This is a genomic window from Streptomyces sp. NPDC050504 (genome assembly GCF_044458065.1).
Lineage (GTDB): Bacteria > Actinomycetota > Actinomycetes > Streptomycetales > Streptomycetaceae > Streptomyces.
This window is the reverse complement of record NZ_JBITHO010000004.1, coordinates 285,623-343,293: the sequence shown is the minus strand read 5'-3', so window position 1 is coordinate 343,293 and position 57,671 is coordinate 285,623. Positions and strand designations below refer to the sequence as shown.

General features: G+C 71.5%; 50 protein-coding genes and 1 tRNA gene (2 of these 51 running past the window's edge). 37 read left to right on the top strand and 14 right to left on the bottom strand.

The genetic code is table 11. The features are described from left to right. Positions 1 to 446: the 3' portion of a response regulator gene (locus ACIBNE_RS16830; protein WP_399272949.1), read on the top strand. It extends 187 nt beyond the left edge of the window; only the last 446 of its 633 coding nucleotides appear in the window; the start codon falls outside the window, past its left edge; its stop codon occupies positions 444 to 446. Positions 447 to 454: 8 nt separating this feature from the next. Here the strand turns inward: ACIBNE_RS16830 and ACIBNE_RS16825 are convergent, their stop codons facing one another. After that, the gene (locus tag ACIBNE_RS16825) at positions 455 to 1,144 is read right to left on the bottom strand and encodes an FMN-dependent NADH-azoreductase (protein ID WP_399272113.1); all 690 of its coding nucleotides are present in this window, start codon (positions 1,142 to 1,144) and stop codon (positions 455 to 457) included. A 114-nt stretch (positions 1,145 to 1,258) separates the two neighbouring features. Between ACIBNE_RS16825 and ACIBNE_RS16820 the strand changes: the two genes are divergently transcribed. Continuing rightward, entirely contained in the window at positions 1,259 to 2,446 is a 1,188-nt protein-coding gene (locus ACIBNE_RS16820) for a LysR family transcriptional regulator (RefSeq protein ID WP_399272111.1), read from the top strand. 139 nt (positions 2,447 to 2,585) lie between these two features. On the opposite strand, the gene pheA is transcribed toward ACIBNE_RS16820, so the two are convergent. From pheA to ACIBNE_RS16795, 5 genes are all read right to left on the bottom strand, one after another. Then, positions 2,586 to 3,539 (bottom strand): prephenate dehydratase, encoded by a 954-nt coding sequence (gene pheA / locus ACIBNE_RS16815; protein ID WP_399272109.1) that lies wholly within the window; start codon positions 3,537 to 3,539, stop codon positions 2,586 to 2,588. Continuing rightward, on the bottom strand, positions 3,536 to 4,000 hold the full coding sequence (locus ACIBNE_RS16810) for a nuclear transport factor 2 family protein (protein WP_399272107.1): 465 nt from the start codon (positions 3,998 to 4,000) through the stop codon (positions 3,536 to 3,538). Before ACIBNE_RS16810 ends, pheA begins: the two co-directional genes overlap by 4 nt. A gap of 22 nt (positions 4,001 to 4,022) precedes the next feature. Continuing rightward, positions 4,023 to 4,976, bottom strand: a complete 954-nt coding sequence (locus ACIBNE_RS16805) for an NAD-dependent epimerase/dehydratase family protein (RefSeq protein ID WP_399272105.1) — start codon at positions 4,974 to 4,976, stop codon at positions 4,023 to 4,025. Between the two features lie 52 nt (positions 4,977 to 5,028). Further along, positions 5,029 to 7,866, bottom strand: coding sequence for an AMP-binding protein (locus tag ACIBNE_RS16800; RefSeq protein WP_399272103.1), 2,838 nt, complete (start codon positions 7,864 to 7,866; stop codon positions 5,029 to 5,031). A gap of 169 nt (positions 7,867 to 8,035) precedes the next feature. After that, entirely contained in the window at positions 8,036 to 8,803 is a 768-nt protein-coding gene (locus ACIBNE_RS16795; RefSeq protein ID WP_399272101.1) for a 4'-phosphopantetheinyl transferase family protein, read from the bottom strand. 463 nt (positions 8,804 to 9,266) lie between these two features. On the opposite strand from ACIBNE_RS16795, the gene ACIBNE_RS16790 reads away from it, so the two are divergent. From ACIBNE_RS16790 to ACIBNE_RS16780, 3 genes are all read left to right on the top strand, one after another. After that, positions 9,267 to 10,040, top strand: a complete 774-nt coding sequence (locus ACIBNE_RS16790; RefSeq protein WP_399272100.1) for a DNA-binding response regulator — start codon at positions 9,267 to 9,269, stop codon at positions 10,038 to 10,040. Between the two features lie 73 nt (positions 10,041 to 10,113). After that, a complete protein-coding gene (locus ACIBNE_RS16785; RefSeq protein WP_399272098.1) occupies positions 10,114 to 10,980 on the top strand; it encodes a LuxR family transcriptional regulator in 867 nt (288 codons plus the stop codon). A 215-nt stretch (positions 10,981 to 11,195) separates the two neighbouring features. Then, entirely contained in the window at positions 11,196 to 14,186 is a 2,991-nt protein-coding gene (locus ACIBNE_RS16780; protein WP_399272096.1) for a BTAD domain-containing putative transcriptional regulator, read from the top strand. A 306-nt stretch (positions 14,187 to 14,492) separates the two neighbouring features. Here ACIBNE_RS16780 and ACIBNE_RS16775 read toward each other — a convergent pair whose 3' ends face one another. Then, entirely contained in the window at positions 14,493 to 14,714 is a 222-nt protein-coding gene (locus ACIBNE_RS16775) for a DUF6269 family protein (protein ID WP_399272094.1), read from the bottom strand. Between the two features lie 135 nt (positions 14,715 to 14,849). On the opposite strand from ACIBNE_RS16775, the gene ACIBNE_RS16770 reads away from it, so the two are divergent. Further along, positions 14,850 to 16,403 carry a tryptophan 7-halogenase gene (locus ACIBNE_RS16770; RefSeq protein ID WP_399272092.1) on the top strand — a complete coding sequence of 518 codons (1,554 nt, stop codon included), beginning with the start codon at positions 14,850 to 14,852 and terminating at the stop codon, positions 16,401 to 16,403. Between the two features lie 370 nt (positions 16,404 to 16,773). Here the strand turns inward: ACIBNE_RS16770 and ACIBNE_RS16765 are convergent. Next, positions 16,774 to 16,845 (bottom strand) — tRNA-Arg (locus tag ACIBNE_RS16765). Between the two features lie 178 nt (positions 16,846 to 17,023). On the opposite strand from ACIBNE_RS16765, the gene ACIBNE_RS16760 reads away from it, so the two are divergent. The 26 genes from ACIBNE_RS16760 to ACIBNE_RS16635 all read left to right on the top strand — a co-directional run bounded on the left by ACIBNE_RS16760 (position 17,024) and on the right by ACIBNE_RS16635 (position 45,339). Then, positions 17,024 to 17,518 carry a response regulator gene (locus ACIBNE_RS16760; protein ID WP_399272947.1) on the top strand — a complete coding sequence of 165 codons (495 nt, stop codon included), beginning with the start codon at positions 17,024 to 17,026 and terminating at the stop codon, positions 17,516 to 17,518. Positions 17,519 to 17,652: 134 nt separating this feature from the next. Then, the gene (nrtL, locus tag ACIBNE_RS16755) at positions 17,653 to 18,708 is read left to right on the top strand and encodes an ArgS-related anticodon-binding protein NrtL (protein ID WP_399272090.1); all 1,056 of its coding nucleotides are present in this window, start codon (positions 17,653 to 17,655) and stop codon (positions 18,706 to 18,708) included. Between the two features lie 66 nt (positions 18,709 to 18,774). Further along, positions 18,775 to 20,166 carry a diaminopimelate decarboxylase gene (gene lysA, locus ACIBNE_RS16750; protein WP_399272088.1) on the top strand — a complete coding sequence of 464 codons (1,392 nt, stop codon included), beginning with the start codon at positions 18,775 to 18,777 and terminating at the stop codon, positions 20,164 to 20,166. 99 nt (positions 20,167 to 20,265) lie between these two features. Further along, on the top strand, positions 20,266 to 21,555 hold the full coding sequence (locus tag ACIBNE_RS16745) for a homoserine dehydrogenase (protein ID WP_399272945.1): 1,290 nt from the start codon (positions 20,266 to 20,268) through the stop codon (positions 21,553 to 21,555). 6 nt (positions 21,556 to 21,561) lie between these two features. After that, positions 21,562 to 22,668, top strand: a complete 1,107-nt coding sequence (gene thrC, locus ACIBNE_RS16740; protein ID WP_399272086.1) for a threonine synthase — start codon at positions 21,562 to 21,564, stop codon at positions 22,666 to 22,668. A 389-nt stretch (positions 22,669 to 23,057) separates the two neighbouring features. Then, positions 23,058 to 23,975 carry a homoserine kinase gene (thrB, locus tag ACIBNE_RS16735; RefSeq protein WP_399272084.1) on the top strand — a complete coding sequence of 306 codons (918 nt, stop codon included), beginning with the start codon at positions 23,058 to 23,060 and terminating at the stop codon, positions 23,973 to 23,975. 392 nt (positions 23,976 to 24,367) lie between these two features. Continuing rightward, positions 24,368 to 26,428, top strand: a complete 2,061-nt coding sequence (gene rho / locus ACIBNE_RS16730; RefSeq protein ID WP_399272082.1) for a transcription termination factor Rho — start codon at positions 24,368 to 24,370, stop codon at positions 26,426 to 26,428. Positions 26,429 to 26,671: 243 nt separating this feature from the next. Further along, complete coding sequence (locus tag ACIBNE_RS16725) at positions 26,672 to 28,489, top strand: trypsin-like serine protease (RefSeq protein ID WP_399272080.1); 1,818 nt, start codon at positions 26,672 to 26,674, stop codon at positions 28,487 to 28,489. A 249-nt stretch (positions 28,490 to 28,738) separates the two neighbouring features. Then, on the top strand, positions 28,739 to 29,830 hold the full coding sequence (locus tag ACIBNE_RS16720; RefSeq protein ID WP_399272078.1) for an LCP family protein: 1,092 nt from the start codon (positions 28,739 to 28,741) through the stop codon (positions 29,828 to 29,830). A gap of 179 nt (positions 29,831 to 30,009) precedes the next feature. Beyond that, entirely contained in the window at positions 30,010 to 30,231 is a 222-nt protein-coding gene (gene rpmE, locus ACIBNE_RS16715; RefSeq protein ID WP_399272076.1) for a 50S ribosomal protein L31, read from the top strand. 114 nt (positions 30,232 to 30,345) lie between these two features. Next, entirely contained in the window at positions 30,346 to 31,425 is a 1,080-nt protein-coding gene (gene prfA / locus ACIBNE_RS16710) for a peptide chain release factor 1 (RefSeq protein WP_399272074.1), read from the top strand. Between the two features lie 26 nt (positions 31,426 to 31,451). Next, positions 31,452 to 32,297: a peptide chain release factor N(5)-glutamine methyltransferase gene (prmC, locus tag ACIBNE_RS16705; RefSeq protein ID WP_399272072.1), complete on the top strand. Its 846-nt coding sequence runs from the start codon at positions 31,452 to 31,454 to the stop codon at positions 32,295 to 32,297. Between the two features lie 41 nt (positions 32,298 to 32,338). Next, on the top strand, positions 32,339 to 32,986 hold the full coding sequence (locus ACIBNE_RS16700) for an L-threonylcarbamoyladenylate synthase (protein WP_399272071.1): 648 nt from the start codon (positions 32,339 to 32,341) through the stop codon (positions 32,984 to 32,986). Next, positions 32,983 to 33,630, top strand: coding sequence for a protein-tyrosine-phosphatase (locus ACIBNE_RS16695; protein WP_399272068.1), 648 nt, complete (start codon positions 32,983 to 32,985; stop codon positions 33,628 to 33,630). Before ACIBNE_RS16700 ends, ACIBNE_RS16695 begins: the two co-directional genes overlap by 4 nt. Positions 33,631 to 33,960: 330 nt before the next feature. After that, positions 33,961 to 35,208, top strand: coding sequence for a serine hydroxymethyltransferase (gene glyA / locus ACIBNE_RS16690; protein ID WP_399272066.1), 1,248 nt, complete (start codon positions 33,961 to 33,963; stop codon positions 35,206 to 35,208). A 111-nt stretch (positions 35,209 to 35,319) separates the two neighbouring features. Beyond that, positions 35,320 to 36,663 carry an MraY family glycosyltransferase gene (locus ACIBNE_RS16685; protein WP_399272064.1) on the top strand — a complete coding sequence of 448 codons (1,344 nt, stop codon included), beginning with the start codon at positions 35,320 to 35,322 and terminating at the stop codon, positions 36,661 to 36,663. Between the two features lie 263 nt (positions 36,664 to 36,926). Next, positions 36,927 to 37,364 (top strand): hypothetical protein, encoded by a 438-nt coding sequence (locus tag ACIBNE_RS16680; RefSeq protein ID WP_399272062.1) that lies wholly within the window; start codon positions 36,927 to 36,929, stop codon positions 37,362 to 37,364. Between the two features lie 273 nt (positions 37,365 to 37,637). Continuing rightward, positions 37,638 to 38,408: a F0F1 ATP synthase subunit A gene (gene atpB, locus ACIBNE_RS16675; protein WP_399272943.1), complete on the top strand. Its 771-nt coding sequence runs from the start codon at positions 37,638 to 37,640 to the stop codon at positions 38,406 to 38,408. Positions 38,409 to 38,481: 73 nt separating this feature from the next. Then, positions 38,482 to 38,727, top strand: coding sequence for an ATP synthase F0 subunit C (gene atpE, locus ACIBNE_RS16670; protein WP_399272060.1), 246 nt, complete (start codon positions 38,482 to 38,484; stop codon positions 38,725 to 38,727). A gap of 41 nt (positions 38,728 to 38,768) precedes the next feature. Continuing rightward, the gene (locus ACIBNE_RS16665; RefSeq protein WP_399272059.1) at positions 38,769 to 39,332 is read left to right on the top strand and encodes a F0F1 ATP synthase subunit B; all 564 of its coding nucleotides are present in this window, start codon (positions 38,769 to 38,771) and stop codon (positions 39,330 to 39,332) included. Next, positions 39,329 to 40,144: a F0F1 ATP synthase subunit delta gene (locus ACIBNE_RS16660; RefSeq protein ID WP_399272057.1), complete on the top strand. Its 816-nt coding sequence runs from the start codon at positions 39,329 to 39,331 to the stop codon at positions 40,142 to 40,144. Before ACIBNE_RS16665 ends, ACIBNE_RS16660 begins: the two co-directional genes overlap by 4 nt. Positions 40,145 to 40,262: 118 nt before the next feature. Next, the gene (gene atpA, locus ACIBNE_RS16655) at positions 40,263 to 41,858 is read left to right on the top strand and encodes a F0F1 ATP synthase subunit alpha (protein ID WP_399272055.1); all 1,596 of its coding nucleotides are present in this window, start codon (positions 40,263 to 40,265) and stop codon (positions 41,856 to 41,858) included. Positions 41,859 to 41,878: 20 nt separating this feature from the next. Further along, positions 41,879 to 42,796 (top strand): F0F1 ATP synthase subunit gamma, encoded by a 918-nt coding sequence (locus ACIBNE_RS16650; RefSeq protein ID WP_399272053.1) that lies wholly within the window; start codon positions 41,879 to 41,881, stop codon positions 42,794 to 42,796. After that, positions 42,796 to 44,238, top strand: a complete 1,443-nt coding sequence (gene atpD / locus ACIBNE_RS16645) for a F0F1 ATP synthase subunit beta (protein ID WP_399272051.1) — start codon at positions 42,796 to 42,798, stop codon at positions 44,236 to 44,238. Before ACIBNE_RS16650 ends, atpD begins: the two co-directional genes overlap by 1 nt. 126 nt (positions 44,239 to 44,364) lie before the next feature. Continuing rightward, on the top strand, positions 44,365 to 44,739 hold the full coding sequence (locus ACIBNE_RS16640) for a F0F1 ATP synthase subunit epsilon (protein ID WP_399272049.1): 375 nt from the start codon (positions 44,365 to 44,367) through the stop codon (positions 44,737 to 44,739). 153 nt (positions 44,740 to 44,892) lie between these two features. Continuing rightward, a complete protein-coding gene (locus ACIBNE_RS16635) occupies positions 44,893 to 45,339 on the top strand; it encodes a DUF2550 domain-containing protein (RefSeq protein ID WP_399272047.1) in 447 nt (148 codons plus the stop codon). Positions 45,340 to 45,585: 246 nt separating this feature from the next. Here ACIBNE_RS16635 and ACIBNE_RS16630 read toward each other — a convergent pair whose 3' ends face one another. From ACIBNE_RS16630 to ACIBNE_RS16620, 3 genes are all read right to left on the bottom strand, one after another. After that, a complete protein-coding gene (locus ACIBNE_RS16630) occupies positions 45,586 to 47,433 on the bottom strand; it encodes a glycosyl hydrolase family 18 protein (RefSeq protein ID WP_399272046.1) in 1,848 nt (615 codons plus the stop codon). Positions 47,434 to 47,663: 230 nt separating this feature from the next. Then, positions 47,664 to 48,314 carry a response regulator gene (locus ACIBNE_RS16625; protein ID WP_399272044.1) on the bottom strand — a complete coding sequence of 217 codons (651 nt, stop codon included), beginning with the start codon at positions 48,312 to 48,314 and terminating at the stop codon, positions 47,664 to 47,666. After that, positions 48,311 to 49,513, bottom strand: a complete 1,203-nt coding sequence (locus tag ACIBNE_RS16620) for a sensor histidine kinase (RefSeq protein WP_399272042.1) — start codon at positions 49,511 to 49,513, stop codon at positions 48,311 to 48,313. The genes ACIBNE_RS16625 and ACIBNE_RS16620 overlap by 4 nt, the downstream gene beginning before the upstream one ends. A 162-nt stretch (positions 49,514 to 49,675) precedes the next feature. Here ACIBNE_RS16620 and ACIBNE_RS16615 point away from each other — a divergent pair, with 162 nt between their 5' ends. Next, entirely contained in the window at positions 49,676 to 50,275 is a 600-nt protein-coding gene (locus ACIBNE_RS16615) for a hypothetical protein (RefSeq protein ID WP_399272041.1), read from the top strand. 99 nt (positions 50,276 to 50,374) lie between these two features. On the opposite strand, the gene ACIBNE_RS16610 is transcribed toward ACIBNE_RS16615, so the two are convergent. From ACIBNE_RS16610 to ACIBNE_RS16600, 3 genes are read right to left on the bottom strand one after another with little or no spacing between them, the layout of a single operon-like run. After that, entirely contained in the window at positions 50,375 to 50,947 is a 573-nt protein-coding gene (locus tag ACIBNE_RS16610; protein ID WP_399272039.1) for a cob(I)yrinic acid a,c-diamide adenosyltransferase, read from the bottom strand. Between the two features lie 51 nt (positions 50,948 to 50,998). Beyond that, entirely contained in the window at positions 50,999 to 51,748 is a 750-nt protein-coding gene (locus tag ACIBNE_RS16605; protein ID WP_399272037.1) for an ABC transporter permease, read from the bottom strand. A 30-nt stretch (positions 51,749 to 51,778) separates the two neighbouring features. Beyond that, on the bottom strand, positions 51,779 to 52,552 hold the full coding sequence (locus tag ACIBNE_RS16600) for an ABC transporter ATP-binding protein (protein ID WP_399272035.1): 774 nt from the start codon (positions 52,550 to 52,552) through the stop codon (positions 51,779 to 51,781). 71 nt (positions 52,553 to 52,623) lie between these two features. Here ACIBNE_RS16600 and ACIBNE_RS16595 point away from each other — a divergent pair, with 71 nt between their 5' ends. The 4 genes from ACIBNE_RS16595 to ACIBNE_RS16580 all read left to right on the top strand — a co-directional run. Further along, positions 52,624 to 53,262, top strand: a complete 639-nt coding sequence (locus ACIBNE_RS16595; protein WP_399272034.1) for a TetR/AcrR family transcriptional regulator — start codon at positions 52,624 to 52,626, stop codon at positions 53,260 to 53,262. A gap of 141 nt (positions 53,263 to 53,403) precedes the next feature. Continuing rightward, on the top strand, positions 53,404 to 54,252 hold the full coding sequence (locus ACIBNE_RS16590; RefSeq protein ID WP_399272032.1) for a 3-hydroxyacyl-CoA dehydrogenase family protein: 849 nt from the start codon (positions 53,404 to 53,406) through the stop codon (positions 54,250 to 54,252). A gap of 144 nt (positions 54,253 to 54,396) precedes the next feature. Next, complete coding sequence (locus tag ACIBNE_RS16585) at positions 54,397 to 54,720, top strand: STAS domain-containing protein (protein WP_399272030.1); 324 nt, start codon at positions 54,397 to 54,399, stop codon at positions 54,718 to 54,720. 299 nt (positions 54,721 to 55,019) lie between these two features. Next, positions 55,020 to 57,671 carry the 5' portion of an ATP-binding protein gene (locus ACIBNE_RS16580; RefSeq protein ID WP_399272029.1) on the top strand. The gene runs 96 nt beyond the window's last position, so 2,652 of the gene's 2,748 nt are visible here — the first part of the coding sequence; the start codon lies at positions 55,020 to 55,022; the stop codon falls past the right edge of the window.

Sequence of the window (57,671 nt, the reverse complement as noted above, 5' to 3'; positions counted from 1 at the left end):
CGGCGGTGCGCCTCAGGGAGCGCACCCCGGGACTCCCCGTCCTCGTCCTCTCCCAGTACGTCCAGCGCAGCTACGCGGGCGAACTCCTCGACTCGGGCGACGGATCGGGCGTCGGCTACCTCCTCAAGGACCGCGTCGGCCAGGTCGAGGAGTTCGAGGCGGCGCTGCGGGAGGTCGCGGGCGGCGGCACGGTCGTCGACCCGGAGGTCGTACGCCAACTGCTGCGCCGCAGGCGCGATCCGCTGGAGCGGCTGACGGCGCGCGAACGCGAGGTCCTGGCCCTCGTCGCGGAGGGCAGGTCCAACGCGGCCGTCGCGGCGCGGCTCGTGGTGTCCGAGGCGGCGGTGGGCAAGCACATCGGCAACATCCTGGGCAAACTGGACCTGCCGCCCGAGAGCGGCACCCACCGCAGGGTCCTCGCGGTCCTGACCTACCTCAGGTCCTGAACCTCCCCCTACCGCACCGCTTCCTGCTCCCGCTGCGCGGCCTCGCGCGCCCCCTCGAAGGCCTGCTTCAACGACACCGCGGCCAGCTCGCGGAACTGCGAAAGCCGCTCCACGTGCGCCGACTTCGTCAGCTCGGCGTGCAGGAAAGTGAGATCGTCGGCGAGACCGACCATTTCGAAGGCCGCCTTCAGATACGGTTCCTGGAAGTCCGAGGCCCGCCGGGGCGCGTCGGGGCCGTAGGCGCCGCCGCGCGCGCTCACCACCACCACGCGCTTTCCGGACAACTCGCCCCTGCCCGACTCGAAGTCGACGACCAGTGGCGGGATCGCCACCCGGTCGAACCAGGCCTTGAACGCGGAAGGTACGGAGAAGTTGTACATGGGCAGCCCAATAACGATCACATCTGCCGCGAGAACCTCCTCGATCAGCGGCCAGCTGATGTCCCAGCTGGCCTTTTCCTCGGGAGTCAGCGCCGCATCCCGGGCCGTCACCAGATCACGAACTCCCTCGCTTTCGAGACGCGTCATGATTTCGACCTGGGCGCCGTCGATGTGGGGGACCGGGTTCGCCGCGAGATCACGGTGAATGTACGACCCATCCGGGTTCCCGGCGAACCAGGCTCCGGCGAATTCCGCGGAGAGCTGCCGGGAGATGGAGTTGTTGCGGGCGCTGGAATCGAGGTGGAGCAAGGTGGGCACGGGTGAATTCCCCTCAATCACTGAAGCGGTCGCTCCATTGAAGTCCGAGACGGCCCTCCGTGTCCCGTATGTTGGCGTGACGGTTGCAGACACCATGCGTTAGGGAGGCTGACGGTGCTCGACGTACGCAAGTTGGTGCTGCTCCGGGAACTGGAGGCGCACGGCTCGATCGCGGCAGCGGCGCAGGCCCTCAACTACACGCGCTCGGCCGTCTCCCAGCAGCTCTCCGCCCTGGAGGCGGAGACCGGCGTCGACCTGCTGGACCGCGGCAGCCGCCACGCGGGGCTCACCGCCGCCGGAAAACTGCTGGTGGAGCACACCGAGCGGATACTCGCCGGCCTGGAGGCCGCCGAGTCCGCGCTGCTCGCCACGACCGGCAGGGTCACCGGTGAGCTACGGGTCGGCCTGCCGTTCCACGAGGGGCCCGCGCTCTTCGTACCCGCCCTGACGCGCGTCCGCGCGGCCTACCCCGACCTGCGCATCACCTTCCACGGGGTGTCGGCGGCCGAGGGCAGGCAGTCGGTCAGGCTCGGCAGGCTCGACGTGGTGATGTCGGCCCGCTTCGACCAGGTCCCCGAAGAGCCCGTGCCCGAGCTCTACGAGGAGCCGGTCATCATCGACCGCATCCGGCTCGCCGTACCGCCCGACGACCCGGCCGCCGCGCTCACCCGCCCGCCCGCGCTCTGCGAGTTCTCCGACCGTTCCTGGATCCTCGCGCCCGAGTCCGGCCTCGGCAGGCTCGCGCTGCACGCCTGCGCCGCGGCCGGGTTCACCCCCGACAGGGTGGCCGACATCGGCGACGTCCAGGCCGTCTTCGGCCTCGTCTCGCTCGGCTGGGGCGTCGCGCTGGTGCCCGACCTGGTGCCCGACAGACCCGGCTACCCGGTCGTCAGGATCGCCCTGGCCGGTGCTCCGCTGATCCGCCGGGTCTCCATCGTGGCCCGCAGGGGCGCGCTGGCGAACCCGGCCGTGGCGACCGTACTGACCGCGGTCCGCTCGGTCGCCGCGGAACTCGCGGTGAACCGGCCGGACATCATGGCGCCGGGCAGGGCGGACGCGTCGCCCGGCGCGGGCGCGCGCGGGCGCGTGCGGCGGGGCGGCCCCGTCGAGGTCGACGCCCCGTCGCACGGGAGGCGGCGGCAGGCGGGGTGCGGGGACGGCGCCGACGGGGTGCCAGGAGCGCGGGACACCTGGCAGCCGTGGCAGCCCTGGCACACACAGCCCGGGTTGTACGGCCCCGACGGCCCGATCGGCCTCAACCGCCCCGACGACCGCTACGGTCCCGAACACCACACGGAGTGACGCTGCCCGGGGGCGCCGTTTCCGCCTGCGGCGGGGGCGAGCCCGCCCGGGGTTCGTGGGCACGTGCGGCGCGTGCCCCGCTCCCGCGCGGTTCCCCGCGCCCCCGGAAGGAGCGCGGGACCACCCCCCTCCTGCCCGCTCAGCGCATCCCCGCCCCCACGAGCACGCGCCCTGCCTCCGCCCCCGCCCCCGCGAGGCCCGCGTCCGGACCGACAGGGCCCCCGCGCGGCCCGACCCGCGGATAGCTCCCGAGGAACCGCACCGACGCCCCCGTGCCCGAGAGCTCGCTCATCGCGGCCCACACGTGCGGGTCCTCGATGTGACCGGCCACGTCGATGAAGAAGCGGTAGCTGCCCAGCCGGTCACCGGTCGGCCAGGACTGGATCCACGTCAGGCTCACCCCGTGCGCGGAGAACACCGACAGCACGCCGACCAGCGCCCCGGGCCCGTCCGCCCCCGGCGTCAGCACCAGCGAGGTGCGGTCGTGCCCGGTGCGCTCGGGCGGCAGCCAGGCCGGGCGCACCGAGACGAAGCGCGTCACGGCCTCCGCCCGCTGGCCGATGCCGCTCGCCAGGATCCGCAGCCCGTACAGCTCGGCGGCGAGCGGCGCGGCGATCGCCGCCGTACGCCCAGCGACGCCCCCCGAACCCCCGGCCCCCCGGTTCCCCGAGAGCCCCGCCACCTCCAGGGCCGCCCCTGCGGTCGACCCGGTGGCGGCGGTCACGGCCCCCGGCAGCCGCTCGGCGAGCCAGGGCGCGCACTGTGCGAGCGCGTGCGGATGGCTCAGCACCCGCTCGACGTCGTCCAGCTCCACGCCCTCCGGCGCCATCAGCGCGAACGTGACCGGCACCTCGGCCTCGGCGGTGATGTGCAGCCCCGTCGAGACGAGCTGGTCGAGCGTCGCGGGCACCACCCCCTTGACGGAGTTCTCCACCGGCACCACCGCGGCCTGGCACGCCCCGCTGCGCACGGCGTCCAGCGTCTGGGGCACGGTGGGGAAGGGCCGGCTCGGCACGGCGGCCGACGGCGGCGACAGGGTGCGCAGCGCGGCCTGGGTGAAGGTGCCCGCGGGTCCGAGGTAGGCGTAGCTCATGGCCTGCCGGTCTCGATCAGCTCGGCGAACACGACCGTGTCGAAGATGTCCTCCATGCGGACGGCCCTGCCGCCGCGCACGGTCCAGGAGTGCACGAAGTCCAGCGTCTCGGTGTGCCCGCCGAGCGAGGTGACCTGGCGGACGCCGAACACCACGACCCGCTCGCCCGACGGCAGGAACTCCCGCGGCTCCAGGCGCATCCCGCCGAGCACGGTCGGCACGTGCGCCAGGAACTCCTTGACGCCCGCGTGCCCGTGCTTGGTGCCGCCGAGGCCGTACCGCGCCATCCCCCGCGGGTGCACCCACTCCACCGCGGGGTCGAGGGCCGCGAGCAGCCCCTCCACGTCGCGGTCGCGGAAGGCGCGGTAGGCGGCTCTGATCACGTCGAGGCTGTCGGCACTCGCGTCGCCCGTGCCGCCCGCGTCGCGCGTGCCGCCGGTGTTGTCCGTGTGCTGCGTCATGACTGTTCCTCCGTACCTTTCCTCAGTGTCCGGCGGGCCCGGCGGTGGCGGCCTGCTTGAGGTGCTCCGGGTGCAGCGCCTGGAGCGTGCGCCTGATGCCGTCGCGCCAGTCCACCTCGCAGGGGCCGGTCAGCTCGCGGCGCAGCGTCGGGTCGAACTGGTACGTCTCGCGGGTCACCTCGCTCTCCACGAGGTTCGGCGTGATGCCGGTCAGCTCCGCCATGTGCCGTACGCAGTCGGTCATGCCGACCGACTCGTCGCCGCCCCAGTTGACCAGCGTCGTGCCGGGCGTCGCCGCGTCCCACAGCTTCGGCACCTGGGCCACCAGGTCGCTGGTGTGGAGGAGCGAGGACCAGTTCTGCCGGCCGCCGGTCGGCACGGGGATGGCCTCGCCCGCCAGCATCCGCTTGAAGTACAGCATCGGGACGCCGCCGTAGCTGCCGGGGCCGTACGCGATGTTGAGCCGCGCGATCGTGGTGGGCAGCCCGTGGATCCGGGCGAAGGCGCGCACCGCACCCTCGGTGGCGATCTTGCCCACCGGGTAGGCGGGCAGCCAGTCGGCGACCCCGTCGACCGGGTCGGACTCGGTGTACTTGTGCTCCAGGGTCTGCCGCTTGTAGACGGCACCCGTGGAGACGTAAAGAAACGATTCGGCGGTCCGGCAGTGGGTCATGAGGCGGCCCGCGGCGACCGAGTTGACCTCGATGGCGGCGTTGAAGTCGCCGTCCTCGCCGCGCCGCACGGCCGAGTGCACGACGTGGGTGAAGTCCTCCGGGAGCCCCTTGAGGGAGTCGCCCGACAGGTCGTCCATGTCCCAGCGCCAGGTGGTGATGCCCCGCCCGGCGAGCTCCCGCTCGACGCCCGGCGTGCCGAACCTGCCCAGGCACCAGACCTCGTTGTCGGCGGCCAGTGCCTCCGCCACCGGGCGGGCGACCTGCCCCGTGCCGCCGGTGATCAGTATCTTCTTGCCCTTCACAGCTCTTCCCCCTTGTTGTTGCAGCTGATGTTCCCGCTCCTCGCGGAGCGGGTCATTGAGTTCTTCCGTCGCCCATCGCCCGGTCCAGCTCCCGGCGCAGGATCGCCTGGAACGCCGGTACGTGGCGCGGACCCATCAGGGTGTAGTGCTCGCCGGGAATGTCGATGTATCGGTTTTCCTCCGCCGTGTGCTCGTCCCAGCGGCGCAGCTCATTGTCGAGCCAGTCCCGCTTGGTGCCGCGCAGGGGTACGGAGTAGAAGACGCTCATGGCGCGGACGCTGCCGCTCGGCTCGTAGCTGCGGCCGAGGTCGGTGAGGCGGTTCGCCAGTTCCGCCCACGCGCCGAACCGGTCCGGGGTCAGGTCCAGCTCGGCGAGCCTGGCCTGCGGCGCGAGCGCCAGCAGGTGCGCCAGCTGCTCCTCGGCCGACAGTCCGCGCAGCTGGTCGGGCAGCTCCAGCGACTGCTTCTTGTCGATGAGCGCGAGGAAGAAGGCGAGGTTCACCGCGGTCTCGACGAAGTCGAGCTCCTCCATGCGGTACTTGATGTGCGGCGGCAGGTTGAAGCTGCCGACGAAGTCGACCCGCTCGCCCTCGGCCTCCAGGATCTTGGCGATCTCGAAGGCCACCACGGCGCCGAAGGAGTAGCCGGCCAGCGCGTACGGGCCGTGCGGCTGCTTCGAGCGGATGCCCGCCACGTAGCAGTCGACCATCTCCTCGAACGTCCTGAACGGCTTCTCGTGCTCGTTGAAGCCGCGGGCGCGCAGCGCGTAGAACGGCCGGTCGTCCACGAAGTACTTGGCGAGGTTGACGAAGACCAGCACCTCGCCGACGCCCGGGTGGACCACGAACAGCGGCGTCTTGTCGCCGCTGAGCTGCATCGGCACCACCGGGTCGTACTCCCGCGCCTCCGGTGCGCTCCGCCCGGTCAGCCGCCGGGCCAGCGCGCGGACGGTGGGGGAGGTGAGGACGGTGATCAGCTGGAGGTCGGCGGCGCCGAGCCGCTGGCCGATCCTGCTGCGCAGCCGCAGCATGTCCAGCGAGGTGCCGCCGAGGTCGAAGAAGTTGGCGGTCGCGCTGATCGTGGCCGGGTCGGCGTCGAACAGCTCGGCGTAGATCTCCGCGAGCACCCGCTCGGTCTCGCCCTCGGGCGCGGTGTGGCCGCCGAGCCTGCGCCGGGTCAGCTCCGCGACCGCGAGGACGGTGTCCTCGTACCCCGCCGACTCCAGCCTGCGGCGCATCAGCGCGCGCTGGATCTTGCCGAGGCTGGTCTTGGGGAACGCCTCCCGGGGCAGCGGCAGGATCAGCGCGGGCCGGAAGCCCCAGTGCATCACCACGGTGCTGCGCACGGCGGTCAGCACCCGGTAGAGGGAGGTCTCGTCGCCCTCCGGGACCTCGGGGTGGAAGGCGATCACCAGCTGCTCGGTGTCGCTCTCCGCGGGACGGGTGGGGAAGGCGGCCACGTACGAGCGGGCCACCCCGTCCAGCTGCTCCAGCGCCGACTCGATCTCGTGGCTGAAGTAGTTGACGCCGTTGACGATGACGGAGTCCTTGCTGCGGCCCACCAGCGTGAGGCGGCCGTCGTCGATGCGGCCCAGGTCGCCGCTGCGGAACCAGCCGTCGGCGGTGAAGGACTCGGCCGTGGCGCGCTCGTTGTTGTGGTAGCCGGTGGTGATCATGGGTCCGGTGAGCTGGAGTTCGCCGACCGCCCCCGCGGCGAGCGGCCTGTCCTGCTCGTCCACGACCCGGATCCGCAGCCCCTCCACCGGGGTCCCGAGGTTCGCGAACTCCTGGCCCGCGTCGGTGTGCGGGAAGCCCAGCGAGTAGATGCTCCCCGCGCAGGTCTCGGTCATCCCGAAGGCGGGCCACAGCGCGTCCGCGGCCAGCCCGTGCGGGGCGAAGCGCTCCAGGAACGCGGTGCCGGTGGCGACGACGACGGCCTCGCCGCCGCTGACGATGTGGCGCAGCTTCGTGAGGTCGTACGCCTCGCCGTCCAGCGGCGCCGCGTTGAGCAGCCCGAGCAGGAAGTTCGGGGTGAACGTCATGGTGACGCCGTGCTCGGAGACCAGGCGCAGGAACTCGCGGGGCTCGTCCAGGACGACCGGCGCCTCGACGTGCAGCTGGCGGGCCCCGGTGGAGAGCGGCAGGAGGTGGCACTCCAGCAGGGCGGCGACGTGGTCGAAGGAGACCCAGTTGAGGGTGGTGTCCGCGGCGGTGAGCCGGTGGTAGCCGTTCTTGCCCGCCATGGAGGCCAGCAGGTTGGCGTGGGTGAGCCGGACGGCCTTGGAGTTGCCGGTCGAACCCGAGGTCAGGACCAGCAGCGCGGTGTCGTCGGGGGCGGCGGCGTGCGCGGGCTCGTCGGCGGTGCCGTCGGCCCCGGCCCCGGCGCTGGTACCGGCACCGGCACCGGTGGCCGCGGCGATGGCGACGGCTTCGGCCGCTTCGGCGTTCAGTGCGTCGAGCGTGGCGACGGCGAGCCCCTCGACCTGCGGCAGCTCGGCGGCGAGCGAGGCGCTGGTGACGACCAGGGGCCGGTCGAGCAGCCCGTCGACGTTGCGGAGCTGGGCGGCCCAGCGCTCCGGGTCGCCGCGCAGCGGGGCGACGGGGCAGGGCACGAAACCACCGAGCACGCACGCCCAGAAGGCGGTCAGGAACTCCCGTGGTCGCTCCAGCAGGAGCACGACTTTGTCCTGCGGCGAGAGCCCTTGCCGGCGTAGCCCGCGAAGCGTTGCGCGGGCCTCCGAAAGGAGTTCGGGATAGCTCTGGAAAAAGGCCGGGGAAGCGGCCCCGCCCGAGCAGTGGACGAGACCGGAAACGGGGTTGTCCAGGGCGGCGGAGAAGAGCAGGTCCGCTATGTTCTGAGGGGTCGTCGAATTCTTCGGTGCAGCATTCATCGTTGTCTCCGAAACCTTTGCTGTATGAGCTCAGTCGAAGGCCTGGCGGTTTTCGGGCAGGCCGCTGGTGCATTGGTCCTGTGGAGAATTCACCGGGGCGCCGCCGCACCGTACGGTGTGGCCGAGATGCGTCCCTATTGAGCAGCCGGTTTTCCGGCCGTACGACCGGTCAGCCGGTCGGCCATTTGCGAACGCGGAGGTTCGGCCGCGTCCCGGCCGGCAGGGCGAGCGCCGCCGACCAGCCCTCGGGGGCCGGGATCTGGCGCACCGCCCATTCGGCGGGTCCGCCCTCCACTCCGGCGGCCACGGTGACCGGGCCTTCGGACGCGGGTCCGGTCTCCAGGGTGTTCAGCTCCACGGTGATGCCGATGCCGACGGCCTTGAGCACCGCTTCCTTCCGCGTCCAGCAGCGGAGGAAGGCGCGGGTGCGCTCCTCGCCCGGCGGCCGGGACAGGACGTACTGACGTTCCTCGGGGGTCAGGGTGGGCCTGGCCAGCTCCTCGACGTCGAGGTTCTTGGCCCCCTCGGCGTCCACGCCCACCGGCACCGGCGCGACGGCCAGCATGCCCAGACCCGTGGTGTGCGTGATGCTGATGCGCAGGTCGGTCGCGGGCCGCAGCACCGTGGGCGGACCGTGCTCGGGGCTCGCGCAGCCCGGACAGGGCAGGCGGCCGAACTCCAGCTCTTCCGGGGCCACTTGGAGGGCTCCGGAGAGGATGCGCCGGACCGCGGCGCGACAGGTGACGTAGATGGCCTTGCTCTCGGGCGTGCGCAGCCGCTGCAGCCGCTCCCGCTCCGCCCCGTCGAGGAGGGGCAGGTCTGCGGGGTCGTACGTACCCGTGGGGATGTCCCACCACCACACCGTGACGTCGGCGGGCTGGCAGCATGAGGTCGGGGCGTCGTTGTCCTGCGGGATGGGCGTGCAGCTTGTGGTCACGCTCCGACTGTAGACAGCGGCAACGTGCAGCTGCGGGCCGCTGACCTTTTGCGGACACCGCACTCACCGGGAGTAGCGGGCCCGGCGCGGCCCGTGCGGGAAGTGGAATGTTGAACATTTGTTTGCGGTGTGTGCGGGCAGTTTGCTGACAGTGACCGACCCGTCGCCCCGGGGTGTCTGTGGTGATGCGGTGCCATCCGGCCCCGATGGCCCATTTGAATCGTCCGGGGCTTCGTTGACTGGGTCCGCAGGGGCGAACTAGTGTCTGGATGGTTGATCTGCTGACCTCGCTGGGTAATGGCTGGTTGCCCATTGAACGAATGGGCGGGGCCCGTGACGCCCGCCAAGCCGGGAAGGCTGAATCAGAACGGTGTTTTTAACCCGCGCGGGATTTTCTGCACGGGACACGGACTGGTCGGTTCGAGGGGGAGAAGTGGACGGTCCACCAGGAGGTGCGAGTCGAGTGGTCACCAACGACCACTCCTCTCTTGTGGAACAGGCGCTGCTCGAAGCCAGCGCCCTCATCGAGTCGACGGTCTCGCTGCACCGTCGGAGCCTGGACGGGCCCTCGCCCATCGCCCGCGCCGACAAGGCGCGCATCCGCGACGCCGTCGTCGAGCTGATGGGCCGCGCGCGGCACTCGGTGGGCATCGCCCTCACCGGGCCCGGCGAGCTGGCCGACACCGTCGCCGAGATCCTCGTGGCCCGCGAGCCCGAGCTGTCCAGCGCCCAGCCCGGACCCACGGGCGGAGTCGTGGTGCGCGTGCTGTGCACCCCGGACGCGCTGGACACGCCCATCGCGGACGCGGACCTCGCGCGCGACATGCGGCTCGAAGTCCGCGTCGTGGAGGGCGAGTTGCGCGAGGCCGTCGTGGTCGACGGCATGGTGGCCCTGGTCAGATCGGTCCGCGAGAAGTCGGACGGACACGCCGCGGTGGTCAACGACCCCGCGGTCGTACGCGCTCTGGAGCTGCTGTTCGCCGGCGCCTGGTCCACCTCCCGCACGCTCACCGACCACCTCGGCCTGAGCCCCCGGCTCCACACCGAACTGACCCGCAGCATCCTGGAGAAGCTGCGGGTGGGCCACACCGACGACGTGGCGGCCAGGGAGCTCCAGGTCTCGCTGCGCACCTACCGCCGCCACGTGGCGGAGATCATGCGGGAACTGGGCGCCAACTCCCGCTTCCAGGCCGGGGTGCGCGCGGTGGAACTCGGACTCCTGCCGGAACAGGGCTGAGGGCCGGAACAGCCGCTGAGAGACGGCACGAACACAGAGCGGGACGAGTACGCGCGGTGAAGAACGGGGACGGGTGGGACACGTGGTGAACGACAACTGGCTGCCGGAACGCGTTCGGCCCAGCCGCGAGTCGGGGAAGCCCGAGGTCGGCTCCATCGCGGGCCAGGCCGAGGACGACCTGGAGCGCGCACTGCTCCAAGTGCGGGAAATGATCGAGACGACGGTCACCAAGCACCGTGACCTCCGCTCCCGCGACCAGCAGATCACGACCATCACCGGCGGCTACGAGGAAGTGCTCACCACCGCGGGCGACCTCGTCAAGAGCGCCGAGGTCAGCATCGACATCATCCACGCCAGGAACCTCGGCCCCGGCGACCGCACCGCCGGCTCCGAGCGCGAACAGATCTACGGCGCCCGCCCCGGCGTCGTCACCCGGCTCCTCAGCCACCCGGCCCTGCTGGACGAGGACTTCGTCCGCGAACAGCTCGGCAAGGAGCGGCCCGTGGCGATCCGCGTCGCCCGCGTCCCCCCGCTCCAGGGCGTGATCATCGACGGCAAGGTCGGCCTCATGGTCGCCGAGTCCGCCGTCGGCCGCCGCGCCTCCGTCATCCGGGTGCCCGAGGTGATCCACACCCTGCGCATCCTCTTCGACGGCGTGTGGCGCAACGCCGTGCCCGCCAACGAGCGCATCGTCTTCGGCGGCCGCGACCGCGCCGCCCTCGCCCGCCAGATCCTCGGCGCCCTGCGCGCCGGAGTCACCGACGAGGTCGCCGCCCGCGAACTCACCGTCTCCGTCCGCACCTACCGCCGCCACGTCGCCGAGATCATGAACCTGATGGGCGCCAAGTCCCGCTTCCAGGCCGGGGTGCGCGCCGCCGAGCTCGGACTCATCCCCGCCCCCGCCGGACCCCGGCCGCAGGGAGGCCCCCGCCCCGAATAGCGGCCGCCGCGGCCCCCGCCCGGCACGCGGCCGTCCCACCACGGACACCCGCCGACGGGCAACCCCCGTGAACGGGCGCGAGCTGGCAGCTTGCTGCAGCCGTCCTTGTGGGCGCTTCGCGCGGACTGTTACTCAGGTTCCACAGTGGCACGAATCCGGCCGCACCAGCCGGACGGCCGCGCGCCGGAAACAGGAGGCTACCCAACGTGCTGCAAGTGGAGTTTCGCATCCTGGGGCCCCTCGACATCAGCGCGGACGGCCAGGCGATCTCCCTCCAGGGCGCCCGCCAGCGGACCATCATGTCGATGCTGCTGCTCGCGCCCAACCGGGTCGTGTCCGTCGACGCGCTCGCCGACGCGGTCTGGCACGGCAACCCGCCCGCCACGGCCAGGAACCAGATCGCCATCTGCGTCTCCGCGCTGCGCAAGACCTTCAAGACGGCCGCCGGCGTCGAGGACGTCCTCGTCACCAGCCACCCCGGCTACATGCTCTTCACCGGTGAACACCACATCGACGCCCTGGAGTTCGAGGCGTCCGTCGCCCAGGGCCGCGAGGCCGCCCGCAGCGGCCGCGTCGAGGAGGCCTGCGACGCCTTCCAGGCGGCCCTCGCCATGTGGCGCGGCCCCGCGCTCGAAGGCGTCGCGGCCGAACGCGTCGAGGCCGAGGCGACCCGCCTCACCGAACTGCGCCTGGACGTCTACGAGGAGTACGCGGGCCTGCGCCTGGGCCTCGGCCACCACCGCGACCTCATCGGCGAGCTGAGCGCCTTCATCCGCGAGCACCCGCTGCGCGAACAGGCCAAGGCGCACCTCATGCTCGCCCAGTACCGCTCGGGCCGCCGCGCCGAGGCCCTGGAGACCTACCGCGAGGGCCAGCGCCTGCTCTCCGAGGAACTCGGCATCGACCCGGGCCCCGCCCTCCAGGAACTCCACGAGGCCGTCCTCGCCGACTCGCCCCGCCTCAACCCGCCGCCCGAGCCCGCCGTTCTCCTCGCCCCGGCGACCCCCGTCCCCGCCCACCTGCCGCCCAACGTCGCCGCGTTCACCGGCCGCCGCACCGAACTGGCCACGCTCGACCGGCTCCTGGACCACCTCGACGGCGACGGCCTGCCCGTCGGCTCCATCGCGGGCACCGGCGGCGTCGGCAAGACCGCACTGGCCGTCCACTGGGCGCACCAGGTCGTCGGCCGCTTCCCCGACGGCCAGCTCTACGCCGACCTGCGCGGCTACGACGAGACGGAGGCCCCGCGCCGCCCCGGCGCCGTGCTCGACCGCTTCCTGCGCGCCCTCGGCATGCCCGGCGAACAGATCCCCACCGACCAGCACGAGCGCACCGCGCTGTTCCGCAGCGTCCTCGACGGCCGCCGCGTGCTGATCGTCCTGGACAACGCCCGCTCCTTCCAGCAGATCCGCCCCCTGCTGCCCGGCACGGGACAGTGCTGCGTCCTGGTCACCAGCCGCGACGCCATGGGCGGCGCCCTGGCAGGCGACTACGCCTTCGTACCGCTGCACCTGAGCGCGCTCGCCCAGGACGAGGCCACCGAACTCCTCTCCCGCGTCGCGGGCGCCGACCGCTTCTCCGCCGACCCGGTCGCCGCCGCCCGCCTCTCCGAACTGTGCGACCGCCTCCCGCTCGCGCTGCGCATCGCCGCGGCGCGCCTCGCGGCCAAGCCGCACTGGTCGGTCCGCACCCTCGTCTCGCGCCTGGAGGACCAGCACCGCCGCCTCAACGAACTGGACCTCGACGGCAAGGGCGTCCGCGCGGGCCTGCGGCTCAGCTACCGCGACCTGCCGCCCGAGACCGCCCGGATGTTCCGGCTGCTCAGCACGCTCAACGTGCCCGACTTCGCCGCCTGGGCCGGGGCCGCGCTGCTGGACATCTCCACGTACGACGCCGAGGACCTGATCGAGCAGCTGGTCGACGCGCAGCTGCTCGAACCGCTCAGCGCGGCCTCGGGCCACGTCCGCTACCGCTTCCAGGACCTGCTGCGGCTGTTCGCCCAGGAGTGCGCCCGCGAGGAGGAGACCGAGGAGGCGCTGCGGGCCGCGACCCGCCGCGCGTACGGCGCCTGGCTCGGCCTCACCGCCGAGGCCCACCGCCGCATGTACGGCGGCGACTACACCATCGTCCGCAGCGCCGCGCCGACCCACGAACTCCCCGGCCACCTCGTCGACAGCCTGCTCGAAGAGCCCATGGACTGGACGGAGAGCGAGCGCGGCTCCATCACGGGCCTGGTCGCCCAGGCGGCCCAGGACGACGAGTCCGCGTACGCCTGGGACCTGACCATGACCACCGTCACGCTCTTCCAGAGCCGCAACTACCTGGAGGAGTGGCGCTACTGCGGCGAGCGCGCCCTGGAGACCGCCCGCAGGACGGGCGACGCGCTCGGCGAGGGCGCGATGCTCCAGTCGCTCGGCACCCTGGAGATCATCCTCTGGGAGTACGAGCGGGCCCACGAACGCCTCAGCCTGGCCCTGCGGCTCTTCGAGGAGCAGGGCCAGGCCCAGGGACGGGCCCTGGTGCTCAGGAACCTCGGGCAGTGCGAGCGGCACCGCGGGGACCTGGAGCGGGCCAGGGAGCTGACGCACCAGTCGCTGGAGATCTTCCGCGAGGTCGGTGACCGCTACGCCGAGGCCCACGTGCTGGGCGTGCTCGCGCAGATCGAGCTGGAGCGGGGCGCCCCGGAGGCGAGCGTACGGCTCTCCAAGGAGGCGATAGCCAGGAGCGAGGAGCTCGGCACGGCGCGCGGCCAGGCGCAGAGCACCGTCCGGCTGGCCGAGGCGCTGATCCACCTGGGGGAGGGGGAGGAGGCCGAGGAGGCCTGCCGACGCGCGCTGGACCTGGTGCGCGGCAGCGGCGACCGCCGCGGGGAGGCGCACGCGCTGCGGGCGCTCGGCGAGGCACTGTGGTGCCTGCGGAGGCTCGAAGACGCGGAGGCGGTGCTGCGCGAGGGCTTGATGACCGCCCGCGAGGTCCCCGACCGTTTCCTGGAGGCCAGGGCCGCCCTGGTGCTGGGCTGTGTCCAGGCGCTGCGCTCGGACGCCGCGGGGGCCGAAGGCCGTCTCGCGGACGCGGTGCGGCTGTTCACCGAGGTGGGGGCTCCGGCCTGGGAGAAGAGGGCGGAGCGCTTGCTGGCGGAGCTCGGCGGTGCCGGTCCCGACGGGCTTCCCGACTCGGACGGGCTGTTCGCGCGAGTGCGCCCCTGATGGCCGCGCTGACCCTCCTCACGCCGCCTCCCCGAACCGGAGGGCGAGCGCACCGGCCAGCCTCCGCCGAAGAACCATCACCGTCGAACGAGTGGAGCGTTTCGCGTTGTTCACGAGGTTCACCATGACGTCCTCCTGCTGAGGCCGAGGTCCGGGGCAGTCCTGTGGCGCCCTGCCCTGCTGTCCGTCCGCCGAGAACACTACGGAGCTCCGATTACCGACCCCTTTCGCCGCTCTTTCCGCCGGCCCTCCCCGCCACCGTCCTCACTCGCCGCCCGGTCCTTACCGCCGCCCTCCTCACCACCCTCACCCGCCGCCCGGTCCGGGCCCGTCCTCCAGGTGGAACTCCGACGCGTCGCCGGCCAGTTCGGTCAGCGCGTCCACGTACTCGACCAGCAGTTCCGCCCAGGGGGTCGCGCCCATGTCCCGCAGACCGAGCTCCTGCTCGCGGGCGAAGTCCTCCTCGATCCGGTCCAGGACGAGCAGCGGGTGCTCTCCTTCCGCCGGGTCGACACCGTCCCTGTACATCGCGCCTCCTGTGAGTGACGGGCCCGCTCCGTGGCCCGGTGCCCACAGCGTGGACGAGGCGCCTATAGCCAAACTCGCGTCGATCCCTACGGCACCGTAGAGATCCCATACAGACCACTCGGGGAAGCTCGCGCCATGCACAGTCGTATCGGGAGCATCGTCATCGCCGGGGGCGGCGTCGCCGGCTGGACGGCGGCCGCCCGCCTCGCCCGGGAGTTCGGGCACACGGTGTCCGTCACCGTCCTGGAGACCCCTGACCGCACCCCGGGGGAGCCGGAGGCCGAGGCCGCGCCGCCGGAGCTGCAGCACGCGTTCTTCCAGCACCTGGGCATCGCCGAGGAGACCTGGATGCGGGCCTGCTCCGCCTCCTTCAACGTCGCGGTGAAGTACGTCAACTGGCGCACCGGGGCCCCGATCGGCACCGCCGAGCCGTACACGCTCCCCAACGGCTCCCCAGACGTCTTCTACCGCACGTACGACACGGTCCCCGAGCACGGCGGCGTCCTGCTCCCCGACCACTGGCAGTGGCGCAGGAACCAGGGCGTGACCACCGAGCCCGTCGACTACGCCTGCTTCCGCGAGCCCCCGCTGATGGACGCCCGCAAGTCGCCGCGCTGGCTGGACGGCAGGGCGGCCTTCCCGTACGCCTGGCACATCGACACCCGGCTCTTCACCGAGTACGTACGCCGGTTCGCCGTGCACCAGTTGGGCGTACGGGCGGTCAGGGCCGACCTGACGGGCGCGGCGCGCGACCACCAGGGCAACGTCACCCTGCTGCACACCTCGACGGGCGAGGAACTGCCGGGCGACTTCTTCCTGGACTGCACGGGGCAGCGGGCCCTCCTCCTGTCGGGAATCCTGAAGGAGCCCTTCGTCCCGGCGGACGAACAACTCCTGTGCGACAGCACGGTGACGGCGACGGTCCCGCACGACGACCGGGCGCACGGCCTGGACCCGTACACGACGGCCGTGGCGCTGCCCACCGGCTGGGCCTGGAAGACCCCGCTGCCCGGCCGCTTCGGCACGGGCCACGTCCACTCCAGCGCCTGGACGGAACCGGAGGAGGCGGCGCGCGGCCTGTGCGACCTGTGGAACCTGCGCCCGGACCGGGTGACGGTCCACCACACCCGCCACCGCACCGGCCGGGCGCGCCGCTCCTGGCTGAAGAACTGCGTGGCGCTGGGCACGGCCTCCTCCCACCTGGACCCGCTGCGCCCCACGCGGATCGCGGCGGTGCTGCACGCCCTGGACGAACTGATCCGCACGTTCCCTTCCCTGGACGCCAGGGAGGCCCCGGCGCGCCGCTTCAACGCCCGCGTGGAGTCCCGTTACGCCCGGGAGCTGGACCTCCTCCAGCTCCACTACGCGGCGACCCCGCGCACGGACACCCCGTTCTGGAAGGCCCAGCACTCCCTGCCGGTCACCGCCGAGGTGGCCGACGTCTTCACCGCGTACCGCACGGGCCAGCCCTTCACCCCCGAGGAAGCCGCCCACTACTGCACCCTGGCGTCCCTCATCCCGACGGCCTCCCCGTCCCCGCCGAGCCTGGCCCACCGCCCCGACGCGGTTCGCACCGCGGAGGAACAGTTCACCCGCATCAAACGCCAGCAGCGCATCCTCCTGGAAACCCTCCCCACGGCCCACACCTACCTGACCCGCCTCCACAACAGAACGGAACCACGCGCCTGAGTTCCGGAGCCCGAGGCGGGGCTGCGGGAGCCGGCCGGGACGCGTTCCTTCGAGCGCGGGCCCGGGTACACCGACGCGGTGTCCGGAATCGAGGCCGGGGACGGCCGGGCCAGGGCGCTACGAGGCGGAGCCGGTCCCGGGCGGGCGCGGAGGACCGAGGGGCACCCGCGACTGCCCGCACGGCCAGGAAGGCAACTTCTGTTCTGCAAGCACCTGCTCGCCCTCGGCCCGCCCCTGATCGCACAGGGGCCGACCCATGACGACCCAGGCCTGCGCGTTGGCCGTCGCCGCCCGCTCCGCTTCGACATGAAAAAAGCCCCTGGCTCGCATTCCTGCAAGTCAGAGGCTTTTCTTGGCACTTCCTCGGAAGTGCCCCCGGCAGGATTCGAACCTGCGCACACGGCTCCGGAGGCCGTTGCTCTATCCCCTGAGCTACGGGGGCGTGCGCCGTGTTGTGCGGCGACGGGTAGAACCCTACCAGCTCCCCGCGGGTGGCCTGAACAGGTATTTCCGGGGGGTCGGCGGTGGTGGGCGCGGCGCGCCGTCGCCCGGACGGGGCGGAAGTGGGGAAAACCCGGACGCAGCCATGGTTCCGGACCTACCCTCAAGTTGTGTCAGGCGTGTCCGGCCGGGTGCTTGTCGTCGACGACAACAAGGTCATCCGGCAGCTGATCAGGGTCAACCTTGAGCTTGAGGGCTTCGAGGTCGTGACCGCGGCCGATGGTGCCGAGTGTCTTGAAGTGGTGCAGCGGGTTTGTCCCGATGTCGTCACCCTCGACGTCGTCATGCCCCGCCTCGACGGGCTCCGCACGGCCGCCCGCCTCAAGGCCGATCCGCGGACGAGCCATCTGCCCGTCGCGATCATCAGTGCCTGCACCCAGTACGAAGTGGAGAGCGGCCTCGCCGCCGGTGTGGAGGCCTTCCTCTCCAAGCCCTTCGAGCCCACCGAGCTGGTCCGCCTCGTGCGCCAGCTCATGCACAGGGGGGAGCGAGGGGACGGGCGCCGTGACGGGCGGTGCGAGGGGCCGCCCTCCCTCGACCTGGGCGACCTCGACGACCTCGACGACCTCGACGGGCGGCACGGCGCGGGGCACGCCGAGAGCGCCCGGGGGTGAGCCCGGCGGAGCGGGCGACGGGGGCGTTGAGCGGCGGGCGATCCGGAGCCCGTACGCCGCTGATCCGTCCGTTTCGGTGACCGGATGTCGGAACGGGTTCGCGTAGGCACCCCCCTTCTCCCTACGCTTGCCCCGTGATCCCCGCCGAGCTCTCCCGCACCGTGCTGCGCGCCGTGCGTCGTGCCGTGGACGAGGGCGCGCTGGGGGGATCCGTCGCGGTGCCCGAGCACGTCGCCGTGCAGCGGCCCCGGCCCGGCGGGCGCGGGGACTACGCGAGCAGCGTCGCCCTCAAGCTGGCCGGCCCTGCGGGGCTGCCGCCGCGCGACGTCGCCGAGATCCTGCGGGACCGCGTCGCAGGCGCCACCGGCATCGAGCGCGTCGACATCACGGGCCCCGGCTTCCTGAACTTCACCCTCGCCCCCGACGCCCGCGACGACATCGTCACCACCGTGCTGCGCGAGGGCCCCGCCCACGGGCACACCACCGCCCTCGCCGGGCGGACCGTACGCGTCTCCCCGGGCGGTCCTGGGCGGCCGGGGGGACCGGGAGGACCGGGCGGCGACCCCCGTACCCGTACCGTCGCCGAATCCGTCGTCGCCCTCCTGCGCGCACAGGGCGCCGACGCCTCCCTCGCCCCGGACGGCGAGAGGATCCCCGTCGCCCCGCTCGGCCCCGGCGAACGCGACCCCTTCGAGCGCTACGGTCCCGACGCCGCCCGCTGGGCCCTGCTGCGCCCCGCTCCGCACGACCGGCCCCACCCCGGCCCCCACCTCCTCGTCCAGGACGAGAGCAACCCCCTCTTCCGCGTCCGCCACGCCCACGCCCGCGCCCGCGCCCTCCTGCGCAACGCCGCCGACCTCGGCGTCCCGGGCGAGTGGACCGGCCGCGCGGCAGTGGCCGGAGCGGCGGACGCCGCCGCCCTGCTCGACGTGCTCGCCGACCACGCCGCGGCCCTGGAGTCCGCCGCCCGGCACCGCGCCCCCGACCGCCTGGCCCGCCACCTCGAAGCGGTGGCGGACGCGTTCCTCGCCTTCATCCACCCGACCACCGCCCCCTTCTCCCTCCTCCCCCTCGGTGACGAGAAACCCTCGGCCGCCCACCGCTCCCGGCTCGCCCTCGCCGAAGCCGCCGGGACGGTGCTCGCCGGTGGCCTGTCCCTGCTCGGCATCAGCGCACCCGAACACCTCTGACCGGACCGCGACCCGGACCCGCGACGAGAACCAAGAGCCAGAGAGCCAGAGAGCAGAGACACGACGATGAGCCGCTCCGCACACCCCGCAGGCCCCCGCTACGCCGACGTCCTCCCCGAGGGCCACTACACCGCGCCGCCCACCGACCTCAACGCCCTCGACCCGCGCGTCTGGGCCCGGACCGTGCGCCGCGGCGACGACGGCACCGTCACCGTCGGGGGCCTCGAAGTCACCCGCCTCGCCGAGGAGTTCGGCACCCCCGCCTACTTCCTCGACGAGACCGACTTCCGCGCCCGCTGCCGCGCCTGGGCCGACGCCTTCGGGCCCGACGCCGACGTGTTCTACGCCGGAAAGGCGTTCCTCTCGCGGGCCGTCGTGCGGTGGCTCAAGGAGGAGGGGCTCAACCTCGACGTGTGTTCGGGGGGCGAGCTGGCCACCGCGCTCTCCGCCGGGATGCCCGCCGAGCGCATCGCCTTCCACGGCAACAACAAGAGCACCGAGGAGATCGAGCGGGCCGTGCGCGAGGGCGTCGGGCGCATCGTGCTCGACTCGTTCCAGGAGATCGCGCGCGTCGCGCACGTCGCGCAGTCGCTCGGCAAGCGCCAGCGCGTACAGATCCGCGTCACCGTCGGCGTCGAGGCGCACACCCACGAGTTCATCGCCACCGCGCACGAGGACCAGAAGTTCGGCATCGCGCTCGCCGGCGGCCACGCGGCGGAGGCCGTGCGCCGCGCGCTCAAGCTCGACGGCCTCGAACTCATCGGGATCCACTCCCACATCGGCTCGCAGATCTTCGACATGGCGGGCTTCGAGGTCTCCGCGCGCCGCGTCGTGCAGCTGCTCGCCGAGGTCCGCGACGAGCACGGCGTCGAGCTGCCCGAGATCGACCTCGGCGGCGGCCTCGGCATCGCGTACACCTCGGCCGACGACCCCCGCGAGCCGCACGAGATCGCCGGGGCGCTGCGCACCATCGTCGCCAAGGAGTGCGAGGCCGCGAACCTCGCGACCCCCCGCATCTCCGTCGAGCCCGGCCGCGCCATCGTCGGCCCGACCGCCTTCACGCTGTACGAGGTCGGCACCGTCAAGCCGCTGGACGGGCTGCGCACGTACGTGTCCGTGGACGGCGGCATGTCCGACAACATCCGCACGGCCCTGTACGACGCCGAGTACAGCGTCGCGCTCGTCTCCCGGACGTCCGACGCCGAGCCCATGCTCAGCCGGGTCGTCGGCAAGCACTGCGAGAGCGGGGACATCGTCGTCAAGGACGCCTTCCTGCCTGCGGACGTCGCCCCCGGCGACCTGATCGCGGTGCCCGCGACCGGCGCGTACTGCCGCTCGATGGCCAGCAACTACAACCACGCACTGCGCCCGCCCGTCGTCGCCGTCGGCGAGGACGGGGCACGGGTGATCGTCCGGCGCGAGACGGAGGAGGACCTCCTGCGCCTCGATGTCGGATGATGAAATAGGTGTCTCGGGATCCGGACCGGGCGGAAAAGCTCCGGCCGGTGAGTGAGACTGGACCGCATTGACGTTTGAGTGAGGAAACGAGGTCGGATGATGCGTACGCGTCCGCTGAAGGTGGCGCTGCTGGGCTGTGGTGTGGTCGGCTCAGAGGTGGCGCGCATCATGACGACGCACGCCGACGACCTCGCCGCGCGCATCGGCGCCCCGGTCGAGCTCGCCGGGGTCGCCGTCCGCCGGCCCGCCAAGGTCCGCGCCGGGATCGACCCGGCGCTGATCACCACCGATGCCACCGCGCTGGTCGAGCGCGGTGACATCGACGTGGTCATCGAGGTCATCGGCGGCATCGAGCCCGCCCGCTCGCTGATCACCACCGCCTTCGAGCACGGCGCATCCGTCGTCTCGGCGAACAAGGCGCTGCTCGCCGAGGACGGCGCGGCCCTGCACGCGGCCGCCGAGAAACACGGCAGGGACCTGTACTACGAGGCGGCCGTGGCCGGTGCCATTCCGCTCGTACGGCCGCTGCGCGAGTCCCTCGCGGGCGACAAGGTCAACCGCGTGCTCGGCATCGTCAACGGCACGACCAACTTCATCCTCGACAAGATGGACACCTCCGGCGCCGGATACTCCGAGGCGCTGGACGAGGCCACCGCGCTCGGCTACGCGGAGGCCGACCCGACCGCCGACGTCGAGGGCTTCGACGCCGCCGCGAAGGCCGCCATCCTCGCCGGGATCGCCTTCCACACCCGCGTGCGCATCGGCGACGTGTACCGCGAGGGCATCACCGAGGTCAGCGCCGCCGACATCGCCTCCGCCAAGCGCATGGGCTGCACGGTCAAGCTGCTCGCGATCTGCGAGCGCGCCGCCGACGGCAAGTCCGTCACCGCCCGCGTACATCCGGCCATGATCCCGCTGAGCCACCCGCTGGCGTCCGTGCGCGAGGCGTACAACGCGGTGTTCGTCGAGGCCGAGGCCGCCGGACAGCTGATGTTCTACGGCCCCGGAGCGGGCGGCTCGCCCACCGCGTCCGCGGTCCTCGGCGACCTGGTCGCGGTCTGCCGCAACAAGCTCGCACAGGCCACGGGCCCCGGCGAGTCCGCCTACGCGCGGCTGCCCGTCAGCGCCATGGGCGAGGTCACCACGCGGTACCACATCAGCCTCGACGTGGCCGACAAGCCGGGCGTGCTCGCCCAGGTCGCGACGGTCTTCGCCGAGCACGGCGTGTCGATCGACACCGTCCGGCAGACGGGCAAGGACGGCGAGGCATCGCTCGTCGTCGTCACCCACCGCGCGTCCGACGCGGCCCTCTCGGGCACCGTCGAGACGCTGCGCAAGCTCGACACCGTGCGCGGTGTCGCCAGCATCATGCGTGTCGAAGGAGAGTAACCAGCAATGACCCACCAGTGGCGCGGAATCATCGAGGAGTACCGGGACCGGATGCCGGTCACGGCCACGACGCCCGTGGTCACGCTCGGCGAGGGCGGCACGCCGCTCGTACCGGCGCAGGTCCTCTCCGAGCTGACCGGGTGCGAGGTGCACCTCAAGGTCGAGGGCGCCAACCCGACCGGGTCCTTCAAGGACCGCGGCATGACCATGGCGATCACGCGCGCCAAGGAGGAGGGCGCGCAGGCCGTCATCTGCGCCTCCACCGGCAACACCTCCGCCTCGGCCGCCGCCTACGCGGTGCGCGCCGGGATGGTCTGTGCCGTCCTGGTCCCGCAGGGCAAGATCGCGCTCGGCAAGATGGGGCAGGCGCTGGTCTACGGCTCCAAGATCCTCCAGGTCGACGGGAACTTCGACGACTGCCTCGATCTGGCCCGCTCGCTCTCCGAGAACTACCCGGTGGCGCTGGTCAATTCGGTCAACCCGTACCGCATCGAGGGCCAGAAGACCGCCTCGTTCGAGATCGTCGACGCGCTCGGCGACGCCCCCGACATCCACGTCCTGCCGGTGGGCAACGCGGGCAACATCACCGCGTACTGGAAGGGGTACCGCGAGTACGCCCACCCGTCTCCCGCCACCGCCCTTACCGGAGACGCTTCGCGTCGCACCCTTCCTGGGCCCGCCACCCGCACCCCGCGCATGTGGGGCTTCCAGGCGTCCGGCTCCGCGCCCATCGTGCGCGGCGAGGTCGTCAAGGACCCCTCCACCATCGCCACCGCGATCCGCATCGGCAACCCGGCGTCCTGGCAGCAGGCGCTGGCCGCGCAGGACGAATCGGGCGGATTCATCGACGAGGTGACGGACCGCCAGATTCTGCGCGCCTACAAGCTGTTGGCCTCGCGGGAGGGCGTCTTCGTCGAGCCCGCGTCCGCCGCGTCCGTCGCCGGCCTGCTCAAGGCCGCCGAGGAGGGCAAGGTCGACAAGGGCCAGCGCATCGTCTGCACCGTGACCGGAAACGGCCTCAAGGACCCGGACTGGGCGGTCGCCGGCGCGCCCCAGCCCGTCACGGTCCCGGTCGACGCCGCGACCGCCGCCGAACGGCTCGGCCTGGCGTAGGCGCCGCGCGGGCGGGCGCCGACGGGGATCGTCCCCCGGGGCGCCCGCCCGGCGGGAAGCAGCGGAAAACAGCGGAAAACCGTCTGGCGCCGCCCCGCCCCTCCGTACGAAAGTCACGGCATTGCCGTGCCCCGCGTCAACCGTCGGACCTGTAAAGCAGGACAACAACGCACGTAGGGGCACAGGGGGCTCGCGACACGCATCGTGCGCCTCCTGTGCGCCCTATGTCGGATGAGAACCTTCCTTCGATAGGCTGTACTGAACCCGCCCCGCCGCATATGCCGCGGTGTTGCTGCCGTTGACACTGTTCCCAACACTGTTGCGGCCCTCGGGTCTTCGTCATCAGACTTCAGACCACAGCAGCTCAGAACCAAGGAGAGTCATCAGCGATGGCCGGTCCCGCGTTCCGCGCCGCCGCCGTCCGCGTGCGCACCCCCGCCACCAGCGCCAACCTCGGCCCGGGTTTCGACGCCCTCGGCCTCTCGCTGGGGCTCTACGACGACGTCGTCGTCCGGGTGGCCGACTCGGGGCTGCACATCGACATCGCGGGCGAGGGCGGGGACAACCTGCCCCGCGACGAGAGCCACCTCCTCGTACGCGCCATGCGCACCGCCTTCGACCTGCTGGGCGGCCAGCCGCGCGGCCTTGAGGTCGTCTGCGCCAACCGCATCCCGCACGGCCGCGGCCTCGGCTCCTCGTCCGCCGCGATCTGCGCCGGCATCGTCGCGGCCCGCGCCGTGACGATAGGCGGGGCCGACAAGCTCGACGACGCCGCCCTGCTGGAGCTGGCGACCGAGATCGAGGGACACCCCGACAACGTCGCCGCCTGTCTGCTCGGCGGCTTCACGCTGGCCTGGACCGACGGGGGAGCGGCCCGCGCGATCAGGATGGATCCCGCCGATTCCATCGTTCCGGTGGTTTTCGTGCCCGGGAAGCCGGTGCTCACCGAGACGGCGCGGGGACTGCTGCCGCGCACCGTCCCGCACGTGGACGCCGCGGCCAACGCGGGCCGCGCGGCCCTGCTGGTCGAGGCCCTGACCAGGCGCCCCGAACTGCTGCTCGCCGCCACCGAGGACCGGCTCCACCAGGAGTACCGGGCCCCGGCGATGCCTCAGAGCGCGGCCCTGGTCAACCGACTGCGCGCGGACGGCGTCCCCGCGGTCATCTCCGGTGCGGGCCCCACGGTGCTCGCGCTGGTCGAGGACGGTGCGGCCGACAAGGTCGCACGGCTGGCGGGAGAGGGCTGGGCGGCCAACAGGCTCGCCCTCGACGCCGCGGGTACGAGCGTCCTGCCGCTCGCCCCGTAGGACACACGGCCGCCGGTGTGGGAGAGGGGGAATGTTTGTTGGAGCCGGTAGTGTTAATCTCAAGTCTGCAACCGACGTCTATGTGGCGCGTTGCTTCGCGTCCCGATTCGGGACCACCATTCTTCCGGGAGCCTCCTCCCCAACTGCCTGAGCAGCCTGCCTGAGCAGTTTCGAGCACGCTCCGGAACCGGCAAGACACCCCTCGCTTTCCCAGGAGTGGGCCGAGCAGGGGGACCTCGAGCCGGACCCAAGCACGTGATTTTCCCTTCCGCCGCATGTCGCATGCGGTGGGACCACCGCCCCGACACGGTTCACCGATACGGACCGCCGTCGGACAGCACAACCGGTCGCCGAGCCAGAAGGCCGACGTCCGCTCCAGGGAAGGACCCTTCGTGAGCGACACCACCGATCTGATGGGCGCGACTGATGCGCCCGCCGCAGGTGCTGCCACTGGCACCACCCCACGGCGCCGCCGTTCCGGCACCGGCCTTGAGGGCATGGTCCTGGCCGAGCTGCAGCAGGTCGCGTCCGGCCTCGGCATCAGGGGCACCGCGCGCATGCGCAAGAGCCAGCTGATCGAGGTCATCAAGGAGGCGCAGGCCGGCTCCGCCGCGCCGAAGAGCGCCGATGCGGGCGCCACCGCCGAGACGAAGCCGAAGCGGCGCACCACCTCCAAGGCGCGTACCGGCGACGAGGCCGCCGAGAAGGCCGCCGACGTCACCAAGGCCGTCAAGGCCCAGGGCGAAGCGCCCGCCAAGGCCGAGAAGGTCGTGGCCCAGCAGCAGATCGAGATCCCCGGCCCCGCCGCGGGCGACGACCAGCCGGTGGGCGAGCGCCGCCGTCGCCGCGCCACCGCGGCCGCGGGCAGCCCCGAGGCCGCCAAGGGCGACGTCAAGACCGAGGCCAAGACGGACCTCAGGACCGAGACCCGGGTCGAGACCCGGTCCGACGCCCCGCAGGGCGAGGCGAAGGGCGACGGGCAGGCCGAGGCCGCCCTCGACACCGCCGAGGGCCGCCGCGACCGCCAGGACCGCGGCCGCGGCGACCGCCGCGAGCGTCAGCGCGACCGCCGTGACCGCGGCGAGCGCGGTGAGCGCGGCGGCAAGGGCGAGGACCAGCAGGGCGGCGGGCGCCAGCAGCGCCAGGGCGGCCAGCAGGGCCAGGGCCAGAGCCAGGGCCAGCAGAACAACGGCCCGCAGGACGACTTCGACGACGAGGGCGGCCGCCGTGGCCGTCGGGGCCGCTACCGCGACCGCCGCGGCCGTCGCGGCCGCGACGACTTCGGCGCCGAGCCGCAGGTGGCCGACGACGACGTCCTGATCCCCGTCGCGGGCATCCTCGACATCCTCGACAACTACGCGTTCATCCGTACGTCTGGCTACCTGCCGGGCCCCAACGACGTGTACGTCTCCCTCGCCCAGGTCCGCAAGAACGGCCTGCGCAAGGGCGACCACGTCACGGGCGCCGTGCGCCAGCCCAAGGACGGCGAGCGCCGCGAGAAGTTCAACGCGCTGGTGCGCCTGGACTCCGCGAACGGCATGGCGGCCGAGTCCGGCCGGGGCCGCCCGGAGTTCCAGAAGCTGACCCCGCTGTACCCGCAGGACCGGATGCGCCTGGAGACCGACCCGGGCGTCCTGACGACCCGGATCATCGACCTCGTGTCGCCGATCGGCAAGGGCCAGCGCGGTCTGATCGTGGCCCCGCCGAAGACCGGCAAGACCATGATCATGCAGGCGATCGCCAACGCGATCACGCACAACAACCCCGAGTGCCACCTGATGGTCGTCCTGGTCGACGAGCGTCCGGAAGAGGTCACCGACATGCAGCGGTCGGTGAAGGGCGAGGTCATCTCCTCGACCTTCGACCGCCCCGCCGAGGACCACACCACCGTCGCCGAGCTGGCCATCGAGCGCGCCAAGCGCCTCGTGGAGCTGGGTCACGACGTGGTCGTCCTGCTCGACTCGATCACCCGCCTGGGGCGTGCGTACAACCTGGCGGCCCCGGCCTCCGGGCGCATCCTCTCCGGTGGTGTCGACTCGACCGCCCTCTACCCGCCGAAGCGCTTCTTCGGTGCGGCCCGCAACATCGAGGACGGCGGCTCGCTGACCATCCTGGCCACCGCGCTGGTCGACACCGGCTCGCGGATGGACGAGGTGATCTTCGAGGAGTTCAAGGGCACCGGCAACATGGAGCTCAAGCTCGACCGGAAGCTCTCGGACAAGCGCATCTTCCCGGCGGTGGACGTCGACGCGTCCAGCACCCGCAAGGAGGAGATCCTGCTCAACTCCGAGGAGCTCTCCATCGTGTGGAAGCTGCGCCGGGTGCTGCACGCGCTCGACTCGCAGCAGGCGATCGAACTGCTCCTCGACAAGATGAAGCAGACGAAGTCGAACGCCGAGTTCCTGATGCAGATCGCGAAGACGACGCCGTCCGCCGGCAACGGCAACGACTGACGTCACCCGCTGTTCCGACGACCGCTCCCGTCACACTGGTGACGGGAGCGGTTTCGCATTGTACGATCGACGCGTCACACGTGGGGGGGAACGTATTTCCGGATGCGCCCACTGAGTTGGCGGAGCCCTGCCCTGAAGTGCCGGGCCGCTCCGCCCCCTTGAGCGGTGGGCTCCTTCCGCCGCGATCATCCAGTGGTTCCTTCTCTCCCCCGCCATGCGTGTGTACCGAAGAGGAGATCCTGAGTGACATTTGCTCTGCGGAAGGCCCGAGCGGCCTTCCCCGCGGCCCTCGTCGCGATCGCGATGGGCGGCGCGGCACTGACCGTCACGCCCGCCCAGGCCGCTGATGTTCCGGCGCCGAAGGTCGACATCCCCGCCCCGCAGGTCGTGTCGGACGTGAAGCTGCGGCAGCGCGTCGAGGCGGCCCTGGAGAACCCGCCCGCCGCGGAGGCCGCGCGTCCCGAGGGCGTCCAGGCGCAGGAGCCGGGCACGGCCGCCGAGGCTCCGGCCAAGAGGCCCGGCGGGGCCGACCCCAAGATCATCGGTGGTGTCGAGGTCCCGGCCTCGTCCATCAAGTGGATGGTTCAGGTCTACACGCCCGAAGGCACCTTCTGCAGCGGCACGCTCATCGCGCCCGCGAAGGTCCTGACGGCGGCGCACTGCGCCTACGGCATGAACTGGAACAACGACAAAGAGTTCGTCGTCGGCGGTGCCACCCAGCGCCTGTCCTGGGACGCCGCCGGCACCCCGGACCTCCACGGCGGCAAGGTCGCCACGGTCAAGCGGGTCTGGACGCACCCCAGTTACAACGACAGCACCCTGAAGGGCGACGTCGCCGTACTGACGCTGGACCGGCCGCTCCACGGCCTGCCCACGCTGAAGTACGCGCCGCCGACCGAGAAGGCCGGCTACGTCCCGGGCACCAAGGCGACGGTGTACGGCTGGGGCCGCACCTCCGGCGCTCCCGGTTCCCCCGCCTCCGAGAAGCTGAAGTCGGCTTCCATCCCGGTCCAGGCCGACTCGGTCTGCCCCGGCTGGGACGAGGCGAAGTCCGACTTCGTGCCGGGCTTCATGTTCTGCGGCGGCAACCCGGCATCGGGCACCGACGCCGGTACGGTCTCGCCGTGCAACGGCGACTCCGGAGGCCCGCTCGTCGTGGGCGGCCGCATCGTCGGCGTCGTCTCCTGGGGCATCCAGGACTGCATCGGTGCGGGCGCGCGCAGCGTCTACGCCAAGGTCGGCACGGTCTCGGTGAACATCAACCACGCCGTCGACGACGCCAGCTGGTGGGACCAGGACGGCTCTCCCAGGGCCGACCTGCTCGCCCGGAACAAGACGAGCAAGCACCTGTTCTCGTACCAGTCGCGGGGCCGTTCGCTCGCGCCCGGCGTGAACGAGGGCCTGTTCGACGCGGTCACCCTGGTGCGCCAGGCGGACATGGACCGGGACGGCAACCAGGACCTGATCTACCGCACGTACAACGGCAAGCTGTACTGGAGCCGTGCGTACTGGAACGAGAACCTGGGCGAGAACGGGGACTACGAGGGCGTCGAGACGCTCATCGGCTCCGGCTGGGGCTCGTTCAAGAACGTCTACATCCCGGGTGACATCTCCGGCGACACGTACCCCGACATCATCGCGACGGACAACAACGGCGTGATGTGGATGTGGAAGGGCCGCGCCAGCGGCACCATCCAGGCCCCGGTGAAGATCGGCACCGGCTGGTCCGGCACCGCCGTGTTCGCCAAGGGCGACTTCGACGCGGACGGCAAGCCCGACCTGCTGGCCCGTGACAACGCGAAGAACCTGCTGCTGTACTCGGGCACCGGCTCCGCCACCGCGCCGATCGGCGCCAAGCGGATCGTCGGCCGAGGCTGGGCCTTCAACGGCTACGCCGCCATCGGCGACGTCAGCGGCGACACCCACCCGGACTTCATGGCGCGTGACGCCGCCGGCAAGCTCTGGGTCTACCCGGGCACCGGCCGGTCCACGAAGATCTTCGACGCGGCGACGCGTTACTCCATCGCCTCCGGCTGGAACTCCTTCGACCTCCTCGGCTGAGCCGGGCGGGCAGAGGAGATCTGCACCACACGGAGGGTCCTCCGGGTCCGCCCGAAACCCTCCGTGGCCTGCTTGAACACGCACTGGGCCCATCGCGCGACGCGCGATGGGCCCAGTGTGCTGACGGGGGCCTCACACCGGTCTGTGCAACCCTTCTAAAGGTTTGGCCGTCTGTACGAGTGTCAACAAACCGTGCCGAAACGTCACGGCTGGGGGGTAGCGGGAAGCACTGGCGAGGACTGAGGAGACATGGCCGAACAGAGCAGGAGCAGCCGGATACGGGGCTCCGGCAAGCGCCGGAAGCAGCGCGGCGGACGCCGCAGGGCCACCACGGTCGCCGCTTGGACCGCGGCGGGCGTCGTGCTCGCGGGCGGCACCGGGCTGGGCTACGTCTACTTCAAGCTCAACGGCAACATCAAGGGCGTCGACATCGACCAGGCGCTGGGCGCCGACCGCCCCGACGACGTCGACAACGGCTCGCAGGACATCCTCGTGCTCGGCTCGGACTCCCGCGCGGGCAAGAACGCCGAGTACGGCGCGGACGAGGGCGGCGCCCGCTCCGACACCGCGATGATCGTCCACGTGTACGAGGGCCACAGGACGGCCAGCGTCGTCTCCATCCCCCGCGACACCCTCGTCGAGCGCCCCGAGTGCACCGACGGGGACGGCACCCGGGTGCCGGGCGAGCAGCGCGCCATGTTCAACACGGCGTACGAGGTCGGCGGCCCGGCCTGCGCGGTGAAGACCGTCGAGAAGCTGTCCGGCATCCGCATGGACCACTACGTCGAGGTCGACTTCACCGGCTTCAAGCACCTCATCGACAAGCTCGGCGGCGTCGAACTCACCACCACCAGGAAGATCGACGACGACAAGAGCCACCTGCACCTCGAACCGGGCACGCACACGCTCGACGGGGAGCAGTCCCTGGGGCTCGTACGGACCAGGAAGAGCGTCGGCGACGGCAGCGACCTCGGCCGCATCCAGCTCCAGCAGGCGTTCATCAAGGCGCTGATCGACCAGGTCAAGCAGGTCGGGGTGTTCACCAACCCGAAGAAGCTCTACGACCTGGCCGACAGCGCCACCAAGGCCGTCACCACCGACTCCAAGCTCGCCTCGGTCCCCAAGCTGGTCTCCTTCGCGAACGGCCTCAAGGGCCTGGGCGCCGACGACGTGCACATGGTGACCCTGCCCGTGCAGTACGACCCGGCCGACCCGAACCGCGTCGTGCCGCTCGCGACCCAGTCCGGGCAGGTCTGGACGGCCCTCAAGCAGGACAGGCCGATCCCGGCGTCCGCGACGAAGGACACCGCGACGGGCCAGGCCGACGGAGTGGTGAAATAGCCGCCCGACCAGGGCCCTGACCAGGCACCGCGCGATTTCCGGCGGCCCCGGGAATACCTCCCCCTCCACCCCGGTTTTGGGAGATGCGGCCGGTCCTGGCAGACTGGTACGTCGGCCCCGGTTCACGGACGCGCAATCCGCGCGTGCGACCCGGCGCCCTCCACGATCTAGGAGACACCTTGAAGCGCGACATCCACCCCGAGTACGTCGAGACGCAGGTCAGCTGCACCTGTGGCGCCTCGTTCACCACCCGCTCGACGCTGAGCAGCGGCAACATCCGTGCCGAAATCTGCTCCGAGTGCCACCCGTTCTACACGGGCAAGCAGAAGATCCTCGACACCGGTGGCCGCGTGGCCCGCTTCGAGGCCCGCTTCGGCAAGGCCGCCGGCTCCGCGAAGTAGCGAGCCACTGCGCCGGTCCTCGGCGCCCCTTCCGCAGGGGCGCCGAGACCGGCGCTTTGTCGTCCCGCGTCCCGCGCAGCCCTTCCGTAAGAGATCCAGTACAGGAGCCCGAAGATGTTCGAGGCGGTCGAGGAACTGATCGGCGAACACGTCGATCTGGAGCAGAAGCTCGCCGATCCGTCGGTCCACGCGGACCAGGCCAACGCGCGCAAGCTCAACAAGCGCTACGCCGAGCTGACCCCGATCGTCGCCACGTACCGCTCCTGGAAGCAGACGGGCGAGGACATCGGCACCGCCCGCGAGCTGGCCGCGGACGACCCCGACTTCGCCGCCGAGGTCAAGGAGCTGGAGAAGCAGCGCGAGGAGCTGACCGAGAAGCTGCGGCTGCTGCTCGTCCCGCGCGACCCCAGCGACGACAAGGACGTGCTCCTGGAGATCAAGGCGGGCGCGGGCGGCGACGAGTCCGCCCTGTTCGCGGGCGACCTGCTGCGCATGTACCTGCGGTACGCCGAGCGCGTCGGCTGGAAGACCGAGATCATCGACTCCACCGAGTCCGAGCTGGGCGGCTACAAGGACGTCCAGGTCGCGGTGAAGACCAAGGGCGGCAACGGCGCGACCGAGCCCGGCCAGGGCGTCTGGGCGCGGCTGAAGTACGAGGGCGGGGTGCACCGCGTGCAGCGCGTGCCCGCCACCGAGTCGCAGGGCCGCATCCACACCTCGGCCGCGGGCGTGCTCGTCACCCCCGAGGCGGAGGAGGTCGACGTCGAGATCAACATGAACGACCTGCGCATCGACGTCTACCGCTCCTCGGGCCCCGGCGGCCAGTCCGTCAACACCACCGACTCGGCCGTGCGCATCACGCACATCCCGACCGGTGTGGTGGCCTCCTGCCAGAACGAGAAGAGCCAGCTCCAGAACAAGGAGCAGGCCATGCGCATCCTGCGCTCCAGGCTGCTCGCCGCGGCCCAGGAGAAGGCCGAGGCCGAGGCCGCCGACGCGCGCCGCAGCCAGGTGCGCACCGTCGACAGGTCCGAGAAGATCCGTACGTACAACTTCCCGGAAAACCGCATCTCGGACCACCGCGTCGGCTTCAAGGCGTACAACTTGGACCAGGTGCTCGACGGAGAGCTCGACGCCGTGATCCAGGCGTGCGTCGACGCCGACTCCGCCGCCAAGCTCGCCGCCGCCCAATAAGCCCCCCTCAGCCCGGAGGATCCAGCGTGAACCTGCTGCTTGCCGAGGTGGCCCAGGCCACCCAGCGGCTGGCCGACGCCGGCGTGCCCTCACCGCGCTTCGACGCGGAGGAGCTCGCCGCGTTCGTGCACGGCGTGAAGCGGGGGGAGCTGCACAACGTCAAGGACGCCGACTTCGACGCCCGCTACTGGGAGGCCGTCGCCCGCCGCGAGGCGCGCGAACCGCTCCAGCACATCACCGGGCGCGCGTTCTTCCGCTACCTGGAACTGTCGGTGGGCCCCGGCGTCTTCGTGCCCCGCCCCGAGACCGAGTCGGTCGTCGGCTGGGCCATAGACGCCGTGCGCGCCATGGACGTCGTCGAGCCGCTGATCGTCGACCTCTGCACGGGCTCGGGGGCCATCGCGCTCGCCATGGCCCAGGAGGTCCCGCGCTCCCGGGTGCACGCGGTGGAGCTGTCCGACGACGCCCTCGCGTACACCCGCAAGAACGCCGAGGGCTCGCGCGTCACCGTCCACCAGGGCGACGCCCGCACCGCGCTGCCCGAGCTGGACGGCCAGGTCGACCTGGTGGTCTCCAACCCGCCGTACATCCCGCTCACCGAGTGGGAGTACGTCGCCCCCGAGGCCCGCGACCACGACCCCGACATGGCGCTCTTCTCCGGCGAGGACGGCCTCGACCTCATCCGGGGCATCGAACGCACCGCGCACCGGCTGCTGCGGCCCGGCGGCCTCGTCGTGATCGAGCACGCCGACACCCAGGGCGGCCAGGTGCCGTGGATCTTCAACGAGGAGTCCGGCTGGGCGGACGCGGCCGACCACCCCGACCTGAACAACCGCCCGCGCTTCGCGACGGCACGCAAGGCGCTGCCGTAATGACGACTTTCACTGTGTACGTGTACGAGGAGGCCCGCTAAATGGCTCGGCGATACGACTGCAACGACGCGACGGACCGTACGACCGGTCTGCGCGAAGCCGCATCGGCCGTCCGCCGCGGCGAGCTGGTCGTGCTGCCCACCGACACCGTGTACGGCATCGGTGCGGACGCCTTCAGCTCCGAGGGCGTGGCCGACCTGCTGGAGGCCAAGGGCCGCGGGCGCAACATGCCCACGCCCGTCCTGATCGGCTCCCCGAACACCCTGCACGGCCTGGTCACGGACTTCTCCGAGGCCGCCTGGGAGCTCGTCGACGCCTTCTGGCCCGGCGCGCTCACGCTGGTCGCCAAGCACCAGCCGTCCCTCCAGTGGGACCTCGGCGACACCCGCGGCACGGTTGCGGTCCGGATGCCGCTGCACCCGGTCGCCATCGAGCTGCTGACCGAGACCGGCCCCATGGCCGTCTCCTCCGCCAACCTCACGGGACACCCGGCCCCCGAGAACTGCGACTCCGCGCAGGACATGCTCGGCGACTCCGTCTCGGTGTACCTCGACGGCGGCCCGACGCCCGGCATCGTGCCGTCCTCGATCGTGGACGTCACCGGCCGGGTGCCGGTGCTGCTGCGGGCGGGCGCGCTCTCCGCGGAGGAGCTGCGCAAGGTCGTGCCCGACCTCGAGGTGGCCAATTGACCAGCCCTGAAGAGGGGCGTGGCATAGGCCGGGACGAGTCCGTCCGCGCCTTCCGGATCCTCCACGTCAGCACCGGCAACGTCTGCCGCTCGCCGATCACCGAGCGGCTGACCCGGCACGCCCTGGCGGACCGCCTCGGCGACCCCTTCGCGGGGGGCCTGATCGTGGAGAGCGCGGGCACGTGGGGGCACGAGGGCGCCCCGATGGAGGCCAACGCCGAGCTCGTGCTCGCCGACTTCGGCGCGGACCCCACGGGGTTCGTCGGCCGCGAGCTCCTCGACGAGCACGTCATCCGCGCGGACCTGGTGCTCACCGCGACCCGCGACCACCGCGCGCAGGTCATCTCGATGGGGCACTCGGCGGGGCTGCGCACCTTCACCCTGAAGGAGTTCACCCGTCTCGTACGGGCCATCGACCCGGCGACGCTGCCCGACCCCCGGGACGAGGGCGTCGTGGAGCGCGCCCAGGCGCTGGTGCGCGCGGCGGCGGCGCTGCGGGGGTGGCTGCTCGCGCCCAGCGCGGAGGCGGACGAGGTGTACGACCCGTACGGGGCGCCGATCACCTTCTTCCGTTCGGTCGGCGACGAGATCAACCAGGCGCTGGACCCCGTGGTGACGGCCCTGACGGGCGTGGGCACGGAGTAACGCCGTCGCGGGGGCGGGGTGCCTTGTGGCGGGCCCGCCGGGCGTGGGTGCTCACCTGCGGGTCGGTGGTGGGCCGGTCGCGCAGTTCCCCGCGCCCCTGACGGGGCGCCTGTGCTGAACCGGTCCGGTACGGAGTACTGCCCAGGGGCGCGGGGAACTGCGCAGTCTTGACGCCCCCGGCAGGGTTTCGGGAAGGGTAGGGGACTGGCTCCGCGCAGCGGTCCGCGCACCCGCACCGAACACCGCACCCGCACCCGTGCCCCGCTCCGCCGCGCGCCCGCCCCGCCCCCGACCTACATTGGAAAGCCCCCACCCGTCTGGGAGCCCCGGATGCCGGTCACCGCCACTGCCGCCGCTCGCCCCGCCCCCGCCACGGGCGCCGACGCACTGCGCCGCCAGGATCCGCAGATCGCCGACGTCCTCGCCGCCGAGCGCGACCGCCAGGCCGACACGCTCCAGCTGATCGCCGCCGAGAACTTCACCTCGCCCGCGGTGCTCGCCGCCCTCGCCTCACCGCTGGCGAACAAGTACGCGGAGGGCTACCCGGGCGCCCGCCACCACGGCGGCTGCGGGCTGGCCGACACGGCCGAGCGCATCGCGGTCGAGCGCGCCCGCGCCCTCTTCGGCGCCGCGCACGCCAACGTCCAGCCGCACTCCGGCTCCTCCGCCGTCCTCGCCGCGTACGCCGCGCTGCTGCGCCCCGGGGACACCGTCCTGGCCATGGGCCTGCGGCACGGCGGACACCTCACGCACGGCTCGCCCGCCAACTTCTCCGGCCGCTGGTTCGACTTCGTCGGCTACGGCGTCGACGCCGAGAGCGGGCTCATCGACTACGAGCAGGTGCGCGCGCTCGCGCGACGGCACCGCCCGAAGGCGATCGTCTGCGGCTCGATCAGCTACCCCCGCCATCCGGACTACGCCCGTTTCCGTGACATCGCCGACGAGGCGGGCGCCTATCTCATCGCGGACGCCGCGCACCCGATCGGCCTGGTCGCCGGGGGAGCGGCGCCCAATCCGGTGCCGTACGCGGACGTCGTCTGCGCGACCACGCACAAGGTGCTGCGCGGCCCGCGCGGCGGCATGGTCCTGTGCGGCGACGAGCTGGCGGAGCGCATCGATCGCGCCGTTTTCCCGTTCACGCAAGGAGGCGCCCAGATGCACACGATCGCGGCGAAGGCGGTGGCCTTCGGGGAGGCGGCGACGCCGGCCTTCACCGCGTACGCCCATCAGGTGGTCGACAACGCGCGCGTGCTGGCCGCGGGGCTCGCCGCCGAGGGCTTCGCCGTCACCACCGGCGGCACGGACACCCACCTGATCACCGCCGACCCGCGCCCGCTGGGCTTCGACGGCCCTGCCGCGCGCGGGCTGCTGGCCGCCGCGGGGCTGGTCCTGGACACCTGCGCGCTGCCGTACGGGGACGAGCGCGGCATCCGGCTGGGCACCGCCGCGGTCACCACGCAGGGGATGGGGCAGGAGGCGATGGCGCGCGTCGCGGGCCTGTTCAGGGCGGCCCTGGAGCGGCAGCCGGACGTCCGCGAGGCGGTCAGGGAGTTGGCTCACGATCACCCGCCCCGTTAGACCCGGCGGCGGTTCGTGCAACCATCGCCCGTACCCGCATGTCCTCAAGCACGTGATGAACGAAGCTAGGGTGTGGGGCTGAGACAGCCGGCGAGATCTGTGGGGCAGCCCGTGCGTGATTATCTGCTGACGCTCTGTGTCACGGCTGCGGTGACGTATCTGCTCACCGGGCCGGTTCGGAAGTTCGCCATCGCGGCCGGCGCCATGCCGGAGATCCGCGCGCGCGACGTGCACCGCGAACCGACACCGCGGCTCGGCGGAATCGCCATGTTCTTCGGGCTCTGCGCCGGACTGGTCGTCGCCGACCACCTGGCCAACCTCAACAGCGTGTTCGAGCTCTCCAACGAGCCGCGCGCCCTGCTCTCGGGCGCCGCGCTGATCTGGCTGATCGGCGTCCTCGACGACAAGTTCGAGATCGACGCGCTGATCAAGCTGGGCGGCCAGTTCATCGCCGCGGGCGTCATGGTCATGCAGGGCCTCACGATCCTCTGGCTGCCGATCCCCGGCGTCGGCACGGTCGCCCTGACGCAGTGGCAGGGCACCCTGCTCACCGTCGCGTTGGTCGTCATCACCATCAACGCGGTCAACTTCGTCGACGGCCTCGACGGCCTCGCGGCGGGCATGGTCTACATCGCGTCCTCGGCGTTCTTCCTGTACGCGTACCGGATCTGGTACTCGTACGGCATCGAGGCCGCCGCCCCCGCCACCCTCTTCGCCGCCATCCTGATGGGCATGTGCATGGGCTTCCTGCCGCACAACATGCACCCCGCCAGGATCTTCATGGGCGACTCGGGCTCGATGCTGATCGGCCTGGTGCTGGCCGCCGCCGCGATCTCGGTCACGGGCCAGGTCGACCCCGACGCCCTGCGGATCTTCGAGGGCTCGACCCGCGAGGCCACCCACGCGGCGCTGCCGGTCTTCATCCCGCTGCTGCTGCCGCTGACGATCATCGCGATCCCGTTCGCCGACCTGGTGCTCGCGGTCGCGCGCCGCACCTGGAACGGCCAGTCGCCGTTCGCCGCCGACCGGGGCCACCTGCACCACCGGCTCCTGGAGATCGGCCACTCGCACAGCAGGGCCGTGCTGATCATGTACTTCTGGTCGGCGCTGATCGCCTTCGGCGTCGTCGCCTATTCGGTGCACTCGGCGTCGATGTGGATCGTGCTGGTCGTCGTCGCGCTCAGCGCGGTGGGTCTCGTCCTGCTCCTGCTGCCGCGTTTCACCCCGCGCGCGCCCCGCTGGGCCGAGTCCTTCGTGCCGCCGCGCTACCGGCGCCCCACGGACGCCCAGGAGGCCGTCTCCGGGGCTGCTGGGGCCGATGTGACGGATGGGACGGGGGAGGTCGAGGAGGAGCCGGAGGAGCGCACTCCGGTGGCTGCGGGCGTCAACGGAGCGACCGCCGTGGGCCCCCGTTCCCGCTTCCCCGACCGGCGGAAGGCCGGTTCGTCGCGCTGACGATTTAGGATGTCGGTGTCCATTACCAGACAAAGAGCCGCTCGCGCGTGCACACACGTGCGCGTTCACTCTCATGTGTGACCGTAAGCACACTTTCTTGGTAAAGACCTCATCAAATAGTTTGTGATACGGTTCACGAGACCCGGTGACAGAGCCGAAGACCGTAGTGCGACGGTCAATCGGTCCGAGAACACACCTCGGAGCCGGGCCTACGCTCGTCCATGACGACACCACTGCCCCCACCATCGAGCGGAGCTGCCGCCATGCCGTCCAACGACGCGCGCACTCTTCTGCAAACCGCCGTACCCACCGCTGCCGCCGGCGCCGTCGCCGCCGGGATCAGCGCGGGCATCGCCGGTGGCAAGGGTGCACTCGGTGCTGTCGTCGGGACCGTGGTGGTGATCCTCTTCATGGGGATCGGCCTGCTGGTGCTCCAGCGCACCGCGAAGTCCCTGCCGCAGCTGTTCCAGGCGATGGGGCTGATGCTCTACACGACCCAGCTGCTGCTGCTCTTCGTGTTCGTCGGGATGTTCAAGGACACCGACCTCTTCAATCCCAAGTGCTTCGCGATCACTCTGCTCGCGACGACGCTCGTGTGGATCGCCGCTCAGGCCCGGTCGCACATGAAGGCCAAGATCCTGTACGTCGAACCCGAGTCCGCCAAGGGCGAGAAGCCCGAGAAGACGGGCTCGTCGACGTGAAGGGTAGGGGCGGTATAAGTGCGCGTTCGAGATCCTGCTATCGTCCGGTGCCAACTGCGGCACTGCGGGCACAGGCACTTGAGCTGACGCCTGCTCAATCGCGAGGCTCACTGCCTGACTGCCGCCCCATTACCCGTTACACCAGTCCAGTGCCGAACTGCGGCTCCATGCCGCGCCGACACAACGAGGTTGCCGTACCTATGCGCCACGCTGAAGGAGCCCGCGGTGAGTGCTGAACAGACCGAGCTCGCCTTTGACTGGAGCTGCCGCATCCTGTCCGACAACGGATGTGGATTCCCGGCTCCTGGCCTGCACTCCTTCCTCTTCAAGCCGATGTTCACCGTCGGCGGGTTCGAGTTCAACAAGGTGATGCTGCTCGCGCTGCTCACCACGTTGATCGTCATCACTTTCTTCTACGCCGCTTTCGGCAAGTCGAAGGTGGTCCCGGGGAAGCTGCAGCTGATCGGTGAGGCCGGCTACGACTTCGTGCGCCGCGGCATCGTGTACGAGACGCTCGGCAAGCGGGACGGCGAGAAGTACGTCCCCGTCATGGTGTCGCTGTTCTTCTTCATCTGGATCATGAACATCTGGTCCGTGATTCCGCTGGCCCAGTTCCCCGTCAGCTCGGTCATCGCCTATCCGATGGTCCTCGCGCTGATCGTGTACTTCATCTGGCTGCCGCTGACCTTCAAGAAGCACGGCCTCGTGGGCGGCTTCAAGAACATCACGGGTTACGACAAGGAACTCGGCGGTGTCCTGCCGCTGGTCATGACCATCGAGTTCTTCTCGAACGTCCTGGTCCGCCCCTTCACGCACGCGGTGCGACTCTTCGCGAACATGTTCGCGGGCCACCTGCTCCTCGTGATGTTCACGGTCTCCAGCTGGTACCTGCTGAACAGCTGGATGATCCCGGCCGCGGGCGTCTCGTTCGTGATGACCATGGTCATGATCCTCTTCGAGCTTTTCGTGCAGGCCGTCCAGGCGTACGTCTTCGTCCTCCTGGCCTGCACCTACGTTCAGGGCGCGCTCGCAGAGCACCACTGAGCCTCCCCCTCCAAACCAACAGACGTCCGGTGGCCAACCCCCACCGGTCCGTGAAAGAGAAGGAAGAACCGGCATGTCCGCTCTCACGAACCTCGCTGAGCTCCAGGGTGACATCAAGGCCCTCGGCTCCATCGGCTACGGTCTCGCCGCCATCGGCCCCGGCGTCGGCGTCGGCATCATCTTCGGCAACGGCACCCAGGCGCTGGCCCGTCAGCCCGAGGCCGCCGGCCTGATCCGTGCCAACCAGATCCTCGGCTTCGCCTTCTGTGAGGCGCTCGCCCTCATCGGCATCGTCATGCCGTTCGTCTACGGCTCCTGATCGCCGCAGACGAATAGCCCCGTTCGACGAAAGGCACTGATGTGTACGCGCTGGTAGAGCTGGCGTCGGGGGAAGAGCAGAACCCCCTCATCCCGCCGGGACCCGAACTGCTCGTCGGCACCATCGCCTTCGCCATCGTCTTCTTCGTCTTCTGGAAGAAGCTCATCCCGAACATCAACAAGGTTCTCGAAGAGCGCCAGAAGGCGATCGTCGGTGGCATGGAAGAGGCCGACGCCGCCAAGGTCGAGGCCCAGAGCGTGCTGGAGCAGTACAAGGCCCAGCTCGCCGAGGCCCGTCACGAGGCCGCGCGTCTCCGCCAGGAGGCGACGGAGCAGGGTGTCGCGATCGTCGCCGAGATGAAGGCGGAAGGCCAGCGGCAGCGCGAGGAGATCGTCGCCGCCGGTCACGCTCAGATCGAGGCCGACCGCAAGGCCGCGTCCTCCGCCCTCCGTCAGGACGTGGGCAAGCTCGCCACCGACCTGGCGAGCAAGCTCGTGGGCGAGTCCCTTGAGGACCACGCCCGCCAGAGCCGGACCATCGACCGCTTCCTCGACGAGCTTGAGGCGAGCGCTTCGAACACCGAGAAGGCTGGGGCTGCCCGATGAACGGAGCGAGCCGCGAGGCACTGGCTGCCGCGCGCGAGCGCCTCGACGCACTGACCGACAACACCTCGGTCGACGCGGCGAAGCTCGCCGAGGAGCTGGCCGCCGTCACCGCGCTGCTCGACCGCGAGGTCTCGCTGCGTCGGGTCCTGACCGACCCGGCGCAGAGCGGCGAGGCCAAGGCCGAGCTCGCCCAGCGCCTGCTGGGCGGACAGGTGGGCGGCGAGACCGCCGACCTCGTCAGCGGCATGGTCAGGTCGCGCTGGTCCGCGCCGCGCGACCTGGTCGACTCGATCGAGGAGCTGGCGGACACCGCCGACCTCACCGCCGCGCAGAAGTCCGGCACCCTGGACGACGTCGAGGACGAGCTCTTCCGGTTCGGCCGCATCGTCGAGTCCAGCACCGAGCTGCGCGCCGCGCTCACCGACAAGACGGCCACCTCCGCCGCCAAGGGCGAGCTGCTGCGCAGCCTGCTCGGCGGGAAGGCCGCCCAGGTCACCGAGCGCGTCATCGTCCGTCTTGTGGCCCAGCCCCGGGGACGTAGCCTGGAAGCGGGACTCGACTCCCTGTCCAGGCTCGCCGCGGCGCGCCGGGACCGCATGGTGGCCGTCGTCACCTCGGCGGTGCCGCTGACCGACCAGCAGAAGCAGCGCCTCGGCGCCGCGCTGGCCAAGGTCTACGGCCGCCAGATGCACCTCAACCTCGACGTGGACCCCGCGGTCCTCGGCGGGATCTCGGTGCGGGTCGGCGACGAGCTGATCAACGGCACCGTCGCGGACCGCCTCGACGAGGCGACCCGCCGCATGGCCGGCTGACAGCCACCAACTGAACAAGCATGAACTGCGGCCCGGTTGGGCCGTGCAGAGGATTACTGGGGGTCGCCCCCAGACCCCTAGAAAACTTCGGGCCCAACAAGGAGAGCAGGGAACCCAGATGGCGGAGCTCACGATCCGGCCGGAGGAGATCCGGGACGCGCTGGAGAACTTTGTCCAGGCGTACAAGCCGGACGCGGCCTCGCGCGAGGAGGTCGGTACGGTCAGCCTGGCCGGCGACGGCATCGCGAAGATCGAGGGTCTTCCCTCGGCCATGGCGAACGAGCTGCTGAAGTTCGAGGACGGCACTCTCGGTCTCGCGCTGAACCTGGAAGAGCGCGAGATCGGCGCGATCGTCCTCGGTGAGTTCAGCGGTATCGAGGAGGGACAGTCGGTGCAGCGCACCGGCGAGGTCCTCTCCGTCGGTGTCGGCGACAAGTACCTCGGTCGCGTCGTCGACCCGCTCGGCAACCCGATCGACGGCCTCGGCGAGATCGAGACCGAGGGCCGCCGCGCCCTCGAACTGCAGGCGCCCGGCGTCATGCAGCGCAAGTCGGTCCACGAGCCGATGGAGACCGGCTACAAGGCCGTCGACGCCATGACCCCGGTCGGCCGCGGCCAGCGTCAGCTGATCATCGGCGACCGCCAGACCGGCAAGACCGCCCTGGCCGTCGACACGATCATCAACCAGCGCGACAACTGGCGCTCGGGCGACGTGAACAAGCAGGTCCGCTGCATCTACGTCGCCATCGGCCAGAAGGGCTCCACCATCGCGTCCGTGCGCGGCGCGCTGGAGGAGGCGGGCGCGCTGGAGTACACGACCATCGTCGCGGCTCCGGCCTCCGACCCGGCCGGCTTCAAGTACCTGGCGCCGTACACCGGCTCGGCCATCGGCCAGCACTGGATGTACCAGGGCAAGCACGTCCTGATCGTCTTCGACGACCTGTCGAAGCAGGCCGACGCCTACCGCGCCGTGTCGCTGCTGCTGCGCCGTCCGCCGGGCCGCGAGGCCTACCCGGGTGACGTCTTCTACGTCCACTCCCGTCTGCTGGAGCGCTGCGCGAAGCTCTCCGACGACATGGGCGCGGGCTCGATGACCGGTCTGCCGATCGTCGAGACCAAGGCCAACGACGTCTCGGCGTTCATCCCGACCAACGTCATCTCCATCACCGACGGCCAGTGCTTCCTGGAGTCGGACCTCTTCAACGCCGGTCAGCGCCCCGCGCTGAACGTCGGTATCTCCGTCTCCCGAGTCGGTGGTTCCGCGCAGCACAAGGCGATGAAGCAGATCTCCGGCCGCCTCCGCGTGGACCTCGCCCAGTTCCGTGAGCTGGAGGCGTTCGCCGCCTTCGGTTCCGACCTGGACGCCGCGTCGAAGGCGCAGCTGGAGCGCGGTCAGCGGATGGTCGAGCTGCTGAAGCAGGCTCAGTACCAGCCGATGCCGACCGAGAACCAGGTCGTCTCCGTCTGGGCCGGCACCACCGGCAAGATGGACGACGTCCCGGTCGCCGACATCCGTCGCTTCGAGTCGGAGCTGCTCGCTTACCTGAAGCAGAGCCACTCGGGTCTGATGAGCTCCATCCGTGAGGGCGGCAAGATGTCGGACGACACCCTGCAGTCCGTCGGTGACGCCATCGCGGAGTTCAAGAAGCAGTTCGAGACCTCTGACGGCAAGCTGCTCGGCGAAGACGCGCCCGCCGTCAACGTCTCGAAGTGACGACGGAAGGGACCTGACTCATGGGAGCGCAGCTCCGGGTCTACAAGCGTCGCATCAAATCCGTCACCGCGACGAAGAAGATCACCAAGGCGATGGAGATGATCGCCGCCTCGCGCGTCGTCAAGGCGCAGCGCAAGGTGCAGGCGTCGACGCCGTACGCGACCGAGCTCACCCGCGCGGTGACGGCGGTCGCGACCGGTGCCGGTGACAAGCACGCGCTGACCACCGAGGCGGAGAACCCGACCCGCGCCGCGGTCCTGCTCCTCACGAGCGACCGCGGTCTGGCCGGCGCCTTCAACTCCAACGCCATCAAGGCGGCGGAGCAGCTCACCGCGAAGCTGGAGGCCGAGGGCCGCCAGGTCGACACGTACATCGTCGGCCGGCGCGGCATCGCGCACTACAGCTTCCGCGAGCGCAAGCTGTCCGACTCGTGGACCGGCTTCACTGACGAGCCCACGTACGCGGACGCCAAGAAGATCGCGGCGCCCCTGATCGAGGCGATCGAGAAGGACACGGCCGAGGGTGGTGTGGACGAGCTCCACATCGTCTACACCGAGTTCGTCTCGATGATGACGCAGACCGCGGTCGAGGCCCGGCTGCTGCCCCTCAGCCTCGACGAGGTCGCGAAGGAGGCCGGCGAGACGGACGCGCTCCGTCCGCTGTACGACTTCGAGCCGTCGGCGGAGGACGTCCTGGACGCCCTCCTGCCGCGCTACGTCGAGAGCCGCATCTACAACGCGCTGCTGCAGTCGGCCGCTTCGAAGCACGCCGCCACGCGGCGCGCGATGAAGTCGGCGACCGACAACGCGGGAGACCTGATCACCAACCTCTCCCGACTTGCCAACGCGGCCCGACAGGCCGAAATCACCCAGGAAATCAGCGAGATCGTCGGTGGCTCCGCAGCCCTGGCCGACGCGACCGCGGGGAGTGACAAGTAATGACGACCACTGTTGAGACGGCCACGGCTACGGGCCGCGTCGCCCGGGTCATCGGCCCGGTCGTCGACGTGGAGTTCCCCGTCGACGCGATGCCCGACATCTACAACGCGCTGCACGTCCAGGTCGACGACCCGGCCGAGCAGGGCGCCAGGAAGACGCTGACCCTCGAGGTCGCGCAGCACCTCGGTGACGGCGTGGTCCGCACCATCTCCATGCAGCCCACCGACGGCCTGGTCCGCCAGGCCCCGGTGACCGACACGGGCGCGGCCATCTCGGTGCCCGTCGGTGACGTCACCAAGGGCCGGGTGTTCAACACCCTGGGCGAGGTCCTCAACGCCGACCAGTCGGTCGTCGCGGACGCCGAGCGCTGGGGCATCCACCGCAAGGCCCCGGCCTTCGACCAGCTCGAGTCGAAGACCGAGATGTTCGAGACCGGCCTGAAGGTCGTCGACCTCCTCACCCCGTACGTCAAGGGTGGAAAGATCGGTCTGTTCGGTGGCGCCGGTGTCGGCAAGACCGTTCTGATCCAGGAAATGATCGTCCGTGTGGCCAAGCTGCACGACGGTGTCTCCGTCTTCGCGGGCGTCGGCGAGCGCACCCGTGAGGGCAACGACCTCATGGTCGAGATGGAGGAGGCCGGCGTTCTCGACAAGACCGCGCTGGTCTTCGGCCAGATGGACGAGCCCCCGGGCACCCGTCTGCGCGTGGCCCTGGCCGGTCTGACCATGGCGGAGTACTTCCGCGATGTGCAGAAGCAGGACGTGCTGTTCTTCATCGACAACATCTTCCGCTTCACGCAGGCCGGTTCCGAGGTCTCGACCCTGCTCGGCCGCATGCCCTCCGCGGTGGGCTACCAGCCGAACCTGGCCGACGAGATGGGTCTCCTCCAGGAGCGCATCACCTCGACCCGTGGTCACTCGATCACCTCGATGCAGGCGATCTACGTCCCCGCCGACGACCTCACGGACCCGGCGCCGGCGACCACCTTCGCCCACCTCGACGCGACGACGGTGCTCTCCCGTCCGATCTCGGAGAAGGGCATCTACCCGGCCGTGGACCCGCTGGACTCCACGTCCCGCATCCTGGACCCGCGCTACATCGCGCAGGACCACTACGACGCCGCCACGCGCGTCAAGGGGATCCTCCAGAAGTACAAGGACCTCCAGGACATCATCGCGATCCTCGGCATCGACGAGCTGGGCGAGGAGGACAAGCTCGTCGTCCACCGTGCCCGTCGCGTCGAGCGCTTCCTGTCGCAGAACACCCACGCCGCCAAGCAGTTCACCGGCGTGGACGGTTCGGACGTGCCGCTCGACGAGTCGATCGCCGCGTTCAACGCGATCTGCGACGGCGAGTTCGACCACTTCCCGGAGCAGGCCTTCTTCATGTGCGGTGGCCTTGAGGACCTGAAGAACAACGCCAAGGAGCTCGGCGTCTCCTGAGCCCCGTGCTCATGAGGAGAGGGGCGGGCGCCGCCCGCGGGGGTGTGTCCCGCCCCTCTCCGTACGCCCCCTAGAATTGTCCCAACACCCGGCACTACCGCCGGGTGGTGACCCGAGGAGCCAACCTTGGCTGCTGAGCTGCACGTCGAGCTGGTCGCCGCGGACCGTAGCGTCTGGTCCGGCGAGGCCACCCTGGTCGTCGCCCGTACCACGTCCGGCGACATCGGCGTCATGCCCGGTCACCAGCCGCTGCTCGGTGTGCTGGAGTCGGGCCCGGTGACCATCCGTACGAGCGAGGGCGGAACCGTCGTCGCGGCCGTGCACGGTGGATTCATCTCCTTCGCCGACGACAAGCTGTCGCTGCTGGCGGAGATCGCCGAGCTGGCCGACGAGATCGACGCCCAGCGCGCCGAGCGTGCGCTGGAGCGCGCGAAGTCGGATTCGGACGCCGCCGCCGAGCGGCGCGCCGATGTACGGCTGCGTGCGGTGGCGGTGCGCTAGCGCGCCGCTGCGAGAGACGTTTCGACCTCAGCCGCGGCACGGTCCGGAATTTTCCGGGGCGTGCCGCGGCTGAGGCAATGCAGGTGCAGTTGTTCGAAGTGCTGTCGTACAGGTCGTTTTTCGTTACTGGACGTTGCGAGGAGGTCGGTGGAGATGTTCCTCGCTCTGCTTGTGAGCGGCCTGGTCGTCGCACTGGTGGCGGTCGGACTGTTTCTGTTCGGACTGCGGCGGAGGCTGATCCAGCGCTCCGGCGGCACCTTCGACTGCAGCCTCCGGTGGGACGTCCCGGAGGCGCCCGATCCCTCGGGCAAGGGCTGGGTGTACGGGGTCGCGCGGTACAGCGGCGACCGCATCGCCTGGTTCCGGGTCTTCTCGTACTCGGCCCGGCCGCGGCGGGTCCTGGAACGGTCCGCGATCGAGGTCGTGGCGCGTCGTACGCCCGAGGGCGAGGAGGAGCTGGCGCTCCTTTCCGACGCGGTCGTGCTGGGGTGCGTGCACCGGGGGACGCGGCTCGAACTCGCGATGAGCGAGGACGCGTTGACCGGGTTCCTGGCGTGGCTGGAGGCGGCGCCGCCCGGCCAGCGCGTGAACGTCGCGTAGCCGGGGCGTTGTCCCAGGGGCCCCCTTTGCGCAGGGTACGCGCGGCATCTGCCCCACCCTCGCGCAGTTCCCCGCGCCCCCAGGTGGTCCGCCGTACCCGGCACGTTCAGTGCGTGTGCCCCCACCGGCCCGCAGGTGAACGTACGCGCGACTACCCCGCCCTCTTCCCGCCCGCCGCGCACGCGGAGAAGCCGGGTAGACGGGGGGCGGTCCCGTCTACCCGGCCGTTTTTCGCCGCGGGCCTCGTTACGGCTTCAGGCCCGTGTCGATCGCGGTCGCCAGCTCACCGTTCGCGGTGTCGCCGCTGAACTCCCAGAAGAACGCGCCTCCCAGGCCCTGGTCCTTCGACCACTTCATCTTGGCGATGATCGTGGCCGGGGTGTCGTAGCTCCACCAGTTCGTGCCGCAGTGGGCGTACGCCGTGCCCGCGACCGTGCCGTTGGAGGGGCAGCTGGCCTTGAGGACCTTGTAGTCCTCGATGCCCGCCTCGTACGTGCCCTGCGCCGGACCCGTCGCCGTGCCGCCCGGCTCCTTCTGGGTGACGCCGGTCCAGCCGCGGCCGTAGAAGCCGATGCCGAGCAGGAGCTTCTTCGCCGGGACGCCCTGCGCCTTGAACTTGGCGATCGCCTCGGCGGAGTTGAAGCCCGCCTGCGGGATGCCGGGGTACGCGTTCAGCGGGGAGTGCGGGGCCGTCGGGCCGTTCTTGGCCCACGCGCCGAAGAAGTCGTACGTCATGACGTTGAACCAGTCCATGTACTGCGCGGCGCCCCCGTAGTCGACGGCGTCGATCTTGCCGCCGGTCGAGGCGTCGGCCGTCACGGCCGCGGTGACCAGGTTGTTGGCGCCGAACTTGGCGCGCATCGCCTGCATCATGTTCTTGAACGAGGCCGGGCCGCTGGTGTCGCAGGACAGACCGCAGGCGTTGGGGTACTCCCAGTCCAGGTCGATGCCGTCGAAGACGTCGGCCCAGCGCGGGTCCTCGACCAGCTTGTAGCAGGAGTCGGCGAACGCGGCCGGGTTCTTCATCGCGTCACCGAAGCCGCCGGACCAGGTCCAGCCGCCGAAGGACCAGAGGACCTTGATGTTCGGGTACTTGGCCTTGAGCTTGCGCAGCTGGTTGAAGTTGCCGCGCAGCGGCTGGTCCCAGGTGTCCGCGACGCCGTCGACGGACTGGTCGGCGCCGTACGCCTTGTCGTAGTCCGCGTAGGCGTCGCCGATCGTGCACTTGCCGCCCTGGACGTTGCCGAAGGCGTAGTTGATGTGCGTGATCTTCGAGGCGGAGCCGGAGGACGCGATGTTCTTCACGTGGTAGTTGCGCCCGTAGACGCCCCAGTTGGTGAAGTAGCCCATCTTGATCTGGTCGCCGGGCGGGTCGGTGGGGCCGCCGCCGCCGGTGGTGCGGACCTTGACCGAGCCGGACGCGGGGCCCGTCTGGTCGGCGGTGTCGCGCGCCTGGATCGCGTACGAGTAGTCGGTGCCCTTGGTCAGGCCCTGGTCGGTGTAGGTGAGACCGGTGACCGTGGCGACCTTGGCGCCGTCGCGCAGCACGTCGTAGTTCTTGACGCCCTTGTCGTCGGTCGCGGCCGACCAGTCGAGCTTCACCGAGGTGTCGGTGATGTTCGAGGCGGCCGGGGTGCCGGGCGCGGAGGGGGCCGCGTCGCCGGGCTGGGTGTCGCCGTCACAGGAGCCGCCGTTGAGCTTGCAGCCGGACGGATTGCCGGGGCCCGTGCCGTTGAAGCCGAAGGAGACGGTGGCGCCGGGGGCGATCGTGCCGTTCCAGCCGACGTTCTTGGCCGTCCAGTGGTTGGCCGAGTTGGTGAAGGTGGCGTCCCAGCCGGAGGCGACCTTGGTGCCCGTGGGGAAGTCCCACTCGACGGTCCAGGAGCTGATGGCCGTGGTGCCGGTGTTCTTGATGGTCCAGTTGCCGCCGAAGCCACTGCCCCAGTCGGACGTCTTGGTGAAGGTCGCGGTGGCGGTGGCCGCAGCGGCCGCGGCCGCCGGGCCGGCCTGCGCCGGCGTGGCGAGGCCGACCATGGCCGAGAGGGGGAGGAGCAGCGCGGAGAGACCCGCCACTGCTTTCGTTCTCTGTCTCAAGGGTGCTCCCTGAGTGAGGTCCGACGGGGGGTGTCGGTACGGGGTCGGTCGGGGGTCGGTACGGGGGTTCCTGTACGTCGGTACGGGGGAGTGGTTCCTGTACTGCCGACCCTGCGTCGCCCTGAGCACACGGGGGTTGATCGGGGTTGTCATGGCGTGCTCATCGCAGTGTCATGTGCGGTGAGACTAGGAAGGTCTGGACCAATCGTCAAGAGGTCTGGACCAAAGATTCAGATCCCCAATTCCTGCGCCAACACGGCCGCTTGCACCCTCGAACGCAGCTCCAGTTTCCCCAGCAGCCTGCTCACATGCGTCTTTACCGTCGCCTCCGCCATGTCCAGCGCCACGGCGATCTCCGCGTTCGAGAGCCCCTGGCCGATGCGGGCCAGCACCTCCCGCTCGCGCCGCGTCAGCGGGTCGAGCACCGAGAGGTCCGGCGCCGGTCCGGGCCGCGCGGGCCGCGGCGCGGCGAACTCCGCGATCAGCCGCCGGGTCACGGCGGGCGCGATCATCCCCTCGCCGCGCGCCACCGTCCGTACGCCCTCGATCAGGTCCTGGGCCTCGGCGTTCTTCAGCAGGAAGCCCGAAGCGCCCGCGCGCAGCGCCCCGAAGACGTACTCGTCCAGGTCGAAGGTGGTCAGTACGAGGACGTCCGCCAGCCGCTCCTCGACCACCTGCCGGGTCGCCGACACCCCGTCGAGGCGCGGCATCTGCACGTCCATCAGCACCAGGTCGGGGCGCAGCTCGCGGGCCAGCTCCACCGCCGCCACGCCGTCGGCCGCCTCGCCGACGACCTCGATGTCCGGCGCGCTGCGCAGGATCAGCACGAGGCCCGCGCGGACGGCACTCTGGTCCTCCGCGACCAGTACCCGGATCGTCATGCTCGCTTCTCTCCTTCGGTCACGGGCAGTTCGGCACGTACCCGCCAGATCGTGTGCGCCGCGCCGTCCCCGTCGGCCACCGGGCCCGCTTCGAGCGTGCCGCCGAGCAGCGCGACGCGCTCCCGCATGCCGACGAGCCCGGCGCCCGAGCCCGGCGCGCGCGGGCCGGGACGGTGGCCGTACGGGCTGGTGACCTCGACGGTCACCAGCGGCCCCGTGTGCTCCAGGGCGACCCGCACCTCGCCGGGCGAGGCGTGCTTGAGCGCGTTCGTCAGGGACTCCTGGACGATGCGGTACGCGGCCAGCTCGACCGGCGCCGGGAGCCTGCCCCGGCCCGTGCGCCCGTCGGCGAGCGTGAACTCCAGGCCGGTGGACGCGGCGCCCGCGCGGCTCTGCTCGACCAGTGCGTCGAGGCCGGCGAGCGTGGGGGCGGCGCTCGGCTCCAGGTCGCCGCCGCTGTCGCGCAGCAGACCGATGAGCCGGCGCATCTCCGCCAGGCCCTGGACGCTGTTCTCCCGGATCACGCCCAGCGCGTCGCGGGTGGTGCCCGGATCGTCGAGGGAGAGCGCGGCGGTGGAGTGGATGGCGATGGCGGAGAGGTGGTTCGCGACCATGTCGTGCAGTTCGCGGGCCATCCTGGCGCGCTCGGCCACGACGGCCTGCGTACGGTCCATCTCGGCGAGCAGCGCGGTCTGTTCGGCCCGCAGCCCGGCCGCCTCGGCGGCGTCGCGGTGGTTGCGCACGGCGGCGCCGGTGAGCGCCGAGCCGAAGAAGACCAGGCCCGCCACGATCCCGACGAGCAGCGCCTCGGCCTTCTGGAACCAGGCGAGGAGCCCGATCGTGATGCCCACGCTCACCAGGAAGGTGGCCACCGGGATGCGGCGGGCGGCGGCCGGGGTGCCGTACAGCACCCCGGCGTAGACGAGGTCGGTGAACATCGCGACCGTCGACAGGCTGCCGACTGTCAGCTGGTCGCCGACCAGTGCGAGGGTCCCCGCCGCGAGCGCGAACTGCGGGTGCGACCTGCGCAGCAGCTCCAGCGCCGACATGACGGCCAGCGGGACCAGCGCGAGCCAGACGTCCGGGGTGGAGCGGGCGTTCTGCATGTGCAGGCCCAGCGACCACAGCAGGACGCCGCTGGACAGGCCGAGGGCCGCGATGAGGAAGTCGTCGCGGTGCGGGCGGGTGTCGAGGAGCACGTCCCCATCCAACACGGCCGGTGCCCGGCGGGACCTCCCCGGCGGGGCTGAGCTGCCAGTACATCGAAGGATGCAGTGCCGATTCGTCATCGGCGACGACGCGGGGGACCGGGGCGGGCGGGAGTCTGGAGGGGCAGACGGGGGAACGAAGGGAGAGGTGCCGTGATCGTCACGCTGATCGTGATCTGCGAGGTCGCGTTCTGGGTGCTGCTGCTGGGCGGGCTCGCACTCAGGTACGTGGCGAAGATGCCGCGCGCGGGGGTGGCGGTGCTGCTGTGCGAGCCGCTCGTCGAGGTGGTCCTGCTGGTGGTGACTGCGGTCGACCTGAAGAACGGCGCGACGCCCGACTGGAAGCACGGGCTCGCGGCGGTGTACATCGGCTTCACGGTGGGGCTCGGGCACTCCACGATCAAGTGGGTGGACGCCCGCTTCGCCCACCGCTTCGCGGGCGGACCGCCGCCGGTGAGGCCGCCGAAGTACGGGATGGCGCGGGCCGTCCACGAGTGGCGGGTGGCGGCGCGGTGGATCGTCGCGGCGGGGGTCGCGGCGGGGCTGCTCCAGGCGGCGATCTGGTACGTGGGCGGGGACGGGGACGTGTCCTCGCTGCGGGCGTGGCAGCAGAAGATGGGGTGGGTGGTGGGCATCAACCTCGTGATCGCGGGGAGCTACACGCTGTTCCCGAAGCGCGGGAGCGGGGGCGGGGGCCCGGGGGCGGGCCTCGGTGCGGGGGAGCGGGAGCCGGTGCGGGTGGAGCGCGGCTGAGGGGGGCGGCGCCCCCGGGGGCCGTTGCCCGGGGGCGCCGCCCTTCGCCTGCGGCACGCCCGGCGCCGCGCTCCCGCACCAGGCGCCCCCCGGCAGGGGCTAGCGGTCGCCGCCCGGTACCCACAGCACGTCGCCGACCTCCTTGTTGGCCGCCCTGGCCAGGATGAACAGCAGGTCGGACAGCCGGTTGAGGTACGTCGCCGTCAGCGCGTTCATCGTCTCGCCGTGCACTTCGAGCGCCGCCCACGTGGACCGCTCGGCGCGCCGCACCACCGTGCACGCCTGGTGCAGGAGCGCGGCGCCGGGCGTGCCGCCGGGCAGGATGAAGGAGCGCAGCTTCTCCAACTGCTCCAGGAAGCGGTCGCAGTCCGCCTCCAGCTTGTCGACGTAGGACTGCTCGACCCGCAGCGGCGGGAACTTCGGGTCGTCGACGACCGGGGTCGACAGGTCGGCGCCCACGTCGAAGAGGTCGTTCTGGACCCGGACCAGGACCTTCACGACCTCCTCGTCGAGCTGCCCGAGTGCGATCGCCGTGCCGATGACCGCGTTCGCCTCGTTGGTGTCGGCGTACGCCGAGATCCGCAGGTCGGTCTTGGCGGTGCGGCTCATGTCTCCGAGGGCCGTGGTGCCCTGGTCGCCGGTACGGGTGTAGATGCGCGTCAGATTGACCATGCGCCCAGAGTAGCCACGGCGCCGGGCACGGCCGCGGCGCGCCTACGGGTCCTACGCACCCGTCGCCCGGAACACGCGCGTCCCCGCTACCACGGCCAGCAGCGTGAAGCCCGCGGCGACCAGCGTCCCGTACAGCATCGAGGCCGTCGCGTAGTGCCCCACGTACGCGTCGCGCACCGCGTCCACCAGGTACCTGAACGGCGTCAGGTGCGAGAGGACGTCCAGCCAGCCCGGCGCCAGCGCCATCGGCAGCATCAGCCCGGACAGCAGCATCGACGGCATCGCGATGCTGTTGACCATCGGCCCGAACTCCTGCGGCGTGCGCACCTTCATCGCCAGTACGTACGAGAGCGAGGAGAGCGACACCGTGAGCAGGCCCACGAACGCGAAGCCGATCAGGATCCCGGCGAGCGGCGCGCGCAGCCCCATCGCCAGTGCCGCGAGCACCAGCAGCACGGACTGGAAGACGAAGAGCGCGGCGTCCCGCAGCACCCGGCCGAGCAGCAGCGCGAGGCGGCTGACGGGCGTGACGCGCATCCGCTCCACGACGCCCCAGCTCTGTTCGAGGATGAGGTGGAAGCCGCTGAACGAGGCGCCGAAGAGGCCCAGTTGGAGGAGCAGGCCGGGCACCAGGACCTGCCAGGAGTCGCCGGCGGCGCCGAGCGGCAGGTCGGTGAGCAGCGGGCCGAAGAAGAGCAGGTAGAGCAGCGGCATCAGGACGCCGAAGAGCATCTGGAACTTCGAGCGCAGGGTCTGCCGGATGTAGCGGCCGAAGAGCAGCCGGACGTCGTGGAGCAGCATGGGGAGACCTCGTGTGTGGGTGCGGGGGCGTCAGACGGCGACGGGGGCGGTGTCCACGGGGGCCGGGCCGCGCCCGGTGATGGCGAGGAACGCGTCCTGGAGCGTGTCGCAGCCGTGCCGTTCCTTCAGTTCGGCGGGCGCGCCGTCGGCGACGACCGCGCCCTCGTCCACGACCACCAGCCGGTCGGCGAGCGCGTCGGCCTCGTCGAGGTAGTGGGTGGTCAGGAAGACGGTCGTGCCGTGGTCGTCGCGCAGCCGCCGGACCAGCGCCCACAGGTCAGCGCGGCTGCCCGGGTCGAGCCCGGTGGTCGGCTCGTCGAGGAAGAGCACGGCGGGCCTGTGCAGCAGCCCCATCGCGATGTCGAGCCTGCGCCGCTGGCCGCCGGAGAGCGCTGCGGTCCTGCGCTCCAGCAGTTCGGTGAGGCCGAGGTCGCGGGCCAGCTCCTCGGTGCGCGCGGCGGCCTCGGCCTTCGTCAGCCGGTAGAGGCGGGCCTGCGCGATCAGCTCGGAGCGGACGGTCTCGCTCGGGTCGACGCCGCCCGACTGGGCGACGTAACCGATCTTCTGCCGTACGGCTGCGGGGTCGGCGACCAGGTTGTGGCCCGCGACCGTGGCCGCGCCGCCGGTGGGGGCGAGGAGCGTGGTGAGCATCCGCAGCGTGGTGGTCTTGCCCGCGCCGTTGGGGCCGAGGAAGCCCAGGATCTCGCCGGGCGCGACGGTCAGGTCGATGCCCCTGACCGCCGCCACGGGGCCGTTCCTGGTCTGGAAGGTCCGGGCGAGCCCGGCCGTGCTGATGATTGCCATGGCCGATACAAAAACAGAATCACTGAAAATTTGCAATGCCTCCAAAATTTCAGCGGGCCTAGGATGACGGCATGGCCGAAGGACTGAGAGAGCGCAAGAAGCGGCAGACGAAACAGCGGATCTCGGACATCGCGACCGGGCTCTTCCTGGAACACGGCTTCGTGACGGTGACCATCGCGGAGATCGCGGACGCCGCCGACGTCTCGGTCAACACCGTCTACAACTACTTCCCGGCGAAGGAGGACCTCTTCCTGGACCGCATGGAGGGCGTCTCCCTGCGCCTCGCCCGGTTCGTCCGGGGCCGCGACAAGGGCGAGTCGGCCGCCGACGCCGTCCTGCGGGAGCTGCGCGCGGGCATCGGCGCCGTCTCGCCCGCGTACGGACTGATGGACGGCTTCGACGCCTTCATGCGGGTCATCGACGACGCGCCCACCCTCAGGGCCCGGCTGCTGTACGTCCAGGAGGAGGTCCAGCGGAACATCACCGAGGTGCTCCGCGAGGAGACCGGCGCCCCCGCGGACGACCCGCTGCCGCTGCTCGTCGGCGGCCAGCTCGCCTGGGTCGAGAGCACCGTCGTCGGCTACATCACGCGCGAGATGACCAAGTGCCGCAAGGCCACCGAGGTCTCCCGCGAAGCCCTCGTCCTCCTCGACGAGGTGGAGGAGCTGCTGGGCGAGAAGGTGCTCAAGTACGCGGTGCGTGCCGCCTGATGAGCCGTACCAGTGTGATGTCCGTCATCTGAGACGTGACGCGCATCTCTTCACCGCCACACGGCCGCCCCGGGCCGCTAATCTCCGGCTCAGAGCCGTAGTTGCGAGAGCAGCGCAAGAGCAGTTGACAAGGGGTGTGCAGTGGCCAGGAAGCTCGCCGTCATCGGGGCCGGACTCATGGGGTCCGGGATCGCGCAGGTCTCGGCCCAGGCGGGCTGGGAGGTCGTGCTGCGCGACGTCACCGACGAGGCCCTGACCCGGGGCACGGACGGCATCAAGGCCTCGTACGACAAGTTCGTCGCCAAGGGCAGGCTGGCCGCCGACGACGCCGAGGCCGCCCTCGCCAGGATCACCACGACCACCGACCTCGACGCGGTCGCCGACGCCGACCTCGTCGTCGAGGCGGTCTTCGAGAAGCTGGAGGTCAAGCACGAGATCTTCCGCACGCTCGACAAGATCGTGCGGGACGACGCCGTGCTCGCCTCGAACACCTCCGCCATCCCGATCACCAAGATCGCGGCCGTCACCGGGCGCCCCGAGCGCGTCGTGGGCACCCACTTCTTCTCGCCCGTCCCGATGATGCAGCTCTGCGAGCTGGTCCGCGGCTACAAGACCAGCGACGAGACGCTGGCCACCGCGCGCGAGTTCGCCGAGTCCGTCGGCAAGACCTGCATCGTCGTCAACCGCGACGTGGCGGGCTTCGTGACGACCCGTCTGATCTCCGCGCTGGTCGTCGAGGCCGCCAAGCTCTACGAGTCGGGCGTCGCCAGCGCCGAGGACATCGACGTCGCCTGCAAGCTGGGCTTCGGCCACGCGATGGGCCCGCTCGCCACCGCCGACCTGACCGGCGTCGACATCCTGCTGCACGCCGCGAGCAACATCTACACCGAGTCCCAGGACGAGAAGTTCGCGCCGCCGGAGCTGATGCGCCGGATGGTGGACGCGGGTGACATCGGCCGCAAGAGCGGGCAGGGCTTCTACAAGCACTGAGCCGAACCGCCAACTCCACATCACCTGCAGGGGTGAATTCGGTATCGGTTCGCTTACAGGCGGCAACTTCTCCGTCTGTCGGGCAGTCAGTTGTTGCAAGGCGAAGACGTGAAGGACACCTCACACGCACTCAGGGGAGCGCATATGCACATCAGGGGCGACCACGCCGAGCTGGTCGTCGGGGGCCGCCTCGACGTCCGAAGCGCGGCGGACGCCCGGTCGGTCCTGCACTCCGCCGTCGACGACGGAGCCGGGGACCTGGTACTCGATCTGACCGAGCTGGACTCCTGGGACGCCACGGGACTCGGCGTCATCATGGGCGCCCACCGCAGGGCGGGCCGCTGCGGCCGGCGCCTGGTGCTGCGCGGCGTGCCGCCGCAGATGCAGCGCCTGCTCGTGGCGACGCGGCTGCACCGCATCCTCGCCATCGAGGGCGGCATCGCCGCCGACTCGCTGCCCAGGGTCTGAACGCCCCCTACCCGCTCCCGCGAGCGGGCGGACGGCCGCACACCGCCCCAGGAACCGTCCGGGACCCCCTCCTTCCGGGGCGTCCCGGGCGCCACGGGGCAGGGTGCCCAATCCTCACGAGACTGTGACGTCCTGGGCGGAGCGGCACCCCGGGTGTTCGGAGATACTTGTTCGAGGTCTAGGGTTCGGCCGTCCGCCGATTGACGAACCCGTGCGGTGGACACCGGACCAGAAGCGACAGCGGGACTTGCGAGGCCGGGAGGGGCAACCGCGAGCGCCGCTTTTGGGGGGCTTTGATCATGGACCCGATCAACCGGGGACCTGAAGAGTACGGCCGGGACGGCGACCACCGCGGGGAGGGCGAGGGCAGCCGACGGCCGTCGCGCGACCCCCTCACCCCCGAGTTCGGACAGCCCCGACCCGCACCCGCCCGCACGGTCGAGCTCATATCCGGCGACTTCCTGCTGACCGTCAACCCCGTCGACGGCAGCGAGATAGAACCCTGCCCGCCCGGCGAGCAGCCCGCGCCTCCCGTCCGGCACGGCCCCGAGGACCGCGCCGACCTCGACCGGGCGGCGGGCCCCGCCCTGCCGCCCGGCCCCGCGGCACCCCCGCTGCCGCTCCTGGAGCGCCAGGAGGAGCACGAACGGCTGGTGGGCCTGCTGTCCCGCGGCCGGTCCGTACGGCTCACCGGAGCCGCCGGCTCCGGACGCACCTGCCTCCTCGACGCGGTCGCCGCGGACTGCGCCGACCTCGCGCCCGACGGCGTCGTCCGGCTCAACGGCCACCGCCGCACCCCCACCGAGCTGCTGTACGAACTGGCCGCCGCCGTCTTCAGCGCGCCGCGCCGGCGCCTCGACCGCGCCGGACTGCTCGAACTCGTCCACGACATCGGCGCCGTCGTCGTCCTCGACGACCTGGAGTTCGGCGGCGACGCGCTCGAAGAGCTGCTGGACGCCACGCCCGAATGCGCCTTCCTGTTCGCCGCGACCCCCGACGTCGCCGCCCCGCACGCCGAGTCCCACCTCGAAGAGGTCGCCCTCGGCGGCCTCGGCCGCAGCGCCTCCATCGAACTGCTGGAGCGCGCCGTCGAGCGGCCCCTCACCGACGAGGAGGCCAACTGGGCGGGCGACCTCTGGTTCGAGTCCGAGGGCCTGCCACTGCGCTTCGTCCAGGCGGGCGCCCTGCTGCGGCAGCGGGACGAGCGGCGCGCGGGACCCGAGGACGGCGACGGGTACGGCAGCGCGAGCGACCTCGTCGACGAGGCGTTCTCCGCCTTCGGCGGCGCGCGGCGCGACGAGCCGCTGCCCACCCTCGGCGAGGGCGCGGCCCCCGCGCCGCTGCTCGCCTCCCGGCTGGGCGAGGCCGCCCGGCAGACGCTGCGGTTCGCCGTCGCGCTCGGCGGCGAGGTGCCGCACCAGGCGCACCTGCCCGCGCTGATCGGCGACACCCACGCGGACACGGCCATCGGCGAACTGCTCGCCTGCGGGCTCCTCTCGCCGGCCGGCCAGCGCTACCGGCTTGCCGCGGGCGCCGTCGAGCAGCTGGCGGCCGCCGGGTACGACGAGGACGCCGTCGAGCGCGCGCACACCGCGGCCCAGCACTACGCCTGGTGGGCGGGGCACCCGTCGGTGACGCCCGAGCGGGCGGCGGCCGAGGCGGACGCCGTGCTCGCCGCGCTGGGCACGACGGCCCGCAGCCAGGAGGCGGGGCACGCCAGCAGCGCGGTGCTCCTCGCCCGCAGCGCGGCGCCCGCGTTCGCCGCGGGACTGCACTGGGGCGCCTGGGAGCGGGCGCTGCGCGGCGGCCAGGAGGCGGCCAGGGTCGCGGGCGAGGTCGCGGAAGAGGCGTACTTCCACCACGAGCTGGGGATCCTCGCGCTCTGCTCCGGTCAACTCGACCGGGCACGCGCCGAGTTGGAGACCTCCATCGGCATGCGCGGGGTCCTCGCGGACAAGCGCGGCACGGTCGCGGGCCGCAGGGCGCTGGCCCTGGTCACCGACCGCTCGGGCGGCCTCGTGGTCGGCGGGCGCACGCCCGCGGGCGAGGAGGTGCCCGCCGCGCGGTACGAGGAGTCGGCGTCGCCGCCCGGCGGCACCCCCGCGGTCACCCCGTTCACGCCGCCCGCGCCGCCGGACGAGATCGTCACGGTGATGACGCCCCAGGTGGTCCAGCCCGAGAAGAAGCGCGGCGCGCGCTTCGGCGGGCGCCTCGGGCTGCTCGGCGGGGCCCGCCGCAACCTCGTCGCGGCGGGCGCGGGCGTCCTGCTGGCCGCGGTGCTCGGCACGGCCGTGACCATCGGGGCGACGTCGGGCGGCGAGAAGCCGCCGACCGACAAGGTGAAGACCGGCCAGTCGGTGGGCGAGGAGGACGGTGGCGGCGGCCTGGACGCCGACGAGCCCACCCAGGACTCCACCGACCGCCCCGGCGGCGGGGGAGACGGCGGTACGGGCGGCGGTACGGGCGGCTCGGGCGACGGCGGCACCGACGGCCCGGGGCCGTCGAGCGACGCGACCAAGAACGGCGACGGCGGCGCTGCCACGGGCGGCACCACCGGGGGCTCCCCGTCCCCGACGACGGGCGGCACGAGCACCGGCACGGGCACCAGCGGCACGAACACGGGCACGGGCGGCACTCAGAGCGGCGGCACCAACGGGGGCTCCACCAACACCGGCGGGACCGACACGGGCGGTCCCACGACCGGCGACCCCACCACGGGCGGTCCCACCACGGGCGACCCGACGACCGGCGGTCCCACGACCGGCGACCCCACCACGGGCGGTCCCACGACCGGCGACCCGACGACGGGCGGCCCCACCACGGGCGACCCGACGACGGGCGGCCCCACCACGGGCGACCCCACCACGGGCGGCCCGACCACCGGGGGCAACCCCGCTGGTGGCGGCAGCACCGGCACCAGCACAGGACCCACGACCCAGGGCGGCACCACC

Excerpts from the sequence above, each read along its gene's own strand:
- ACIBNE_RS16585 (WP_399272030.1), top strand. The coding sequence starts at position 54,397 with ATGCACATCAGGGGCGACCACGCCGAGCTGGTCGTCGGGGGCCGCCTC.
- ACIBNE_RS16625 (WP_399272044.1), bottom strand. The coding sequence starts at position 48,314 with ATGACGATCCGGGTACTGGTCGCGGAGGACCAGAGTGCCGTCCGCGCG.
- ACIBNE_RS16660 (WP_399272057.1), top strand. The coding sequence starts at position 39,329 with ATGAACGGAGCGAGCCGCGAGGCACTGGCTGCCGCGCGCGAGCGCCTC.
- atpA (WP_399272055.1), top strand. The coding sequence starts at position 40,263 with ATGGCGGAGCTCACGATCCGGCCGGAGGAGATCCGGGACGCGCTGGAG.
- ACIBNE_RS16605 (WP_399272037.1), bottom strand. The coding sequence starts at position 51,748 with ATGCTGCTCCACGACGTCCGGCTGCTCTTCGGCCGCTACATCCGGCAG.
- ACIBNE_RS16775 (WP_399272094.1), bottom strand. The coding sequence starts at position 14,714 with ATGTACAGGGACGGTGTCGACCCGGCGGAAGGAGAGCACCCGCTGCTC.
- ACIBNE_RS16800 (WP_399272103.1), bottom strand. The coding sequence starts at position 7,866 with ATGAATGCTGCACCGAAGAATTCGACGACCCCTCAGAACATAGCGGAC.
- atpD (WP_399272051.1), top strand. The coding sequence starts at position 42,796 with ATGACGACCACTGTTGAGACGGCCACGGCTACGGGCCGCGTCGCCCGG.
- ACIBNE_RS16720 (WP_399272078.1), top strand. The coding sequence starts at position 28,739 with ATGGCCGAACAGAGCAGGAGCAGCCGGATACGGGGCTCCGGCAAGCGC.
- ACIBNE_RS16635 (WP_399272047.1), top strand. The coding sequence starts at position 44,893 with ATGTTCCTCGCTCTGCTTGTGAGCGGCCTGGTCGTCGCACTGGTGGCG.
- ACIBNE_RS16700 (WP_399272071.1), top strand. The coding sequence starts at position 32,339 with ATGGCTCGGCGATACGACTGCAACGACGCGACGGACCGTACGACCGGT.
- ACIBNE_RS16600 (WP_399272035.1), bottom strand. The coding sequence starts at position 52,552 with ATGGCAATCATCAGCACGGCCGGGCTCGCCCGGACCTTCCAGACCAGG.
- pheA (WP_399272109.1), bottom strand. The coding sequence starts at position 3,539 with ATGAGCTACGCCTACCTCGGACCCGCGGGCACCTTCACCCAGGCCGCG.
- ACIBNE_RS16745 (WP_399272945.1), top strand. The coding sequence starts at position 20,266 with ATGCGTACGCGTCCGCTGAAGGTGGCGCTGCTGGGCTGTGGTGTGGTC.
- ACIBNE_RS16810 (WP_399272107.1), bottom strand. The coding sequence starts at position 4,000 with ATGACGCAGCACACGGACAACACCGGCGGCACGCGCGACGCGGGCGGC.
- prfA (WP_399272074.1), top strand. The coding sequence starts at position 30,346 with ATGTTCGAGGCGGTCGAGGAACTGATCGGCGAACACGTCGATCTGGAG.
- thrB (WP_399272084.1), top strand. The coding sequence starts at position 23,058 with ATGGCCGGTCCCGCGTTCCGCGCCGCCGCCGTCCGCGTGCGCACCCCC.
- lysA (WP_399272088.1), top strand. The coding sequence starts at position 18,775 with ATGAGCCGCTCCGCACACCCCGCAGGCCCCCGCTACGCCGACGTCCTC.
- glyA (WP_399272066.1), top strand. The coding sequence starts at position 33,961 with ATGCCGGTCACCGCCACTGCCGCCGCTCGCCCCGCCCCCGCCACGGGC.
- ACIBNE_RS16770 (WP_399272092.1), top strand. The coding sequence starts at position 14,850 with ATGCACAGTCGTATCGGGAGCATCGTCATCGCCGGGGGCGGCGTCGCC.
- atpE (WP_399272060.1), top strand. The coding sequence starts at position 38,482 with ATGTCCGCTCTCACGAACCTCGCTGAGCTCCAGGGTGACATCAAGGCC.
- ACIBNE_RS16680 (WP_399272062.1), top strand. The coding sequence starts at position 36,927 with ATGCCGTCCAACGACGCGCGCACTCTTCTGCAAACCGCCGTACCCACC.
- ACIBNE_RS16650 (WP_399272053.1), top strand. The coding sequence starts at position 41,879 with ATGGGAGCGCAGCTCCGGGTCTACAAGCGTCGCATCAAATCCGTCACC.
- thrC (WP_399272086.1), top strand. The coding sequence starts at position 21,562 with ATGACCCACCAGTGGCGCGGAATCATCGAGGAGTACCGGGACCGGATG.
- ACIBNE_RS16595 (WP_399272034.1), top strand. The coding sequence starts at position 52,624 with ATGGCCGAAGGACTGAGAGAGCGCAAGAAGCGGCAGACGAAACAGCGG.
- ACIBNE_RS16610 (WP_399272039.1), bottom strand. The coding sequence starts at position 50,947 with ATGGTCAATCTGACGCGCATCTACACCCGTACCGGCGACCAGGGCACC.